Origin of the sequence: Apibacter sp. B3546 (assembly GCF_009827885.1) — a bacterium.
Classification (GTDB): Bacteria; Bacteroidota; Bacteroidia; order Flavobacteriales; family Weeksellaceae; genus Apibacter.
This window is the reverse complement of the sequence record NZ_WINW01000034.1, coordinates 57672-115342: the sequence shown is the minus strand read 5'-3', so window position 1 is coordinate 115342 and position 57671 is coordinate 57672. Positions and strand designations below refer to the sequence as shown.

The following is a 57671-nucleotide window of genomic DNA, read 5'->3' as shown; positions in this document are numbered from 1 at the left end:
CGGGTTTTCAATATCAACATGAAGATATAAGAAACCTTAAAAACGAATGGCAGCTTATTGATTCGGCAGGATATGCCATACCAAGACCTTTAGTACCGCCGGGAAATTTAGATGAATCCGATTTGATTTTAATAAATCATATCTCAGCTAATAATAAGTTAAAATCCAATCGAGTTAATGGATACTTGCAATATTCAACTAAATTCATGTGGAATACCACTCGTGTATTAATTAATGGAGGAGTTCGAGCAACCCATTGGGATTTCAATGGTGAAACCAATGTTAGTCCCCGAGCACAAATTGCTTTAAAGCCGGATTGGAAGATAGATATGCTTTTTCGTTTTGCTACGGGTTTCTACTATCAACCCCCTTTTTATAAAGAAGCTTTACGGTTAGACGGTACGCTTAATGATAAAATCAAATCGCAACGTTCCATACATTTTATTTTAGGTAATGACTTTGAGTTTAAAATGCTCAACAAACATCCATTTAAATTAACAACAGAAATTTATTACAAGAAATTAGATGATTTAATACCCTATTTTGTAGATAATGTAAGGATAATTTATACCGGAGAAAATAATTCCAAAGGGTATGCCTATGGAATAGATGCCCGATTGAATGGTGAATTTGTAGAGGGTGCCGAATCGTGGTTATCGGTTTCTTACGGTAAAACCGAAGAGAATATTGACGGAAGAGGTTATATACCGCGTCCGACAGATCCGAGATTTAAAATTGGATTATTTTTTCAGGATTATATGAAGAAATATCCTCGATTTAAAGCCAATGTAAATTTAGTCTATGCATCCGGTCTTCCCAACGGAGCCCCTTTATATTCAGATCCGTATAACTATCAAACCACCTTATCGGATTATAAACGAGCCGATGTTGGCTTGACTTATGTTTTTGTGGATCAAAAAAAGAATAAAGCTCGTATCGGTACCGCTTGGGATAAGTTTAAGGAGTTATCGTTGGGGTTAGAAATATTTAATGTTTTTGATGTCAGAAATACGGTCAGTAATGATTGGATCAGAGATGTCAATTCAACTTCTTATTATGCTGTGCCTAATAAACTTACGGGAAGGTTTTTTAATGTAAAATTAAATGTAAAATTATAGCCTAGAATCTCCTAATTAGGAACATATGATCTGTTGCTATTTTAGGTTCTAAGTTAAACAAGTTATAATGTTAAATTATTATTATACGATTATTGATATAAAATATATATATTTGGAATTAAGTATTTAAATTTTAATCAGATGGAAAGTAAACATACATATAAAAAAATACATTCAGATATAGAAATAGCTCGTTCCATAAAACTGAAACCTATATCCGAAATAGCGGAAAACATAAACATTCCTGAAAAGGAAATAATACCTTTTGGAAAATATATAGCGAAAGTTCCCCTTGAGCTGGAATCCAAAGAGAAAATAAACAAATCCAGTTTAATTTTAGTAACTTCCATAACGCCTACTAAAGCAGGAATAGGAAAAACAACAGTATCCATAGGTTTGGCTTTAGGGCTCAATAAAATTGGTAAGAAAGCAATAGTTGCTTTAAGAGAACCTTCTTTAGGACCTTGTTTTGGCATGAAAGGAGGAGCTGCAGGAGGAGGATATGCACAAGTGCTACCCATGGAAAATATCAATCTTCATTTTACAGGAGATTTTCATGCTATTACCTCAGCTCATAATATGATCACGGCATTATTAGATAATTATAATTATCAAAACAGAGGCACTACGGAGGTATTAAAAGAAGTGGTTTGGAAGAGAATATTAGATGTTAATGATCGAAATCTACGCAATATAGTTTCCGGATTGGGAGGAAATGCTAACGGCGTGATTCAAGAATCGGGATTTGATATAACCCCTGCTTCGGAAATTATGGCTATACTCTGCTTGGCAAAGGATATATATGATTTACGAAGAAGGATTGAAAATATTTTACTGGGCTATAAAACAGATGGTAGCATTTTTACTGTAAAAGATTTGGGTGTTGCAGGAGCTATTACGGTTTTATTAAAGGATGCCCTACTTCCTAACTTAGTACAAACCACTGAAAATACAGCCGCTTTTGTACATGGAGGCCCTTTTGCCAATATAGCTCATGGGTGCAATTCCGTACTGGCAACAAAACTGGCTATGAGTCATGGAGAATATGTAATTACAGAAGCGGGTTTTGGTGCTGATTTGGGTGCTGAAAAATTTTATGATATAAAGTGCAGAAAATCAGGGTTAGAACCTAAACTCACAGTTCTTGTGGCAACGGCTCAAGGATTGAAAATGCACGGAGGAGTTCCTATATCTCATATAAAGGAGGAAAATGTTGACGGAATCGCTCAAGGGCTTCAAAATTTGGAAAAGCATATAGATAATATTAAATCATACGGGCAAACCGTATTAGTTGCTTTTAATAAATATTCAAATGATACAGAGAAAGAAATATCTTTAGTAAAAGAATTTTGTCAAAAAAGAGGGATTGGCTTTGCAATAAATAATGCATTTACAGAGGGAGGAAAAGGAGCAGTAGACCTGGCAGAATTAGTAGTAGAAACGATAGAAAAAAGTCCTTCCGAAAAATTGAAATTTGTATATAAAGATGAGGATTCTATTAAAGTAAAAATTGAAAAAGTAGCAAAAAAAATATACGGAGCTTCATCGGTAAGTTTTAGTAAACAAGCTTCTCAAAAAATAAAAAAACTGGAAGATAGCGATATGAGTAAATTTCCCGTTTGCATCGCAAAAACTCAATTTTCATTTTCTGCAAATCCTACGGCTTACGGAGTAACTAAAGACTTTGATTTAGAAATTAGGGATTTGGTAATAAACCGAGGCGCGGAATTTATAGTAGTAATTGCAGGAGATATCATGCGTATGCCCGGTTTGCCAAAAAATCCTGCTGCCATGCATATAGATTTAGTTAATGGCTTAGTAGAAGGATTAAGTTAAAAATACAATCATCCAAAAAATAAAATAAAAATAAATTGGAATAAAGAGGTGTATCGTAAAATGCATACTACCAATATTTAGACATATAAAATAATTTTTATTTTTAATTATCATTAAAAGAATGATGAATATAAACCAACTGTTCTCAGAAAAAAGAACAGGTATACAATATAAATCTACGGATAAACATACAGACGCAAGAAGTGAGTATCAAAGAGATTTTGATCGGGTTATATTTTCAACCTCTTTCAGAAGATTGCAAAATAAAACACAAGTTTTTCCATTGCCGGGAAGTGTCTTTGTACATAATCGGTTGACGCATTCATTAGAAGTGGCTTCAGTGGGCAGATCTCTAGGAAGCGATATTGGAAACTTTATAGCAACAGCCTATGCTTCGGAGCTAACAGAACAAAATAAAGAATTATACAGGCATAGTCTTTACAACGTAATTTCAACAGCTTGTTTATGCCATGATATTGGTAATCCTGCATTTGGACATTCCGGAGAAGATGCAATTGCCAGTTATTTTCAACGAAATGCATCTCAATTAAAAGATAAATTTTCAGCATTAGAATGGAGCGATTTTTTAAATTTTGAGGGAAATGCCAATGCCATACGCATCTTGACACAAAAACAAAACGGTAAGTCCGAAGGAGGAGCTATGCTTACGTATTCAACTTTGGCGTCGATTGCTAAATATCCCTGTGAATCCATAGCAAAAGATAAAAATGTAATAGAAAGAAAAAAATTTGGTTTTTTTCAATCCGAAAAAAACACGTTTAAAGACATAGCCCACGAAACGTCTATGATTTTGGTACAAGAAAATCCCTTATGTTATCATAGACATCCCTTTGTTTGGATTGTAGAGGCTGCCGATGATATTTGCTATAACATTATTGATTTGGAAGATGCCCAACGATTAGGATTTATAAATGCTCAAATATATGAAGAACTTTTGCAGCAAATTATTGAAGAAATACACGGTAATAATAAATGGAGCAGAGTGAAGAAAAAATTGGATAGTATTGAAGATAAAAACGATCGTATTTCTTTTCTGCGTGCTGTATCAATCGGTGCATTAATTTCCAGATCAGTGGAATTGTATAAAAAATACTTTGAAGAAATTATAAAAGGTACTTTGCAAACTTCCATATATGACCTAATTCAGCAGGAATGCAAAGCAATTCAAACAATCAAAGAATTTTCCAAAACCCATATATATAATCATCGATCGGTAGTTGAAATAGAAAATGCAGGATATAATGTGATGTATGAATTACTGGATCATTTTATACCGTCAATTTTAAAATCAGAAAAAGAACGTTTAGGATATGAAAAAAGAGCGGTTCAACTCATTCCTAAACAGTTTCTATATGAAGACAGAGGAGATTATGAAAAAGTTTTGGGTATTATTGATTTTGTATCGGGAATGACCGATAATTACGCTACAGATTTATACAGAAAAATTAAGGGAATTGATATAGGCATGACTTTGTAACTCGATATTTAAGCAAAATTTAGGTTTAATTCAAAGTGAAGTTTATCGAAGAGTAAATATAGAAGAAGAAAAAAGCCTTATTTTTGTATACGTATTATATACAGTACAAAGGATACTATGCAGATATCAGAAGATACGTTAAAAGAATTAGAATTTCAGAAGATTATTGACGAAATAATACCCTTTTGTTATTCAGAAAAGTCAAAGGATTTAGTTGCTCAGCTCAAACCTCTTAAAAAAGAAAAAATTAAAGAAAGTCTTCACTGTGTCAATGAATATTTAGGAAGCTTTTCTAATGAAAATTATATTCCGTTCAGGGAATATGATGATATTGAAACTGAATTAAAAATGCTTCTTATAGAAAATTTTACGTTAGAAGCAAGATCCTTTCATAAAATTAGAAATTTATCTCAATTAGTGAATTCACTAATTGTTCATTTTGAAAAATTTAAAGATTATTTTCCTACTCTACATAAAAATCTCTCACATATTGAATATACCAAAGAGATTATTTTAATGGTAAATAAAATATTCAATCGTTTTGGTGAAGTTAAGAATGATGCAACCGTTACTCTGCAAAATATAAGAGAGCATATCCAGATAATCAGGAAAACTATACAGGAAAATTTTGATAAAACAGTAACCCATTTTTCTCAAACAGGAGTTTTAGATGAAATCAGGGAAAGTGTTATTGATGACCAACGAGTGTTGGCTGTAAAATCGTCTTTTAAAAAATCAGTCAAAGGCAGAGTATTAGGTTTTTCTAAAACCGGTTCGATCTGTTTTATCCTACCGGAATCTGTGATTCAACCCAATGTACGATTAATGGAATTAATCAATCAGGAAAAAAAGGAAATAGAAAAAATTCTTTTTAACCTGACTCAGCAAATGGTTGAATTTTACCCGTTATTAGAAAAATATCAACACTATATATATAAATTAGATGTAATACAGGCAAAAGCACGATATGCGGAAGCATTAGATGCAGTATTGCCTGAAATTACTGATCAAGCGGAAGTTCATCTGATCAATGCTTATCATCCAATTCTTTTTCTTACAAATAAAAAAGAGAAAAAAACAACGATTCCACAGACACTAACCCTGGACAAAAACATTCGGATTATATGTATTTCAGGTCCGAATGCCGGAGGTAAAAGTATTACTCTGAAAACAGTTGGATTGTTGCAGCTTATGATACAAAGTGGTATTTTAATTCCGGTGCATCCCAAATCTAAAGTAGGATTTTTTAATAAAATACTTACCGATATAGGAGATAATCAATCGATTGAAAATCAATTAAGTACTTATAGTTCTCGATTAAGGAAAATGCAACAAATCATTAAACAAGCCGATGCACATACCTTATTATTGATTGATGAATTTGGAACCGGATCGGATCCTGAATTAGGGGGAGCATTGGCAGAAGCATTTTTGGAATATTTTTATCATAAAAAATCATTCGGTATTATTACGACTCATTATACCAATATCAAATTGAAGATAGAAGAATTAAGTCATACCAAAAATGCGTCTATGTTATTCAACGAGAAAACTTTGCAACCTATATATAAGTTGGAAGTAGGACAGGTGGGAAGTTCATTTACGTTTGAAGTGGCAGAAAAAAATAAAATACCTAAAGAAATTATTCAGATTGCCAAGCAAAAAATTGAAAAAGATAAGGTTAATTTAGATAAAACTATAGTACGTTTACAGCAGGAAAAATATCAAGTTGAAAAATTAAAAGGCGATTTAAATAAGCAAATTGATCATTCAGAAGAGAAGAAAAAACAATTGACCGATACGATCAATAATTATAAACAAAAACTGATTAATTTTCAGAAGTTGTATGATGAAGAAACTAAGTTAAATCAACTGGGTCAAAAATTTGAAAAATATATAGACGCATATTCAAGTGGTAAGAAAAAAAGAGATATTATAAAAGACTTTACTAAAATACTGGAACAAGAAAAATATAAAAAAACACAAGTTACTGAAGTTGAAAAAATTCAAACTAAGAAGCAACGAAACAAAGTTAAGACCGAGTTAAAAAAAGAAGAAATAAAAAAGCAATTAGAAGAAACAAAGGCAGAAGAAGTACGAACAACTGCAGATAGAGCAAAAAAATGGATGAAAGAAGGGAAAAGAGTTCGAATTAAAGGCAGCTCCAGTGTTGCTACCATAGATAAAATTGAAGGAGAAACCGCATTTCTAAATTACGGACTGTTTACAACTAAAATTTCAGTTTATGAAATTGAAAAAGTATAATATAAATTTTAATAAAAATTAATGTAAGACATCTTAAAAATATCTATCCGAAATTTTAAATAAATTTTCTTTTATTTTCAGGAGTAGGAACCATGCAGCTATCTTTTTTTCCGAATAAATGATATCGATATTTGGATACTAAAGAATAAATCCAATCTCTTATAAAAGAAGGAATCAATAGAAAAACAGATAAGAGATTATAGGGAAAACCAAGATTCTGAGCAATTTTTAAAGCAGCTGTACTTTTAGTATAGTACGCTACCTCGGGTTCATATAAAATTATTGATTTAAAATCGGAAGAATCAAGATTTCTTTCCTTTAAAAAATTTTGTCCATATTCGGATTGTAAAGAGGAAAATTTAAATTGATTATGAGTATCTCTCTTAATAATAAATTGAACCGTAGAATTGCAAAGATTACAAACGCCGTCAAATAAAACAATGTATGTTTTCATAAACGATGAGTATGGTTTTGCAAAATTAAAACTTCGTATTCCGGCATTAACTTTATAATAAATTTTTTACAATAAGATTGAAGTTGAGGGAAAAAATCAAGAAAATGCCTTTCAATTTTTTTTTCTTGTAAATATATCTCCTTAATTGAATTACCCATATCAGCAATGCTTTGATTAAATTTGGATTTTTTGGTTAGATGATGCAGCGTCCATTCAATACCTTCATAAGTACTGTATTTTTCAAACCAATCATCTTCAATTAAAGATTTTAAAATGGTATCTAATTTTTTTGGAAACAAAAGTTCCGTACTTTGAACCAAATCATAACATGAATTTTTGAAATGCTCAAAATCCTCTTCATAAAAAAGATGCCAATTTTTTATTAAGAAATAATCATAGATAACATCGGTGATTATAGGGGCAAATTTTCCATACGATTTATGGAAAATACTAGTTGTTTCTTTAACAATAGGATGAGAATCCGTAAATGAATCGATATGCCGATGTAAAAGAATGCCGGTAGCTATAGATTGAGGATAATTTTGATAATCTTTACCCCGAACAACTTCACCCAACACATTACCTAATTGTATATCAGGAATTTGATACGATAGCAATTGATGGGCTACAATGTTCATTGAATATTATCAATTATTCTTTATGGTTTTTATTAATAAATAGGTTTTAAATAATGCCGGGATTTTTATATTTAATTGTGTTATCCCTAAGTAAAATTGAGTATTTTTCCTGCATTTCTTGTTTAATGGAAGGATTCAATTTTAGTGCCATTTTTAAAAATTTTTCACTCTTTTCATAATTCTTCAATAAGAAATAGCAGTTGCTTAGTTGATAGTAGAGTTCTGCTCTATGAAAATTCTTAAAACTTTTATGCAATAGTAATGCGGCCTTACTATAATCCCCCAAACTGATGAGTAATTCAGAAAAAGCCAACCAATTATAAAAATGATTGGGTTCAAGCTCAATAATTATTTCAAACGAATCAGAAGCTTCTTCATATTTTCCAAGCTGAATGTTGAGGTAAGCATATTTTTTCCAATAATTAACCTCTTTAGATTCTATATCCAGAGCTTTTTTTATGTAGTGAAGAGCTTCTTCATTATTACCTAATGAATCATAGATGTCAGAGATTTCATACCAAGCTTTATCAAATTGAGGATCTTCTTTTACTGCTTTTTGAAAAGAGGTAAGCGCTTGTATAGGTTTACGAAGCTTATTATAAGCCTGTCCAATCTTAAAAAGAGTAAAAGCAGCCGTATCGTCAAAATCTAAAGACTCGTTATAAACACTTATCGCTTTTTCCCATTGGTTTAATTTTTCATAGCAAAAGGCTTTTTGAGTATATCCGGCAATGCTCTTAGGGTTAATTATAACTGTATAATCAAAAGCAAATAAAGCTTTATCATACCAATTCTGATTTAAGTATTGTAATCCCAATTGAAACCAAGCTTCATCGGAATAAGGATTTACATCAATATATTGATTTAAAAAAGTTATACATTCTCTATGCTGATGTAAAATATCGTAACAATGTATGCAAGAAAATAAGGAATACTCATCGTTTTTGTTATATTCTAATGCTTTTTTAAATGAATTTAAAGCAAACGTGGGCTCCTTAATTTCAAGATATTCATGGCCTAAACAATTATAAATATAATCTTCATCTTCTTCATTTTTTAATGCCGCCTTATAGAAATCAATAGATTTATAAGGAAAATTACGCAAAGACCAATATTTTGCAGTAGCAATTAAGTAATCAGTATCAGCAAAACATAATTCCTTTAATTCTTCGATTAAATCGAAAGCATTATGTAAATCTTCGATTTTAACAAAATATTCGAGCTGTTTAATTTTAATATCAATATTGTTTGGGTATAGAGAAAATGCAATATCAAGAGCTTTAATAGCATATTCAAAATCATAAATCTCCAAGTAGAAAGAAATAATTTCGCAAAACTCATCCGCTTCAAAATAAACGGATTTATTTTCTTCCAACATTTCTTCGAACATATTTACCAGCTCATTGTCAAAAAAATCTTCCACTTAGTTTTTACTTTATTTTTAAATTTATGTAAATATAATTAAAAAAAAAGTATTATAACTATTTGAAATAATTTATTATTCACAAGTATTAAACAAAATTTAAATAATTTAATATAAAAATTCGATTTCTTTGATTCTAAATTTCATAATCCCCTTATTTTCAATTCTAACCTCTAAAAGTCCGTCTTCTTCAACTTTTTGAATAATTCCGTTTTTAATGGATCCGCCTATTTTAAAAGCCAGTACTTTTCCTTTACCAAACAGATATTCATTATAATTGGAAAGAAGATACAAGGGATCATCAAGTAAATGGAAATTATTTTCAAAATCTTTCATTAAACCATGTACTAGATCCGTTAAATTATAATTTTGAGAAGAAAAAGAAAGTAAGGATGAAGCATGAGGAATTCCCGTGAATTCTTTTTGAAGAACATTGATGCCAATTCCTACAATAAACGTGTTTCCTGATTTTTCAATTAAAATACCACAGACTTTTTTTTTATTAATTAAAATATCATTAGGCCATTTAATTAAGGCATCAGTTTTTGTTATTTTTTTTATGAATAAACATACCCGAATAGCTACCCAAAAACTAAGAAAATTATTAGGAATGGAAGGGGTGGTAAGACAAAATGTCAGAGCAATATTTTTACCGGGTTCGAACATCCATTGATGGCCATTAACGCCTCTTCCTTTCGTTTGATTAAAAGAAAATACACCGTGGAAATTAGTTGAATATTGCTTTATATTTTCTCTGACAAAATCGTTAGTAGAACCAATTTTATCAAAATATTCTAATGGCATAAGATTTGACAAATACAATTAAATGATAAAATTATTAAATTATAATTAATATAAGTGATAAATTGATTATTTTTGCATAAATTCATTACATTTTATAAAAGACACATTATACTAGAAATAGATTAGATGACTGATACACAGATCGAAAAAAAAGAATTATTAGAAAATATTATAAAAGGGATAGAAGAAGTTAAAGGATACGATATAACTATTTTGAACTTTACCAAATTAGAAAATACAATTACAGATTATTTTGTCATATGCACGGGGGGAACTAATACTCAAGTTTCCGCAATTTCCAATTCTGTAGAAAGATTCGTAAGAAAAAATACTAAAGACAAACCTTGGCATATTGAAGGGGTTGATAATCAACAATGGGTTTTAATGGATTACGTATCTATAGTTGTTCATATTTTTCAACCCGAATACAGAGAATATTATGATTTAGAAAATTTATGGGGTGATGTGGAAATAACCAGAATTCCTAATCCGGACAAATAAGATCTTATAAATATACATAATCCGATAATTATAAAAAATCAGACTTAATTTTGGAAACAAATAATAAAAATAATAAAAAGAAAAAAGATAACAAACCATTTTCGTTTAATTGGTTTTACGGTATACTTATCATATTTGCTATACTACTAGTATCTCAAGAATTTTTAAATTCCGGAAAAGACGTAAAAATAGATTCTGCTAAATTTTTCAGCTACTTAGAAAAAGGTTACGTTAAAAATGTAGTATTTGTTAACGGCTCTTCTGAGGTAAAAGTATATTTGACACAGGAAGCAATGAAGAATCCTGAAGTTTATAACATGGACAATCAAGGATTCAGTCCATTTAAACAACTTTCAGATTCTCCACAATTCTCATTCATAGCAGGAGATAAACAACTTTTTGAAAAAAGATTCAACGAAGACAAAGCAAATTATAATTTAAATACCAACTTAGAATTTGAAAACCCTAGTCAATGGGGAGATGTTTTTATTCAATTATTGTTACCAATTCTTTTCTTTGCACTAATATGGTTTTTCTTATTTCGTAAGATGGCCGGAGGAAGTGCCGGAGGAGGAGGACAAATCTTTAATATCGGTCGCTCCAAAGCTAAACTTTTTGATGAAAACGATAATGTTCGAGTTACATTTAAAGATGTAGCAGGATTGGAAGGAGCAAAAGAAGAAGTAGAAGAAATAGTTGATTTTTTAAAAAATCCTCAAAAATATACCAAATTAGGAGGTAAAATACCTAAAGGTGCTTTATTAGTAGGCCCTCCGGGAACCGGTAAAACCTTATTAGCCAAAGCGGTAGCCGGAGAAGCTAAAGTTCCCTTTTTCTCTTTATCAGGTTCAGACTTTGTAGAAATGTTTGTGGGGGTTGGAGCTTCCAGGGTAAGAGATTTGTTCAGACAAGCTAAGGAAAAATCGCCATCAATTATATTTATAGATGAAATTGATGCTATCGGTAGAGCCAGAGGTAAAAACAATATTACCGGATCTAACGATGAAAGAGAAAACACGTTAAATCAGTTGCTAACAGAAATGGATGGTTTTGGAACAAATACCAGCGTTATCGTTTTGGCAGCAACTAACCGAGCAGATATATTAGACAAGGCATTAATGCGTCCGGGCCGTTTTGACAGATCCATTTATGTTGATTTACCGGATTTAAATGAAAGAAAAGAGATTTTTCAAGTTCATTTGAAACTTTTAAAATTAGATGAAGATCTAGATGTCGATTTCTTGGCTAAACAAACTCCCGGATTTAGTGGAGCAGATATTGCAAATGTTTGTAACGAAGCGGCGTTAATAGCAGCACGTAAAGGAAAAGAAAGTGTAGGAAAGCAAGATTTCTTAGATTCTGTGGATAGAATTATCGGAGGTTTGGAGAAAAAGAATAAAGTAATTAAGCCTCATGAGAAAAAGAGAGTTGCTTTTCACGAAGCAGGCCATGCTACCATAAGCTGGATGGTTGAACATGCAGCTCCTTTATTAAAAGTAACTATTGTTCCAAGAGGACGCTCATTAGGAGCAGCTTGGTATCTTCCTGAAGAAAGGCAGTTAACAACCACAGAACAAATGTTAGATGAAATATGTGCTACTTTAGGGGGGAGAGCTGCAGAAGAGGTGATATTTAATAATATATCAACCGGAGCTTTGTCCGATTTAGAGCGCGTAACTAAGCAAGCCAATGCGATGGTAACCATTTACGGATTGAGCGATCAAATAGGGAATATTTCTTATTATGATAGCTCAGGCAACGAATATGGTTTTACAAAGCCTTACTCAGAAGTTACTGCTGAAACTATTGACAAAGAAATATCAAAGATCATTGAATCGCAATATAAAAGAGCTGTTCAGATCTTATCAGATAACAAAGATAAATTAACTAGATTAGCTAATAAATTATTAGAAAAAGAAGTAATATTTAAAGAAGATTTAGAAGAAATTTTCGGTAAAAGAAAATTTGATGAAGAAACTTTTTCAGAAGAAATAAATGAGGAAAGCCTTAAAGAAAATGATCAAAATAGTGAATCAAAATCCGAATAATGGCAAGTATTTTGATAAATTCTAAACAACATATAAAATAAAAAGATTTTTATATATTTGATTTGATAATAATTTTGATTTTTAAGTGCTAAAAAGTGAATGGGATTTCTTAACAAAATATTTGGAAAAAAAAACAAAGAAGAAACTACTAATCTGGATTTTTACAATGAAGGAGAAGAAGAAGATGTAGCATTTGCTAGGAAATTTAAAGCAGGAGGAGGGATGTTCTTTTACTGTGAAAATCAGGAAGAATCTTTACATTATTTACAAGAAATACTTAAGAATGAAGATATTAGTGAAGTCCTGTGTGTAGAACCTAAACTAATATCTATGATTAATCAATTAGATTGCAATTATTCAACACAAAGTACAGGCGATCAAGATATTGCCCTCATTAATTGTGAGTACTTAGTAGCTTTGGATGGTTCCATAATGATTTCTTCCGATCAAACCTATCACTTAAAAAAAACGGATTTACCCAAAAAAATTATTGTTTGGGCTACTCCAGGTCAAATCATCTCTTCCTCAAGTGTAGGATTAGCTAAGATAAGATATGCTAAAAAGAATAATATTCCTTCCAATATTACTTCAATACATGGCAATCAAGTACAAGGATTTAGTAGTATATCTACAGCTAAAAAACTATATTTGCTATTAGTTGAAGAATAATTTTTAAAACTGGTGAAAACAATATTTGTCCGTGCCTTATCAGGTCTAGTCTATGTGCTGCTTATTTTTTTATGCACCACTCATTTTTTATCCGATATACTTTATATTTACTTTGACTTAAAAATAAATTCCTCCTATTTATTATATGCTTTACTTACTTTATTTTTATTAGGGTGCAGTTTTGAAACAGTAAAGCTTTTAAAATATTCAAATTTCATATATAAACTTTTAACCTTTGTCCTAATAGGAATTATATATTATACTTTCACTCAAAATTTTTTTAACAGCAGTTTCAGTTTACGGTTACTCTATTGGAGATATATTCTTATTTTAGTTTTATTTTGCCTATCCATTATAACTCTATTTTATTTTTCTGATGAGCTCTATACGGACAGTGCAAAACTCATATTCACCACAGCATATTTAAGTATACCTTTTGGATTGAGTCTGGCTATACCTCGGAGTACCAACCCCTTAACTCCCGAAATATTTTATGTCTTTTTATTACTTTGGATAAGTGACAGCTTTGCTTATTTAATAGGCAGTAAATTCGGTAAACGGAAACTAGCTCCCAAGATTTCACCTAATAAATCTGTTGAAGGGTTAATCGGAGGAATAGTGTCTACCATAATAGCAGGATTAGTTATCGAATATCTGGAGCCGGGTTTACGTGGTAATTGGATTGTAATAAGTATAATTATAGCTATATTTGCACCAATAGGTGATCTGGCCGAATCTAAGCTGAAAAGAAAATTTAAAGTTAAAGATTCCGGAAATTTAATTCCCGGACATGGCGGAGTATTGGATCGATTAGATAGTTTTATCTTTTGCATCCCTGCTATATTTGCCTATTATTTAATAAATACTATTGTATGAGGTTACACAAAGAAGGTAAAACCATTATAGGTATTAGTTTAATAGTAAGCATACTAATAAGTATCCTTTCCATTTATTTTCTTAACTATTGGGGACTTATAATAGCGGTACCGGTTCTGGTATTATCATTTTTTATTGTTTGGTTTTTCAGAAATCCGATAAGAAGCTATGAAGCAAAGGCAAATGAAATTATTGCACCTGTAGATGGAAAGGTGGTAATTGTGAAAGAAGTTTATGAAAAAGAATTTCTTAAAACCAATTGCATCCAAGTATCTATTTTTATGTCTCCTTTAAATGTACACGTTTGCAGATATCCGGTAAGCGGAAAAGTTATATTTAAGAAATACCATCCGGGTAAATTTTTAGTTGCCTGGCATGAAAAATCTTCTGAATTAAACGAACGAACTACAGTTGCTGTAGAAACGGAACAAAAACAAAAAATTCTTTTTAGACAAATTGCAGGAGCAATGGCTCGAAGGATAGTAATTTATTCTCAAATAGGAGATACGGCTCAAGCAGGAAAAGATTTCGGTTTTATAAAATTCGGCTCTAGAATGGATGTGTTTCTTCCTTTAGGAACTGAAATTTTAGTTAAAGTAGGAGATATTATACCTGATGGAGGAGAACGGGTAATTGCCAGGTTAAAAGAGTAGTACTACTTACTAATTTTCTTACCTAATTTCATAAGCGAATTTTCCTTACAATATTTTTATAAGTCTATTTTATCGTATAGTTAAGTAATACAATTATACTATAATATTTAAATTATTTTTATCCAAATTTCTATTACATGTATGTAAATAAGAAAAAATATTTGATTGATAAATCAGATAAAAATAATTGATATAATTCTATCATTTAGAAGTTAATTTTTACATTTGTATCACTTTTAAAATTAAAAATATGGCTAATATATTGGACGGTATCAAATTATCTAAGCAAATAAAACAAGAAATTAAAGAAGAAGTAATCCAATATGTAAACCAAGGGCTTCGTCAACCTCACTTATTAGCTGTTCTTGTGGGCGAGAATGCTGCAAGTGTAACCTATGTAAACAATAAAATTAAAGATTGTCAAGCAGTAGGATTTAAATCTTCCTTATTAAAACTTAAGAGTACTGTAACAGAAGATGAATTACTTGAGGAAGTAAAAAAACTTAATGAAACGGAAGGATTGGACGGATTTATAGTTCAATTACCTCTTCCCAAACATATAAATCAAGAAAAAATTATAATGGCTATAAATCCAGATAAAGACGTCGATGGTTTTCATCCCGTAAATTTTGGAAAAATGGCTTTAGAAATTGAAAGTTTTTTACCGGCAACTCCTTACGGAATTATGGAAATGCTGTCCAGATATAACATTCCAACCGAGGGCAAAGAAGTGGTCGTCATTGGCCGAAGCAGAATTGTAGGTCGTCCGATGAGTATTCTTCTAAGCCGAAAAGGAAATCCCGGGGATGCGACGGTTACTTTAGTTCACTCTAAAACAGTTGATATACCTAAACATACTAGAAATGCAGATATTATTATAACTGCTTTAGGAGTTCCCCACTTTTTAAAAGCTGACATGATTAAACAAGGAGCGGTAATTGTTGATGTTGGAATTACTAAAGTTGAGGATTCCACACACGAAAAAGGGTACTATTTAGCCGGAGATGTTGATTTTGAAGAAGTATCAAAAAAAGCATCTTGGATAACTCCGGTTCCCGGAGGTGTAGGGCCTATGACCAGAGCCATGCTCTTGAAAAATACCCTATATGCTTACAGCAAAGAAATAAATAATAAAAATAAATAAAAAAACAGGTTGTTGAAAAACCAACAACCTGTAAATAAAGAGCAATTAATTAGTGAGTAATTTGTATTCGAATTTCGGATATCCTCTTCGTCCATCCTTATCCGTCATATTTAAAAATTTGAGTTTAAATAAATTGCCTTTAGAATCTTTAAGAACATAAAACCGATCCGTAAATACCTTAGCCCCTCCATACGTTGTTCTCCAACTGGAGCCAATAACTCTGTGATCATTATAAACGAATTTTGTATAATCTACTTTTTCCTTAGTAAAATCTTCGTAACTTCCCACATCAGATATATTTGCTTGATAGGCTCCGGTGTTATTCATCGTATTTATGGTCACAAAATCAGAAAAAGTATACGTACCATGTCCTTTATTTTCATTTATGAAAACTGTAAAGCATAGATCCCACAAGTTTTTGGCAGGCTGAACTTTGACGATGCCAACGGATAAACTTAAATAAGAAAAAAGATACTCTTTATCCTTTTTAACTATCATTTCTTTATGCGTTGTATCATTTATATCTGCAAATTGAATTTTATAACTGTTAGAATCATTACGAAGAACCCTAATTTTTTTCCATCCTCTGTGTTTTCCTACAACCTTTAAATCATTCGTGTTCCCTGTAAATACTGAATACCCCATATTGACAAGATACACATGATTTTCTTCATCTTTTTCGCTTATTTCATCAATGGCGGTGCGCTCCAAATAATTTCCCATAATATCATCAACATACTGCACATTATCCGCTTGAAAATTACCTACCGTTACTACCGATTTCATAGAAGCGATATCAGATTCTTTCACTTCATCTATCGAAGTAGTATTCAATTTACCAGCAGCCATTAACGTAGAATTATTTAAAATAACACGGAATTTATCCCCACCATAAAATCCAAAATCCCAAGAATCCCTTTGATTTACATTCATACGGTTTTGATCCAGATCAACCCAAACTTGATTAGGTTCGGTAGGGCCGCCAACGGGAACATCTAAAGTAGCTCCCGGTTGAGGAACCACGATAGGACTATCATCTTCTTTGCAATTTAACAGAACAATAAAAGAAATGAGTATAGGTAAAAAATATTTTTTCATCGTTTATATATTAAAATTAAAACCAAGTTTAGCGAAGTATGATCTACCATAAAATAAATTGATACTTTTTACAGGTCCGTCGTGAGCTCCTGCTTGTGCAGCAGTAGTATTTACTTTCTTAACATCAAAAATATTTCTTACCCCTGCCGTAAGTTCTATAAATTTGTTAAACAATGATTTCCTAACCGAAAAATCTAATAAATTAAAATCATCTTGTTTTCCCAAGTAATAAGAATCAGTTTTAGAATCTAATACATAAGAAGATTCTTTTCCGTTATATTTATAAAAAAGAGAAAAAGTAGTATCCCATTTCTTAATTGTATAATTAACATTGGAGTTTAGTTGGAAGGTATACAAATAATCATTATCAGGAGTTGTAATAGGAATTCCGTTGATATTGTCTTCTAATGTACGAGAAACTCCAAAATAAGAAGCATTCAAGTTAAAATGAAAATTTTGAATTCTCATATTTGAATTGAATTGTACTCCCCATGTTTTGAACTTATCCACATTCAAATATTTATATTCTAACGGTTGCATATTAACCGTTGCAAGTTCAATTTTGTCTTTTAAATTAATATACAACGTACTTAGCGTGATATCACCTTTAAAATTATCTTTAGATTTAAATTTCTGATTCCAATAAATGGAACTGGAATATCCTTTTTCGGGAACTAGATTTTCATTTCCCTGTACATTATGATTAGTATCTACAAAATACGTATACAATTCGTCAAAATTTGGAGTTCGATTGGTAGAAGTAATTTCCGTACGAAAATTAGAATTAGGAGATAGTTGGTATTTCATAGCCAGTGAATAAGAATACTGATTATCAAATTTTGTATTAAAACTGGCTCGGAATCCGGGTTTTAAATATAGGTCCGGGTTCGCTTTGATTTCAGCAGATCCAAATACATCATAATTGTCTAAATGTTTTTTCAAATCTTCTTGAAAGCCGGAAGTGTTCATTCCTCCAATCGAACTGGAATTAGCAGATCTTAATCCTTCAATAAAATTAAATTCATAGCCAATTTGATAAGATAATATTTTACTAAGGGAAGGAGAACTAAAAGTTCCGCGAGTGTACCAGGCATCAGTTCCGGCATATTTTTTATAGGCATCTTTCTTTCCAAAAACCTCTCTCATACCAATATCGTACGTATAATCCCTGCTTTTTCTACTTTGTTTTTGATAAGAAAAATCTCCGTTATAAGTTAGATAATTGAAAAGTTTGGCACTTAAAAAAAGATGATGAAGCCAACGATCTGTTTTAAAATTTCGATCCTTAGAAGCATAAGTAAAAAGACCACCTTCAGACAATGCCCTGTAATCAATGATAGGATTATAATAATTAGTCAACTCATTTAAGAATTGTAAATTATAAAAAGCATTAAAATCAGTAGTTTTATAATGAATAAGAGCATTGGAATTCCATTGTTCCTTTGGAAGCCATTCATATCCTCTATTACCATCATTTTCATAATATCTCTTACCCTTTTTGTTTCCGAAAAATCCTTTAAAATCATTGCGATTTGCTCCTAAAGATAAGAACCATTTATCTGATAAAGAATGAGAAATATCTAATGACTGAATATGTCTTCCCTGTTCTTTCCAATCATACTCTTTACCCACCGTTTCCTCTTGTACATATCCGGAAATTTTCCATTGAGAATTGATTTTTTTACGGGTTATAATATTGACAATTCCAGTCAGTGAATTAGAACCGTAATCCGTACCCATACTTCCTCTCACAATCTCGATCCGTTCCACATTATCTAAATTAATTTTGGTTAAATCAACATTGGAGCCCATTCCATAATCACTCACCATAGGAATATTATCTATCAATACTTTGAAATATTGACCATCCAAACCGAAAAGAGAAGCTTCAGAATCCCCGTTTTTACTGTTGGGTAGAGTATTAAAGTTAAGATAATAACTTAAAATGTCCGATATATTGGATGCTGCTCTGTTTTTAATATCTTCTTGAGATATGACCTCAACTTGATATATGGATTTATCAACACTTTGTTGATGATATTGACCTGTTACCACAATTTCGTCAATATCCTTTACTTTATTTTTTTTGTTATTAGTCTCTTGAGAATAAGATAAATTACTTAAAATCAGAGATATATATAATAAAAAGAACTTATTGGAGCTATTCTTTTTCATAGTTTTTTTAGCAAAAGTAAAAATAATTTAGAATAAATCTAAATATTATTGAGAATAAATCTAAATAATAATTATATTTGCCCTAAATAAAAATAGAATAAAAACTTAAATCTATTGATTATGAAAAGGACTATACTGCTTATAGTATGGTTTATGGTACAAGTTACCGTACATGCTCAAGAAAAAAATATCGCTCTTTCCTTAGGCTCTTCTTATACCCAACAAGTATATTTTCAATTGGGTTCTAATAATCAAATTACCCTTCCCACAACAGATTGGGACTTAGCTTTTCTAAGAAAAGATGCCAGAAGTTTTGCTACTCGTGTGAATGATGCACGCATTAAAGTTTATGAAGCAGCAAATGCAGCTTCAGATTGGAATAGCATTGATGTATCTAAGAAACAACAATGGAAAAAATTATATAATAGCGAGATTAAATGGGAAAAAGGAGCGTTCGATAACGGTTCGGCAACCTACGGATGGGGAGAATATTTTATGCCCACCCATCATGTAGTGGGTTCTATCATATTTGTATTAGAATATGACGATGGAACTCTTATGAAATTTATGATTGAAGATTATTTTAAAGGATATACTTGTAAATATGCCATTTGGGAAGGAACGTCATGGAGTTCAGATCGATCCTTTACTGTCTTAAATTCTACAGGTGAAGGAAAAATGTTTAACTATTATTCATTGAAAAATAATAAAATGGTAGATACAATTCCTTTAGATGCAGATTGGGATTTGCTTTTTACAAAATATACTTCGTTCTATAAAAACATAGATTATGTTTCTGTAACAGGAGCATTACAAAATACTCACGTTGCCGTTGCTAAAAAACTAGAAGGCGACCAAACTGATCTCCAAAATGAAAATTTTAAAAAAGAGATTAATACCATAGGAGACAGATGGAAGGAACTATCCGGTTATTCATACGTGATTCCAAAAAATAAATATTATGTTAAAACAGAAAAAGATCAAACAACGAGCTTGTATGAATTATGGTTTACTGATTTTGGAGGTGCAGCTACAGGAACTATCAATTTCACTTATAAAAAAATAAATAACTTAGGAATAGAAGAATTGACAGATCATTCCTCCTTTACGGTTTATCCTAATCCAATAATAAATAAAACGGCTACCTTACTATATGATATTAAAAATTCCAATGCAAATAAAGCAGAATTATCCATATATAGCTTAAGTGGTAAGAAAATGTACGAAGATAAAATCTTAGGACAAGCCGGTTTTTATTCAAAAGAATTGAATTTATCTGCCTTAACACCCGGAATTTACATTCTCGTATTCAAAGTAGGTGATCATAAAGCGACTAAAAAAATCATTGTCAAATAAACGTTTATCAAAGAAAAAATCAGGCTTACATAAATATTATGAAAATGAAAAAAAAGAAGCTCTTATTGAGTATAGTAGTGTGTCTATTAGTATTACTAATGGCAAGTTGGATCATTTGGAATAAAACTGCCTCACAAACTAAAGTAGCTTTAGTAAACTTTCAAAAATTTCAAACCACCAGTCTCATTCAATCCAATAAAGACCCCTTCATTCAATACGAAGAAGTCTCTTTAGAAGATTTGTCTAAATTAAAGAAGTACGACTTTATTTTAGGATTCGGTATGGGAATGAAAGCATCTGCGGAAGAAAGGGAGCAGCTAAAAAAAATTATGCAAGACGGTAAACCCTTTTATATATACCGCGCAACCAATCCTGAAAATAATCTGTGTAATTTAGACAGCACCCGGATGAAAGCGGTAGAAGCATTTATGGATAGTGGAAACAAAAAAAATTATCAAAGCCTTGCCAGATATATACGTAAAAATATAGATAAAAAGATATTTTTTGTTACGGAACCAAGCCCTATAGTTGAGACTGCAGAAGATGTATTGTATCATTTAGATGAAGACTTGGCATTTAAAAATGTTAGTGAATATGAAAATTACTTAAAGAAAAATAATTTTTATATAGAGGGCGCGCCCAAAGTTGTCATTTTGGGTGGATTAAATGATCCGTATAGTGGAAATAGAGATAACCTGGACAGCTTACTCGTTTCTTTACAAAAGAAAGGATTTAACGTATATCCCATATCCTCCACATTTGAGAGATTGGAGTTTTTAAAGGAAATTCAACCGGATGCAGTTATACATTTCGCACACGGAAGACTAGCGCTGGGAAAAGCAGAAGAAGCAGTAAACTGGTTAAAACAAAGAAATATTCCTGTCTTTACGCCACTTACCATATTAAAAACTAAAGAAGAATGGCTTAAAGATCCCATGGGAATGATGGGAGGTTTCCTCTCACAAAGTGTAGTTATGCCTGAATTGGATGGATCTGTATATCCATACGTTTTAAATACCCAAGAATTAACAGATAACAATCTTTATTTATTTAAAACAGTGCCCGAAAGACTCCAAAATTTTGTACAAATCATTCACAATTTTGTAGAGTTAAAACATAAAAAAAATGAAGATAAAAAAATAGCCATCTACTATTATAAAGGACCCGGTAAAGAATCCTTAACCGCACAAGGACTAGAAACTGTTCCTTCACTTTATAATTTTTTAAAACGATTAAAAAAAGAAGGATTTAAAGTAGATAATTTACCCGAAAATGTACAAGATTTTGAAAAAATATTGATGACCCAAGGTTCTGTAATGAGTACTTACGCCCAAGGAGCTTTTGATGAATATTTGAAAAATGGCAATCCCGAATTGATTGATAAAACAACGTATGAAAACTGGGCAAAAAAAACACTTACCCCCGAAAAATATGCTGAAGTTACAGCGGTTTACGGAGAAGCTCCGGGTAATTACATGAGTAAAAATATAGGTGAAAAATCGTATTTAGCGGTTTCACGAGTTCAATTCGGAAATATTGTACTATTACCTCAACCTATGGCAGGATTGGGAGATGATACCTTTGCCATTATCCATGGAGCAAAAACAGCTCCTCCTCATACCTATATTGGGTCCTATCTTTGGGTACAGCACGGATTCCAAGCCGATGCATTGATTCATTTTGGGACACACGGAAGTCTTGAGTTTACTCCTCAAAAACAAATTGCTCTGAGTAATGAAGATTGGCCGGACAGACTGGTAGGAACCTTGCCACATTTTTATTATTATACCATAGGCAATATCGGAGAAAGTATGATGGCTAAAAGACGTTCCTACGCCACCTTACTATCTTATTTAACTCCTGCATTTATGGAGAGCCAAACCCGTTCTCAGTTTAAAGAATTGCAAGATAAGATACAATATTACTATAAATCTGAAGAATCCAATCAGCCATTAGCATCCCTAGAAGTAAAGAAAATAGCGGTAAAAATGGGATTGCACAGAGATTTACGTTTAGATAGTATAGCAACCAAACCCTATAATTTAGAAGAGATAGAAAGAATAGAAAATTTTGCCGAAGAAATTTCCAATGAAAAAATGTCCGGGCATCTTTATACTTCCGGAATACCCTATACTAAAGATAAAATCATATCAACTGTTCAGGCAATGAGTACAGATCCGATTGCTTATAGTCTGGCCGCCTTGGATAAACAAAGAGGAAAAGTAACCGAAAAACAACTCAAAAATAAAGTTTATTTTAAACAAAGATATTTAGACGCAGCCAAAAATATAGTAAATCAAATCTTATCAGGTAAAGAAGCAAGTCCTACATTTATTTGCAGCGTTGCCGGAATTGATGAAAAAGAATTGGAACAATCTAAAATGATTATTTCTCCTCCAAAAAGAACGTTTAAAAAAAGTTCTAAAAGTACTGCAGGCAAACCTTCTAAAATGGATAATTCTCCAGGTCATTCCAAAAATACCTCTTCGCAACAAGTTGCACATACAGCTCCAAAGGAATCAGAGAAAAAGCCTATGCATGGAATGGCAGGTAAAAAGATAACTTATACCAAAGAGCAAAAATCAAGAGCGAGAGCCATTGTTGAAATAGAAAGAACTATCACCAACATAAAAAAATACGAAAAAAGTTTAGAAGAAAGTCCGGAATTGGAATTTAAAGCATTAATCAATGCACTATCCGGAGGCTATGTTGAACCTTCTTCAGGAGGAGATGCTGTGGCGAATCCGAACGGAGTTCCGACAGGTAGAAATTTGTATTCTATTAATGCAGAATCCACTCCTACCGAAATAGCTTGGGACAGAGGAAAGGAACTTGTTAATGCAACTTTGGCACAATACAAAGCAAAGCATGGAACGTATCCTAAAAAAGTGAATTATACCTTTTGGAGCAGTGAATTTATTGAAAGCGAAGGAACAACCATAGCGCAAGTTTTATATATGTTGGGAGTTGAACCGGTTCGCGATGCCTTCGGAAGAGTATCCGATTTACAATTAATCGAATCCAAAGATTTAGGAAGACCGAGAATTGATGTAGTGGTGCAAACTTCAGGACAATTTAGAGATCTGGCAGCCTCCCGTTTGGCATTACTATCCCGAGCTGTGGAAATGGCAGCATCTGCAAAAGATTCCAACTATGAAAATCTAGTAGCTCAAAGCACTCTGGATATAGAAAAAAGTTTAGTCGATGAAGGAGTACCTCCTCAAGAAGCTCGTCAGATTTCAACGCAACGAATATTCGGAGGAGTTAACGGAATGTATGGAACAGGAATTCAAGAAATGGTAACCAGCGGAGATAAATGGGAAGATGAAAAAGAAATAGCAGAAACCTATATAAATAATATGGGGGCAATATATGGCAGTGATAAAAATTGGGGTGATTTTCACAAGGGATTGCTAAAAGCTGTACTAAAAAATACGGATATGGTTGTTCATCCAAGACAAAGCAATACATGGGGAGCTTTAAGTCTGGATCATGTATACGAGTTTATGGGAGGAATGAATTTAGCCATTCGCAATGTTACAGGCAAAGATCCCGATGCCTATTTTGCAGACTACAGAAATCATACTAATTTCAAAATGCAAGAATTGAAAGAAGCTATAGGAGTAGAAGCTCGTACCACCATCTTCAATCCGGCCTATATTAAAGAGAAGATGAAAGGGGGAGCATCCAGCGCCGCCGATATAACAGAGGTTATAACCAATACCTACGGTTGGAATGTAATGAAGCCCGATGTGATCGATAATGAAATGTGGGATCAGATTTATGAAACCTATGTAACTGATAAAACTAATTTAGGAACCAAAGAATTTTTCAAAAAAGTTAGTCCGGCAGCATTGGAAGAAATTACAGCGATCATGCTCGAAACCTCAAGAAAAGGGATGTGGAAAGCTACTGAAGAGCAAATAAAACAAACGGCTCTCGTACATACACAAGTTGTGAAAGAATTTGGACATTCAGGAGCAGGATTTTCCGGAAATAATAAAAAACTCCAAGATTATATTTCAAACCAAGTTACACCTCAGCAATCTACAGAATATAAGCAACAAGTAACTAAAATGAAAATAGGAGAATCCTCATCAGATGCTAAAGAGGGGATGGTTTTGAAAAAAGAAGAAGTTTCCAAAGGGGGTAATAAATCAGAAAAAACAGCAGTTAACGGAGTAATTATAGTTACAGTTATCAGCATTGTTGCCCTTTCACTATTAATGTATATAAGGAAAAGAAGAAAAAACGGTTAAGATCAAAGGATATTATTTTATGGAACTCATCATACATTTATTAATGGCTCTTATCCTATTAAATAGCATTATTAAGCTAAGTTTTTGGAAAATAGGGCAAATAGCCTTAATGATGCTAGTATACACAGTCTATATACTTTTAATTTATCCCTTAGCCATTAAGCAATCTAAAACACAGATTGAAGATTTTTTAGCTGATCATGTGATGATGCAAAACATGTCCGTACTGGTTACGGTAGAATCGGCGGTATGTTTTGCTTTTTGTTTTTCAGCATTAATGGGACAGTTTGGAAGTAAAAAACATAAGATAGTTCGATTAATATTAAAATATTATCCGGGAATATTACTTTTTTTAGTTTTATTTTATGGATTGACTCAAGCCGCATTTACCTTTACCGGTTTCCACTTTTTAACCATGGCAATCCTTTACGCATCAATCGTTATCTTATGTATGGTTTTAGCTGTCATAGCGCTTAAAAAACTGATTCCAGAATTTGATTTAAGACTTGAAATACATTTTATGGTGAGCTTAATCATTTGTATACTAGGACTCATAACAACTGTTGATGGAAAAATAGTATATAAAACATCAGAGGAAACCATAAATGTTAACTATATACTTTTATCGATGGGACTATTCATTATCTTTTTTCTAATAGGATTTTTAGGAAATAAAATTAAATGGAGGTTAACTAAATGGAAAAATTGTTAAACACTAAAAGAAAAAATTAAAATAACTAATAAATATGGAAATTATATCAAAAGTATTATTCTGGGTAGCGAATAGTTTATTAATTCCCGATATCATCATCTTACTAATATTATTTGCTCGTTCACTGCTTCTCTTAGGAAGTTTTTACAATCAGTTTATCGTTAAAAGGAATAACGATAAAAAGATAAATCCGGTTATTGAAAACCTTACTCAAGAAAAATTAAAAGATTTACAAGCATCCTTGCCTTCAAAAAACAATTCCTTATATATAAAATATTTAAGGACATTATTAGAAAATACCACCCATGAAGCCTATGCCGATTATACCATCTCCAATTTTGAAAATGAAGTAGATAAAGACCTTTCCTTATCAAAAATGCTTGCAAAACTCGGGCCTGTCTTAGGCTTAATCGGTACCCTGATAGCCATGAGTCCTGCACTGGTTGGACTGTCTTCCGGGGATATTTCCGGTATGGCGTATAACATGCAAGTAGTTTTTGCTACAACCGTAGTGGGATTGGTAGTAAGCGCAATCGGGTTAGTAACTTTACAAGTTAAACAACGATGGTATGCAAAAGAAGTTAACAATTTAGATTATGTAGCAAGAGTAGTAACGGGTAATGTAAATTAAGGATGAAAAGACGAAGAAGATTTAACAGATTTCTAAAAGAAGAAGATACCGATCCGCTTAGTGTTATCGTAAACCTATTTGATGTAGCCATGGTTTTTGCCGTAGCCCTTATGGTTGCCATGGTTATGAATTTAAATATGGGTGAAGTATTTTCCAATGAAGATTTTACCGTTGTTAAAAATCCGGGAAAAGAAGACATGGAAATAATAACCAAAGAAGGAAATAAAATAAATAAGTATACCCCATCCCAAGAGAAATCCACAGGTAAAAAAGGGAAAAAAGTAGGGATAGCTTATGAACTGGAAAATGGAGAAATAATATACGTACCCGAGAAATAGTTCCGAATTATATGATATTTTAAAATAATAGAGTACATTTATCAGAAAAAAATATTTTACTTTATCAAGGAATATGACAAAATAACAGATAAGTAAAGTGGCATGATAAATGCAAGATTTAAATCGTAAAATATTAATATATAGAACAGTAAGTCATACATGGACGAAAATTTTTCACAACAAGTCAAAGATGTAATAAGCTTCAGTAATGAAGAAGTATTACGATTAGGTAACGACCATATAGGGACGGAACATCTTGTACTGGGTATCTTACGTGAAGGTAACAGCAAAGCTATTACCATACTTCAAAGTTTAAATGTTGATTTAGGTGACTTAAGGAGAAAAATAGAAAATCTTAATAAACCTGAAATAAGTATAAAAGTAGACAGGAATCGCATCCCGTTTACTAAAGCTGCCGAAAGAGCTTTAAAAACAAGTTTTTTAGAAGCTAAGCTTTTTAGAAGCCCGGAAATAGAAACCATACATTTATTGATATGCATTTTGAGGATAGAAAGCGATCCGGTAACCCAGCTTTTCAAAAAGTATAATATCGATGCTAATATCCTTAAAGAAGAATATAGATTTCAGTTTCAAGAAGATTTTACAGAACAACCCACCAATGAATTTTCGGAAGAAGAAGGCATTAGTGAAGGCAATCAATACGAATCACCCAAAGGAAGCAGATCTAATCCTTCGAAAAGCAGAACACCGGTATTAGATAATTTCGGTAGAGATTTAACCACTGCTGCACTCGAAGGCCGTTTAGATCCGGTGGTAGGAAGGGAAAAAGAAATTGAAAGAGTATCTCAGATATTAAGCAGGAGAAAAAAGAATAATCCTTTGTTAATAGGAGAGCCCGGAGTTGGTAAATCAGCCATTGCAGAAGGTCTCGCTTTACGAATTGTTCAAAAAAAGGTTTCTCGTGTTTTGTACAATAAACGTGTAGTTACCTTAGATGTAGCCGGACTGGTTGCAGGTACTAAATATAGAGGACAATTTGAAGAAAGAATGAAAGCCATAATGAATGAGCTTGAAAAAAACTCGGATATTATTCTCTTTATTGATGAAATCCATACCATAGTAGGAGCCGGAGGAGCCACAGGCTCTTTAGATGCTTCCAATATGTTCAAACCGGCATTAGCAAGAGGAGAGATACAATGCATCGGAGCGACTACTTTGGATGAATATAGACAATATATTGAAAAAGACGGCGCTTTAGAAAGAAGATTTCAAAAAGTAATGGTAGAGCAAACTTCTCCGGAAGAAACCATTATCATACTAAATCAAATTAAAGATAAATACGAAGAACATCATAATGTAACTTATACCGAGGAGGCAATTAAAGCTTGTGTAAATCTTACTACAAGATATATTACCGACCGATATTTACCGGACAAAGCGATTGATGCGCTCGATGAAGCGGGATCAAGAGTCCATATTAAAAATATCAAAGTTCCAAAGGAAATAGTTAATTATGAGAAAGAATTAGAAAAAATCAGAGCTGAAAAGACTAAGGTAATTAAAAGCCAAAAGTATGAAGAAGCTGCAAAATTAAGAGATACCGAAAAAGAGATTGAAACTAAATTAGCGAATGCACAAAGAGAATGGGAAAAATCTTCAAGAGAACATCGGGAGATTGTTACTGAAGATAATGTTGCAGAAGTAGTTTCAATGATGAGCGGTGTACCTGTACAAAGAGTAGCAGAAGGAGAGCTTAAAAAACTTGCTCAAATGAAAGATCTGATGAAAGGAAAAATTATCGGTCAGGACGAAGCGGTTAACAAAGTTGTAAAAGCCATTCAGAGAAATCGTGCCGGATTAAAAGATCCTAACAGGCCTATAGGTACATTTATATTTTTAGGAGCAACCGGAGTTGGAAAAACTCAATTAGCAAAAGTTATTGCCAGAGAATTATTTGATTCAGATGATGCTCTCATTAGAATAGATATGAGTGAATATATGGAAAAATTTGCCGTATCTAGATTAGTTGGAGCTCCTCCGGGATATGTAGGATATGAAGAAGGAGGGCAATTGACAGAATCCGTAAGAAGAAAACCTTATGCTGTAATCCTCTTAGATGAAATTGAAAAAGCACATCCGGATGTATTTAATATCCTTTTGCAAATTTTAGATGACGGACATGTTACGGATAGTTTGGGAAGAAAAATAGATTTTAGAAATACAATAATCATTTTAACTTCCAATATCGGAACTCGAGAGCTCAAAGAATTCGGTGACGGTGTTGGATTTGGAACTTCTGCCAAAAAATCATCATCCGATATAAGAGCAAAATCTACTCTAGAAAACGCTTTAAAAAGAACTTTTGCTCCTGAATTCCTAAATAGGATCGATGATGTTATTATCTTTAATAATTTGGAAAAGGAAGATATATCCAAAATTATAGATTTAGAATTGAAAAATGTGTACGATAGAATTGCTAAAATTGGATATGAAGTAGAATTATCTCCGGAAGCTAAAGAATTCATTATTGAAAAAGGATGGGACAAAAATTTCGGTGCACGTCAACTTAAACGAGCGATCCAGAAATATGTGGAAGATGTGATCGCTGAAGAAATTATCAATTCATCGATACATGATGGAGACCATCTCTATATTGGATTAAATAAAGAAAAAGACAGTACGGAAATTAAAATACGGGAGGTGGAAAAAGAATCCCCGACAAAAGATTAAAAAGATAATTAATGAAGAGCCTGTTTGATTGAATCAAGCAGGTTTTTTTTATTTTATAAATACCGGAGTAGTTAATAAATAGATACAATCCATAAAAAATCCGAGAGAATTAACAATGATATACAAAAAACATTTGCCCAGAATGGCCGTAACCCTTTTATTTTTTTTCTTTGGAGGCAGTTCTGCGACTTGGGCTTCACGAATTCCAACGATTAAATTATCGATGAATGTTTCCGATTCCAATTGGGGATTGGTTTTACTATTTTTATCCATCGGAACACTTATTACGTTACCTTTTGCGGGTAATCTTATAAAAAAGCTGGGAAGCAAAAAATCGACTCTTATATTTATCATTCTTTACTTTATATTTTTAATCGGAATTGGATTTTGCGGTGAATTATGGCAATTGAAACTCAATTTAATAGCCTACGGGGCCATAGGTAATTTAACCAATATAGCTATAAATACACAAGCTGTTAATGTGTCAAAATCCTATAAAGGCCAAATAATAGGCTCCATGCACGGTACTTGGAGCATTGGAGGTTTTTTTGCTTCTTGGTTAGGAGCAGTAATGATTGCTAAAAATATTCCACCCTCAGAGCATTTTATTTTATATTCTTCCATAGGAATTCTGGTTTCCCTTTGGTTATTCAGATACTTGTTGCCGGATGAAGCCCAAGAAGAACCGATGGAATTACCGAAAAAATCAAAATTTTTCAGAGTAGATAAAAATCTTATTGTCTTAGGATTTCTAGCTTTTTTTGCTATGGTTTCTGAAGGAACGATGACCGATTGGTCCAATGAATATATGAGGAATATAGTGAAAGCCGATAAAAAATATATCGGATATGGGTTGACTGCCTATATGGCAGCCATGGCTTGCGGACGATTCATTTCTGATTTTATAGTTCGGAAATTCGGTTCAAAAGTTACGTTGATCATCAGCGGATCTTTAATTTTTACAGGTATGATCTGTGCTGTTCTATTTCCAACATTACTAACCACACTTCTTTCGTTCGTTATTGTTGGACTGGGAATATCTGCAGTCGTACCCTTAGTATATACCTTAGCGGGAAATTCAAAAACAGCTTCGCCCGAACAAGCGCTTACAGTTATTACCAGCATTGGTTTTATCGGTTTTTTTCTAGGCCCTCCTTGCATTGGTTTTTTAGCTGAAAAATTTTCATTACAAATATCTTTTACTTTCATTTCCTTGTTTGGAATAGGAATAATTTTCTTGGTAAGATTTTTTAAGATAAAGTAAATTTATTTCTTTATCTTAGAGGTAAAATAATATAATATAAAATTATTTTATTATGAAAATTATGGTATATTTACATCACTTATCAAGAAAGGTGGAGGGACTGGCCCTGTGAAACCTTGGCAACCGGCCTGCTTAGGCTTGGTGCTAATTCCAGCCCTGAGGGGAAAGATGAGTGATTCGCGAATTGTGAGTGTGTTGAGTTGTGAATAATTTCTTTTTTCCTTTCCGGTTTTTCTTGATACAGTTTTAATAAATATAATTTACTAACTGTAAGAAAGATAATGAAAAAAGTTTCTTTGTTAATGGTAAGTTTAATTTTAGAATTTACCAATTATGTGGATGCTCAAGAAAAACGAGCCGTAGATTCCCTTGATCTTGAAGAGATTGTTGTAGTCGGTGGCAGAAGTTCAGAACGAACCAAAGTAAATTCTCCCGTTGCCATAGACGTAATAGATGTCAGGAAAATAGAAAAGGCATCTCCTCAATTAACCGTTAACGACTTATTAAATTATTTAGTACCTTCATTCAATTCTGTTCGCCAATCTTCTTCCGATGGAACGGAACATATTGATCCGGCTACCTTGAGAGGTATGGGGCCCGATCAGGTTCTGGTATTAGTGAATGGAAAAAGACGGCATACTACCTCATTAGTCAATTATCAAAATACGGTAGGTAATGGATCTGTGGGTACAGATTTAAGTGCCATACCCGTTTCAGCAATAGAAAAAATAGAGGTTTTAAGAGATGGAGCGGCAGCTCAATACGGTTCGGATGCCATTGCCGGTGTAATTAATATTATTTTAAAAAAGAATGAGGGCGGCTCGGCATCCATCACCTATGGATTAACCAATAGAAATGACGGGGAAACTTACAATTTTAGCGGAAATTACGGTGCTAAATTAGGAGATAAAGGAGGAAGTATCAATCTTTCTTTTGTAGTCAGCCAAAGAAATAAAACCAATCGTTCTTATGATAATAATCTGGACAAGTTTGGTGATAACTTTGCCTATGATTTTGCACCGGATCCCAATCAGGCCAGAATAAACGATGAAAAAATTATGGCAGAAATGGGGTTAACCCAAAAAGATTTCCGTTTCAGGGCCGGAGATGCTCAAATTAAAAATCAACAATTTTTTATAAATTCCATTTATCCATTATCCGAAAAGTATGAGTTCTACTCATTCGGCGGAGCAAGTTTAAGACAAGGAGAAGGAGCTGAATTCCGAAGACTTCCCAGTGAAAAAACTAATGTAGTTAAAGAGCTTTATCCGATAGGATTTCAACCTTTATTAAAATCCACTATTTATGATATTTCTAACTCTACGGGAATAAGATATATGCATAATAATTGGGTGGTAGATATAAGTAATACCTTTGGAGAAAACCTCTTTAATTATAAGGCTACGCATACAAACAACGCCTCGTTGGGCATACATTCTCCAACGGAATTTAAAGCCGGGGGACATGAGTTTATGCAAAATATTATCAATCTGGATATTTCTAAAAAAATAAATACACTTCTTTCCATTGCCTTCGGAGGAGAATTTAAATACGAACAATATAGAATAAAGGCCGGAGAAGAAGGATCATGGATGCGTTACGATAAATTTGGTAATCCGGCAACAGCATCTACCCTTCCTACCGATATACTGGGAGAGGGGGGAGCTCAAGGTTTTATAGGATTTTCTCCTGAAAATGCGTTAAAAGAGGACAGAAATAATGCATCCGGTTATGCGGATGTTGCATTTAAAAAAGGAAAACTTACCGGTGATTTGGCAGGAAGATATGAGCATTATTCCGATTTTGGTAATTCTTGGATAGGAAAGTTGGCGGTGCGTTATGAATATGTAAACGGATTTGCTGTAAGGGGAGCTTTCAGTAATGGATTCAGAGCCCCGTCTCTTCAACAGCAATATTTTAATAATTCTTTTTCCAGTATCTCATCGTCGGGATCAGGAGTTGTTTCTAAAGGTATATTTAGAAATGACAGTCCTTTGGCAAAAGCATTAGGTATTGATAAACTTAAAGAAGAAAAATCAATTAATGCAAGTGCCGGTTTAACATTTAAACCTTCTAAAAAAATATATGTAACCGCTGATGCTTACTATATCAAAGTTAAAGATCGTATTGTACTCACGAGTGAATTTGTTAATGCAAAAGTAGAATCTTATGGAGTGGAAGGAGCACGATTTTTTACTAATGCTGTGGATACGGAAACGAAAGGTATTGATATAGTGGCCACATATAAAGTTGGTTTAGGAAGGGGAAATCTGGATATAAGTTTATCAGGAAACTATACAGAAACAGAAATTGTTGATTATCATTTTCCCAAAGTTTTTGAAGGAGACAGAAATGAATATTTCGGTCCCGATCAAACCAATATAATTGAATCTTTAAGTCCGAAAGCAAAGGCAACTTTAGGCTTCAATTATTCAGTTTCGAAATGGAATTTATTAGTAAGAAATACCTATTTCGGTAAAGTTACGAGAGATGGTTACCCATACGGTTCGGTACAACATCATGATCCAAAATTAGTAACCGATTTTAGTATCAGTTATTCCATACGAAAAGATTTAATATTAACGATGGGCGGAGATAATATTTTTGATGTCTTTCCGGATAAGCAAATCTATGAAAATTCTTATTATAATGTTTTCAAGTATGCACCGGTACAGATGGGTACAACCGGAGCTAATTGGTTTACTAAGCTTTCTATGAATTTCTAAAATTAGACTTATATATTTAATATAAATATGAAAAAAATAGGCTGGAAGACAGCAACTGCCATAGTCATATCCAATATGGTAGGAACGGGAGTGTTTACAAGTTTAGGATATCAAGTTCCGGAATTACACAATACGTTTACCATTATTCTTTTATGGACAATCGGAGGAATACTGGCTTTAATAGGTGCTTTTATCTACGCGGAATTGGGAGCTCATTTTAAGCAATCGGGAGGAGATTATATTTATCTTTCTAGAACTTATCATCCCATCATGGGATACATCACCAGTTGGGTATCGCTTATAGTTGGCTTCTCCGGGCCAATTGCTTTAGCAGCATTGGCTATGGCTAAATATTTGGGTTTTGAAAATGAAAGAAGTACTGCCATTCTCATTATCATTATTATTGCTGTATTTCAATGTTTCAGCCTAAAGGTAAGCAGTCGTTTTCAAAATATATTTGCCGTTCTTAAGGTAGCATTCATTGTAGTACTGATTTTAATTGGAATTTCGATAAGTCCGTCTCCTACCAATGCATTATTATGGGATAATTCTTGGACTCATGAAATCATCGTTCCGGCTTTTGCCAGTTCGTTAGTGTTTGTTACCTACGCTTATACCGGTTGGAATTCTGCCTCATATATTGTTGAAGAAATTGAAAAGCCAAAAGTTAATCTTCCCAAAGCGTTGATAATAGGAACTCTTTTTGTAACAGTAAGTTATGTGTTGGTAAATTTTGTTTTTTTAAAACATGCTTCAATCGAACAAATGGAAGGAAAAGAAGACATTGCCAATATCGCATTTACCAATATTTTAGGCGTTCGGGGAGTAAAATGGATAAGTTATTTGATTGCATTGCAATTAGTTTCAACAATTAGTGGCTATTTGTGGGTTGGATCTAGAGTAACCCAGGCAACAGCAAAAGAAAATCATCTTTGGAGTTATTTAGGTAAAGAAAATAAAAACCGAATACCTATTTGGGCTGTAGTTGCTCATACTCTTATCAGTATACTAATAATATTGAGTGGTAAATTTGAAGAAATTTTTATTTACACAGCATTTGTACTTCAACTTCTTTCAACGGCTGCCGTGAGTACTTCTTTATTTATTAAGAAAAAAGATCGGGTACTTTTCAAAGGAAATATTTTTTTACTAATGCCCGTTATCTTTTTACTTTTCAGCTTTTATATTTTGTATTTTACTTTTGTCAACCATCCTCGGGAAAGTATTATTGGATTAGGAATCATAGGAGTTGGTATGACCCTTTATTTTTTTGATAAAAAAAGAGTTGATTGATAATATCAATTTAATGAATATAAAAAAAACCGAAAGATTTGTCTTTCGGTTTTTAACATAATTCTAAGGTTTATTTTTTTATGAATTTGTAATTCTTTCCTAAAATTTTTATAATATAAAGATTGGGCTGTAGATCTGAGACATTTATAGAAATTTTGTCTTCAATTAATACACGTATGTTTTTAACTAGTTTTCCACTATTATCAAATATAGTTAATGTTATAAATTTCTGAATATTTGAAGGAACACCTTTTATATTAAGTGTTTCATGAGCGGGATTAGGATATATGATTATGTTATTGTTATCAGTAATTTTATCATTGAACATTTGATTTACGATTAAATCATAGCATTTATTTTCAAGAAAAGCATCTTTATATCCTTTAACCATTATATAATATGTTCCGGGAATTAAATTTATTTGAAATTGATCTTTATTATTCTCTGTATTCGTGCTACGGGTAATATAATTCTTTGAAGAATCATATAAAGCTAAAGTATAATGTTCAGAAAAGTTTTTAAGAATAATTTCAATAGTAGATTTTTTATAAATTGAAAATTTATAATAATCTAAATCATAACTGGAGCCAAGTGCAGCTGAATATAAAGTATTGATTTTTATAGGATATGCATTTTCAAACGAGTCATTAGGTTCGTAATTAGCTGCACAATTAGTAGAAGTTCGGAATGAGTTTTCTTCAAAATTGGAACTATTAGAAGTATAGCAATTTGCTTTTACTCTCCAACTATATGAAGTATTTGGTTTTAATCCTGTGAGGGTATATAAGGTGTCGGTTGATTTAAGGTTTATGGTATTCCAATTTTCTTCTTTATTTGTTTTATATTCCATAGTATAACTTAGAATGTCCGGTATGTTATTCCATTTTAAAACAGCACTAGTTGAAGATATATTCGATGTGGTGAGACCCGAAGGTATAGAACAAGTATAATTAATAGGGTGTATATTTATTATTGCACTTTGATTGGATTTATATCCTGCCGGTTCAGATAATTGAAAGTATCCATCTGCATAACCGCCCCAACCAAAATTAAAATGAATGAGGTTGTTACTATCAATTCCATCAGCAATAAAGGTATGTGCTCCTTGCCTGTTGCTTCCTTTATAAAACACAGGATAATTTTTTATCAGCTGATCCTTAATTAGTTTTATCCACTCGAAATTACTATAATTTCCTTTATTAACCATTTTTATATCCGAACTATATTGAAAGTAATTTTTCAATGCTTTTAAAACAGAGTTATTAAATGCCCCCGAACTGTTAGGTCCGTAAATCATATTAACCGAAATACCGGTGTGAAGCATTAATGTGGCAACTGCATCGATTTGTTGTGTGGTGGAAGTGAGGGAAAGGGAAGTAGGCATATTATTCCATAAATAGGTAGTGTTAGCAAAATCAGCTGTTAATGTTTTACCTTTCCAATCATAATAAGTATTTTGAATCTTATACGTATTAGAGCTTTTACCTTTGACAGGGTAATTCCAATATTTCATAATTTGGGCCATAGTGGTAGCCACACAACCCGTTGGACAAGATTGGTTTTCATAGGTTTTAGGTACCAACTTATTATAAAATGTATTTTGACTCCACTTTGTTGTAATCAAAGGATCTATTGTTAAAGGAATTTCTTTGTATTTAAGATTAATTTTAGATAAAGGCATTTCTTTTCTATAAAGTAAAGCGTCCCATTCTTCTTTTATTAAATATCTTTCTTTATCCTCGCCTATTTTTTTAACTTTACTTTTTCTTAAATATTCGTTTGCTGATTGGTATTCTCTAAGAAAGTATAAAAATTCGGGCGATTGATTTCCTTCCGCGTTAAGAGTTGTATCAAATGAATAAGCTAGAATTGGGTGGTTTTCACTTTGTGAAGAAATTATTATAAAACCATTTAAGCTTTTGAAAATGTAGAAACCATCGTATTTTTTATCAAAACAATCTGTAATATTAATTAATTTATTGTGGTTTGAATTTTTTGAATGAATTCTTTGATTTAAAAAATTATTGGCTACAATACGGGCAGTTTTTTCAGAAATATCTTGACTATAAAATGTGTAAGATATAAATATAGCTATAATTAAAATAGAATATTTTAATCTCATCGGAATTGTTTTTAGTGTTTTAATTATGAAGTAAAATTGTAATTACTATAAATTTAATTATTCTAATAAACGTATACTGTTTGGTATAGAATATATAGTTGAATGGAGTGAAAAGATTTTGATGTAATTTTTTTAAATTAAAATAATTACATACTATGAAAAAATATATTTATTAAGATAAAACATAAGCTTTTTAAGTTTTTTAGGTTACTATATATCAAATTTACTAAATTATATTAAATAATGTGTAAAAATGATAATATAAAGTTTACTATTAATTATTTTTTTAGTATATCATGTTTATTGGATATATGAAATTTTTAATTGATAACTTTTATATTAAAATGATTTGCATAAAAAAACCGAAAGATTGATCTTTCGGTTCTTTTTTAATTATAAATTAAAAACTCATTTTTTAATGAATTTGTAATTTTGCCCCTGAATTTGTAAAAAATAAATATTCGGAGGGAGGTCTGAAACATTTACAAGTATATTGTCGTCAACTTTAGATTGCAAAATTTTCACAACGTGCGCATTTCTGTCAACTATAGTTAATGTAATAAGTTTTCCTTTTTCCAGTATATTTAATCCTTTTATATTTATAGCATCATGAACAGGATTAGGATATACGAAAACGGAATTCTCAGGATTTCCAAATTCAGGTGAATTCTTAGCAGGAACATAGTTAACACTTAGATTATAACATTTGCCCGGCTCATATGCGCCATTTTTACCGTATACATATACATAATAAATGCCTTTATTTAAATTTTTAATATCAATAATTTCTTTGGTAGTTCCGTTGTTAGTACTACTTCCTATTTCTCTTTTTAAATTATCATAAAGTTTAAGGTCATAATCATTTGGTAAATTTTCTAAAATAACCAAAAGATCAGATTTTTCACCAATATATATTTTATAATAATCATCATCAGTTGGAGAACTTATATCAGAAGAATAGGTTAAGATATTTCTTATTGTATAAGCAGAATCAAAGGTGTTATTAGGCTCATAATTATCCTTACATAATGAATTACTGCTTTCTGTTTGAACTTCTAAATTATAGCAAAAAGTAGTATCATAGGCACCTTCATATCCATATACGTATACATAATAATTACCGGCAGGTAAATTTTCAGCTACAATTTTTTCATTTATTGTACCCTTATTTGAACTGCTGTCAATTTCATCACCTACTTCATCAAGAAGTTTTAAATCATAGTTTTTAGGTAAATTTTGAAGTAAAACCGTTATGTCTGATGTTTCATTGATTGTAAATTTATAGTAATCTTTATCTGTTGGAGAACCAATACCGGCTTCGTATACAGTATTTAGATTTATTGGAGTTGCTTTTTCTAACGAATCATTAGATTCAAAATTATTAACACATGGAGAATCTGTTGCGATCGTTTCTACTAATAATTCATAACATTGAGTAGCATTAAATGCGCTATCAATTCCTTCAACCAATATATAATAAGTTCCCGGATCTAAATTGTCTAGATTAATAGTTTCATCGCTTAGATCTTCATTATAACTTCTTCCTATTTCTCTTTTAGAAGAATCATAAACTTTCAATTCATATTTATCAGCTATATTTTGAAGAGTAACCGAGATGTTAGATTTATTATCTAAAATAAATTTATAATAATCAAGATCACTAGGAATTCTTATTCCTGCTGAATATTTATTATCAGTTTTAATATGAATGGCATGTTCAAAAGAATCATTGGGTTCATAATTATTAATACAAGAATGTCTGGATATATCAGTATCAATTAAAAGTCTGTAGCATTCAAATGGATTTAATTTACCTGTTATTTCAATGTAATAGGTACCTGAAGGCAGATCTTCAATATGAATTACTTTGTTATTGGGTTCATCAAATACTCCTTTAGCTACAAATTTTTTAGATGAATCATATAAATTGAATTCATAACCAAAATAAATATTTTGAAGACTTATATTAACATCAGAAGTTTCTTTTAATGTAAATTTATAGTAGTCCATATCTTTAGAAGATCCAATAGCCGCATAGTAAGTGGTAAGAACATCAATTGGATAAGCTTCTTCAAAAGATTCATTGGGTTCATAATTTGTACTACATGTAGGAGCAGCAGGTCCAGAAGTGAACGATAATTCATAACATTCTGACTCATCATATGCTCCATCATAACCAAATACTTTTAAATAATAGGTGCCGGGTAAAAGATTTTCAATTTTAATTCTTTCTCTTGACTCGCTACCTGCAATACTTTTCCCGATTTCTTTAAAATAACGATTATATAATATTATATCATAATCCTTATTGAATTTATTCATTAATACCACTAAATTTGAATTAGTAGTAAAAACAATTTTGTAGAAATCAACGTCATCAGGATATCCTATACCTGCATAGTATGTAGAATCAGATTTTATTAAATAAGCATCATCAAAAGAATTATTAGGTTCAAAATTATTAACGCAAGCAGATGAAGTAGGATATTCAGGGATACTGGTTTGAAAGGTTGTTTCTGCAAAGTTATTTGTATTGGAATAATTAGCATCGCAATTGGCTGCTACTCTTGCAGTATATGTTGTATTTGCCTTTAAATTTACTAACTCAAGAGATGATCCTGTGGCTTTATCATTAGCAACGGTCCAATTGGAATCTCCACTTGATTTATATTCAATCTTATAACTTTTAAATCTAATATCATTACTCCAATTAAGAGTGGCACTGTTGGATGATATGTTTGATGTTGTAAGACTTGAAGGCGGAACACAATAAGTTTCTGAAGGATATATATTTATTACTATCATTTGGCTGGATGAATAGCCGCGAAGATCATTAATATAATAATATCCGTTAGCTTCTCCGGCCCATCCTAAATTAAGATGTACATAATTATTTGAATCATATCCGTCAGCTATATACGCATGTTCGGCATCCGGGCTTATAGATGAAAAATATACAGGGTAACCTTGTGAAATTTGGCCTTTAATAATGTCTAACCATTCCTCATCTGAATTAAAATCAGATCTGTTTTTTAATTCAATATTTGAGCTGTATTTAAAATATTTTTTTAAAGCATTAGGAACTTTTTCACTATGAGCACCTGATCCAATAGGTCCATACATCATATTAACGGAAATTCCGGTATGAGACAAGAGTGTAGCTACCGCATCGATCTCCTCGTCTGTAGAACTTCCTGAAAGCGAGGTAGGCATCTTACTCCATTGATAGTTTGTTTTTTGAAAATTAGCACTTAACTTTTTCCATTTCCAATTATAGAAATAATAAAAATAATTGGAAGGAATTCGATAAGTTACAGAATCATTTCCTGTAGCAGGATAATCCCAATATTTCATAATTTGTCCTAAAGCTGTAGCAGCAGAACCCGTAAATGTGGGTTGTCCTTCATAAGTAATGGGAGTGTGCTTGTTATATAAAGGAGCTTGATCCCAATTGGTTTTTATTAGTGGAGCAATCGAATCCGGAATTTTAGCACTAACCGATAGATTTCTTAATAATTGTGTTGAATTTGGAAATACATTATCGGAAAGTAAAGCATCCCATTCTTTTTTTATTTGTTCGCTTTCTTTACTATAAGATTTTTTTAAATAGTTTCTTCTAAGATTTAAATTAGTATACTGATAATTATTTAAAATATTTAAAAATTCTGGAGAGCTCTTTTTATTGGTTAGTATAGATGAGTTTAAAGAGTAAGCTAAAATTGGATGATTTGCGCTTTCAGCGGATACAATACAGAATCCATTTCCATTCTCCACTTTAAATACATAAAAGCCATCGTATTTTTTATCAATGGTTGAAGTAATGTTTGATAATTTGAATTGTTTCGATAATCTTTTTAAAGGATCTTTAGCTTTCAATTTTAAAAAATTGTTAGCCACTCTCTGTGCAGTTCTTTCTGAAATATCTTGTGCTTGATATACACTAAATATAATGAAAGTTGTGATAAAGAGCAACGGTTTAAAATTTATCATAATCAAAGTTTAGGTTAAATTAGTAAATAAAATAATGTTGAGTTTATATTGTATATAAGTATTCTTACTATTTCATCCAAGATAAAATAATGAAAATATTAGGGATCAAAATACCTCAATATATAATAAAAAGGTATAAATGCTTAAATAATTTATTAAATATTAGTTATGTCATTTCATTCATATATATTTTGGTTAACATAATTCAAATATATAAAAATAATTTATATTATGACAAAATACTATAAACATATTATTAATTTATGTTGATTACTACTGTTATAATTTTTATTAATAGTAATTATATAGTTGAGATCTGATATATAATTTATATATTTTATTTAAATATTAATAATATTTTTCATGATATATTAATTATAATAAATTATAAAATTATGTTTTATGATTATAAAGGATAATAATAAAAAAAATAAAGTATAATGATTGTGGAGATAATATATCTTATATATCTATTTAATTGTTTTTAGGTAAAAATTAAACAATATGAAAATGTGAATTAATGATATAAATATTAGAATTATCTAAATATTTATGTTACTTATATATGATAATTAATTTTGAGAATGTTAATAGAACTAAGATTTAATGTGATTGTGTATAATTGTTTTTTGTTGTAAACCATTTGGCTAAATAAATTAAATAGTAAAACTATTATATCAACAATAATTTACAATTAAGTAATAAAGTATTTACAGTAATTAAAAAGTGATATAATATATAATAAAAAAATATTTTTGGAATATTTAAGTTTTTTAATAAAAAAATCTTCCATAATGTTTTGAAGATTGTAGACTACTATGATTAAAAAAAATAAGTTTTTGTATTTATTTATATAATCTATAGAACAAATATTATATTGGTAAAATAGAAAAAGCCCTGTTATATCAGAACTAATTCATAATTATAATATAAAAATATTAAAATTAATAGAAGAATTTAAAAGTAACTAAAATAAGAGATAAAAAACAATATTTATAGTTTTTATTAATCAATAAAGTATTTTTTGAAACAATTACCCAACTAAAGGGGGGCAATGGAATTTATAAGATTGAAAAATTATATGGAAATTAAATTTTGTTTAATTTCTTTGATTTCGATTTCAAATTTGAGGGACACACCCAAATATCTGTATAAGTGCATCTAAATTTAGTGTTTTTTGCCATAATTACATTGCCGTTTTATGTAATTATACACTTGAAGTAGTTTATTAAAAAACTCCAAAGCTGTTGTAGGAGTGCTTTGGAGCTTTGGGTGGCCAATGGGTCTCGAACCCACGACCTTCGGAACCACAATCCGACGCTCTAACCAACTGAGCTATGGCCACCGTTTTGGGAATGCAAATATATGAATAGATTTCATATTATCAAACAAAATTTTCAAAATCTTTCAGACCAATCCATTTTTGAGAAGTAAAGCCTTCACCTGCATCACAGCCTATTAACCTACCCAAATTTTCAGCTCTGTATATAATACTTTTTTTGAAATTAATGGAGGTAATAGGAGTATTAGGTTCTAATGAATTCGGATCATAAAACTGTGTTTTATAGGCCATACAAGCTTCTATTTTTTTATCTAAAAAATGAGATATATCGATTATAAAATCCGGTTTTTCTTCATTCCATTGAATGTAATTGAATATATGTTTAGGTCTCCATTTATCTTGTGTTACCCCGTTATAACTTGTTTGTATTTTTAATAAACCGGAGAGAAAACAGGCATCATAAACCAGCTTAGCAGCTTTCCCGTGATCAGGATGTCTATCGTTTACCGCATTAGCTAAAACAATATCCGGTTTATATTTTCTTATTATTTTAATTAATTCAATTTGATGAATATCATCATTTTTAAAAAAACCATCTCTGAATTTTAAGTTTTCACGATAAGCAATTGAAAGTATTTTACTGGCTTCTTCGGATTCAGATTTTCTAGTAAGAGCTGTTCCCCTTGTCCCTAATTCACCTTCCGTCAGGTCTAATATTCCCACTTTTTTATTTTCAGAAATCATTTTGGCCAGAGTTCCTCCACACCCTAGTTCAACATCATCAGGATGGGCACCTATGGCTAATATATCTAATTTCATTGGTCAAATTTTAAGTTAAAAAAACTCCAGTAAGTCATTACTGAAGTTTTAGAGTTTAGTATATAAAATTTTTTTTTACAGTTCAGATTTTACTTTGGACATAAGTTTTTCAACTCTTGCCTTTATATCAGTATTATCAGAAATTTGCCAGGCACTTATGGTAAATGTATTCCCTTTAGTTCTAATCATAAGACCATAATCAGGATTATTTGAAGTCCAAATTCCGGGTGAAGAAGCAGAGCCAAATTCTTGTTGAATCAGAGCTTCCACTTTCTGTACTTTTTCATTGGTAGATTGTATTTCTTCTCTATATTTATATTTTTCTTGAGAATAACCGAATATAGAAGAAAAGGTCATTATTACTAATAAAATTAAAATTTTAGTATTCATAATATGTTGTTTTATTAAGGCAGAAACCTAATTTACTATTCTTTTCATCAATATTTATGCCAAAAAGATAAAAAAATATACCCATGGTATTACTACTATGGGTATATTTAATTTTTTATAATAGTATTACTATATTACTTTTTATAATTTTTGTATTTGTTAAAGAATTTATCAACTCTACCTGCAGTATCAACCAATTTAACTTTTCCTGTATAAAAAGGGTGAGAAGAACTTGAAATCTCCATCTTAACTAAAGGATATTCTACTCCTTCATATTCAATTGTATCTTTTGTTTCTGCAGTAGATTTACATAAAAATACCTCGTCGTTGCTCATATCTTTAAAAACAACTAATCTATAGTTATCCGGATGAATGTCTTTTTTCATTTCTCTAAAAATTTGAGTTGCAAAATTACAATTTTATTTCTAAATAATCAAGAATACATAGGAAAAAAATATGAGATTCTTCATATTAGAAAAATGTGTTAATATTTAGTCACACAAGTAGTTGATTAATAAGATAAATATATTTGTGTAATAGATTAAAAATACTTGATTATTTAACTAATTTATTTTTTAACCCTTTGTCAATAGCATCTAGAAAATCTTCAGTATTAAGATAATCTTCTCTGGTCATTTGTTTACCTTTTACTAATAAAGCAAGGTCTTTGGTCATTTTACCTCCTTCAACAGTTTCAATACAAACCTTTTCCAGCGTTTCTGCAAAATTGACAACATCCGGAGTATGATCTAATTTACCGCGATGCATTAAGCCTCTTGTCCATGCAAAGATAGATGCTATGGGATTGGTAGAAGTTTCTTTACCTTCTTGATATAATCTATAATGTCGGGTAACAGTACCATGAGCAGCCTCTGCTTCAACGGTTTTGCCATCCGGAGTAACCAAAACAGAAGTCATTAAGCCTAAAGAACCAAAACCTTGAGCAACAGTGTCTGACTGTACGTCACCATCATAATTTTTACACGCCCATACAAAGCCTCCGTTCCATTTCATGGCACAAGCTACCATGTCATCAATTAGACGATGTTCGTAAGTAATTCCCAGTTCTTCAAATTTGGATTGATAATGATCTTCATATATTTTCTGAAAGATATCTTTAAATCTTCCGTCATAAGCTTTTAAAATGGTGTTTTTAGTGGACAGATATAAAGGCCATTTTTTGGTTAATGCCATTTGAAATGAAGAATGCGCAAACCCTTCAATAGATTCATCGGTGTTATACATGGACATTGCAACTCCGTCATTTTTAAAATCAAATACTTCCCAAGTTTGAGGTTCACCGTTTTCAGGTGTGAAGGTCATGGTTAATTTACCGGGACCTTTAGTTACCACATCCGTTGCTTTATATTGGTCTCCAAAAGCATGGCGGCCAATTACAATGGGTTGCGTCCATCCTTGCACGTATCTCGGAACGTTATTCATAATAATAGGTTCTCTAAAAACTGTTCCTCCAACAATATTACGAATGGTGCCATTAGGCGATTTCCACATTTTTTTTAAGTTAAATTCTTTAACACGAGCTTCATCAGGAGTAATAGTAGCACATTTTACGGCAACATTATATTTTTTAGTTGCTTCTGCGGAGTCTATAGTAACTTGATCGTTAGTTTTATCTCTGTTTTCAATACCTAAATCAAAGTATTTCAGATCTATATCTAAATAGGGGAGAATGAGTTTGTCCTTAATGAACTTCCATATAATTCTTGTCATTTCATCTCCGTCCATTTCAACAACCGGATTAAGTACTTTTATTTTTTGCATGATAACTATTGATTTGTATCAAATATAACAATACTTACCTCAGTAAAACAAATATTTAACCTAATTTTAGTTTAATATAATGAATAAAGATCTTTATGGCACACTTATGTTTAATCGAAGAGTTTGGTAAGGATCTTTAAACAGTAAAGACTAAAAATAAAAAAGGTTAATAATTACCATTTATTAACCTTTTTATTTTACTAAAAAAATAGATTTTTAAACTCTTATAAATTTTCTACAAATTGTTGTCTGATTAGTTTTTTATTTAATTTTCCCACACTGGTTTTGGGGATTTCTGAAACAAATTTTATATTTTGAGGTATAGCCCATTTACTCAATATTCCGGATTCCGTATATTGTTTTAAATAATCTTTTAATTCATCATGAGTTAACGTCATATTCGGTTTTAAAACGATAAATGCACAAGGCTTTTCACTCCATTTTTCGTCCGGAATTCCAATTACAGCGGTTTCAGCCACAGATTCATGTCCGGTAATAATATTTTCTAATTGAACAGAAGAAATCCACTCACCTCCACTTTTGATAATATCTTTTATTCTATCTGTAATATTTATAGAATTATTGGAATTTATGGTAGCTACGTCTCCAGTATGTAAATATTGTTCACTCCATAATTCGTTTCCTCTTTCTTCGTCTTTAAAATAACCTTGAGTTAGCCAGGGCGCTCGAATAATGATTTCTCCTTGTTCTACATCATTATTTTGTACATGGTCTCCTTGTTCGTTAATAATTTTTATGGTTGTAAATAGAACAGGAGTTCCGGTTCTGATTCTCATTTCAGATTGTTCATCTATATCTAAATTTTTATATTTAGGATCTATGTGAGTTAACGTTATAATTGGACAAGTTTCGGACATTCCGTATCCTGACATAATATCAATATTTTTTTCAAGAGCATTTTTTGCTAACTTTTTGGTTAAAGAAGCTCCACCAATAATAACTTTCCATCCGTTGAAATCAATATCTTTAGTTTCATTACTCTCTAAAATCATTTGCAAAATAGTAGGTACACAATGAGAGAAAGTTGGTTTTTCTTTTGTGAAAATATCAATAAATCCGGTTAAATTAAATTTTCCGGGATATATTTGCTTTAATGAAAAGGTGGTTGCAAGATAAGGAAATCCCCATGCATGAACATGAAACATCGGTGTTAACGGTAAATACACATCATTGGAATTTAAACGACATGCAATTGAACCGGAAAATCCAAAACTGGCTGCCGTATTGTAGGTATGAAGCACCAATTGTCTATGGGAAAAATATACGCCTTTAGGATTGCCCGTTGTACCTGTAGTATAAAATGTTGTGGCAACTGCATCTTCATCAAACTCTTCGAATTCATATGAATCAGAAGCTTCAGCCATCAATTGTTCGTATTCTCCGGTAATACTTAAATTTTCAGAAGTTATTATAGTATCATCATCTTTACAAATGATTAAATATTTTAAAGAGGGCATATCTCCTGAAAATTTTTCCAAAATAGGAAGAAAATCTGCGTGAGCAATGATAACTAAATCTTCAGCATGATTAATAGTATAATGAATTTGCTCAGGAGACAATCTCCAATTAATCATATGAAGAACATTTCCGGTCATAGGAATAGCAAAATAAGATTCGAGATATCGATGACTGTCATAATCCATTACGGCAATGGTTTCGCCTCCGTCTATCCCAAGATTTCTTAACATATTGGCATATCGTTGAACTCGTTTTTTGAATTCTCGATAATTATATCTGGAAATATCTTTGTAAATAATTTCATTATCAGGATTTAAAGTAGTACAATAATCATATAATCCTTTAATGAGCAGAGGAGACTTGTGAGCATTTTTTACAGAGTTAATTTTTTTAAATATCATCTTAAATTATTAAATATGCGCTAATTTACAAAATATAATATTTTATGCTAATGGTTTTTATTATAAATCATATTAATGCTGTTTTAATAGTAGAATTATAGCACAATTTCTAATTAATATAAATATTTGAGCTTATATATAGATATTGCTTGATGAATTAATAATTATAATTAATTTATTGGATTTCATATTTATTTGGTATAAGAGTAATTAAGCAGAGTAACTAAATACGTTATCATTATGCTGATTTATATATTTTATAAAAGAGAGTAAAAATTTAATATTAATGTATTTAAAAAAAATATACAGACAAGTATGTCTATATCAAAAAATTTATTTTATCTTTGTTGAATGGAATTAAAAAATAAGCCTCCCAGAGAAAGAATAGTATACGTAGCATCAAAATTATTTCATCAGCAAGGATACAATGCTACAGGAATCAATGAAATCATTGAAAAAGCCAAGGTTGCAAAAGCCAGTTTTTATCAACATTTTAAATCAAAAGAAAATTTAGCTCTGGAATATTTAGAAGTGCGTCATAAAACCTGGTTTGAAGGATTAAAACATTTTACAGAAGAGAAAACAACCTCAAAAGAAAAAGTACTATCAGCTTTTGATTATTTAGAACAAATGAATGAAAAAGAAAATTTTCGTGGTTGTTGCTTTCTGAACATGCTATCAGAAATACAACCGGATAATGTTCGCATTTTAAGTGTGATACAAAAACATAAAACAGAACTGCAGAATTTTTTTATTGATATAATAGGTGAGGAAAATGACGCCTTCATTATTTATATGTTTTTTGAAGCATGTATGATCGATAGTCAAGTTTATAGAACACAGAAACTTATAGAGAAAACAAAAAATAACGTCAAAAATTTAATGAAATGAATAGTAAAAAATATCTATCAAAATTTATAAGTAGAGAACGAAGTCCTCTTAAAGTTGATTTTAATTTTTCAATTTTATCGGGAATTGGAGGGTGTTTAGCAATTTTGTGTATAGCCTTATTAACAAAATCAACCTCAATTCCTTTTATTATGGCACCTTTCGGCGCAACCTGTGTATTGGCATTTGGTGTACCTGAAAGTCCACTGTCTCAACCTAGAAATATTATTGGTGGACATATTTTATCTTCAATTATGGGTTTAATTGTATCGATGGTACTAAATAATGAATGGTATTCCCTATCACTGGGAGTTGGATTAGCTATATTTGTCATGCAAATAACAAAGACTATCCATCCGCCGGCAGGAGCAGATCCGCTTATTATTATTACCTGAGGAGTAAAGTGGAACTTTTTAATTAATCCGGTTTTATCAGGAGCAATAATGTTGGTGATTATTGCATTACTATTCAACAATCTGAGCAAAAAAAGAAAATATCCTAAATTTTGGATTTAATTAATTTATATAATAATTTATTAGTAGTAGATAACGTAAATAATATTTAAAATTTATTTTAAGAGCTGATAAGCAAGTAAAGCTACTAAATAGGCTATGCCCGTCATAAAAAATAATTGAATGGCCGGCCATCTCCACGAATTCGTTTCTTTTCTAACAACAGCCAAGGTACTGACGCATTGCATGGCAAAAGCATAAAATAATAAAATGGAAATGCCTGTCGCTAAGTTAAATGTAGGCTTCATCGTATTGTGGTTAATATCCTTTCTCATTAATTCTTTTAATTTAAGATTTTCACTGCCATCATCTTCCAAACTGTATATGGAAGCAATGGTTCCGACAAAAACCTCTCTGGCAGCAAATGAAGAAAGAATACCAATATCAATTTTCCAGTCATACCCTAAAGGTTTAAAAACCGGTTCAATTACTTTTCCGAAATTTCCTAAATAAGAATTTTCTAAAGGAACATCTGCCAGATAATTTGTTTTACCATTTTCGTCTGTCTTTCCAAATTTACCTAATGCCCAAAGTATGACACTGACAGCAACGATGATTTTACCGGCATTAGCTATAAAGCTCAATGATTTTTCAAATAAACCGTAAAATACATTTCTCCAAAAAGGAACTTTATAATTCGGCATATCCAAAATAAGATAGCTTTTATAGTTAGATTTTATTAATTTGTTGGCAATGGATGCACTTATAAAAACCATTATGACTCCCAATAAGTACATAATCATCATAACAATACCCTGTAAATTAAAGATTCCATTTCCTATAGGAATGACTAAAGCGATGATAATGGAGTATACCGGAAGGCGAGCCGAGCAGGTTATAAATGGTGTAACCAAAATTGTAATTAATCGTTCCTTTGAATTTTCAATATTTCGTGCCGACATTATTGCAGGAATAGCACAAGCGGCACCGGATAATAAAGGAACAACACTTTTTCCGTTCAGTCCAACAGGTCTGAACCAACGATCCATCAAAAATACAACTCTAGCCATGTAACCGCTTTCTTCCATAATCAACAGAAAGAAAAATAAAATTGCAATTTGAGGGACAAATACAGCAACTCCACTAATTCCGGGAATTATACCTTGCGTAATGAGCTCCGATAGTGGTCCGTTCGGTAAATAAGCTTCGAGAAGTTCACTAGTATTGGCAAATAGAGCTTCAATCCAATCTTGAGGATAGCCTGACAAAAAAAATAAGGCTTGAAAAATTAAAAATAAGATTGAAAAAAATAAAAAATATCCCCAAAAATGATGCGTTGCAATTTTATCGAATTTGTTCGTGAAAGTCTGATAGTTTGGATCTTTATAGACCACTTTTTCTACAAGATCGTCAATTTGGCGATGCCTTAAAATAGTTTCTTTAAGTTGAAGCCTTTTAGGAATCAACTTATACTTATTTATAATTTCCGATACATTTTCACGATACGCACTCGGTATGTTGTTCGTTTTTGTTTGAGCCAAGAAAAGCCAAGCGAGGTAGTCATCAATTTCAAATTTATTGGATAATTCTCTTACCGGTTTTTCAAATTCTTTAGGATATTGAAAAGTTTCGAACGATTCATTGACAAAACCATTATATATAATTTCTTTTAATTCATCAATTCCTTTACCTTTTCTGGAACTGACTAGTACTACAGGAGTTGGAAAATAATCGGCTAAATTTTTGTCTCGAATTAGAATTCCTTCTTTTTCAATATTGTCAATTTGATTAATAACTAAAATAGTAGGAATTTTTAAATCTTTGATTTGTTCATACAGAAATAAACTTCTTTTCATATTATGAACATCGGCCACTACTATAATAATATCAGGATAGTAAGGATTATCAGGATTGGCAAGAATTGTTAATACCACCTCTTCATCAGCAGAATAAGGACATAGACTGTATACCCCGGGAAGGTCAATTAGCCTATAGTCAGTATCTTTATAAGTAAGCTTACCTTCTTTTTTTTCAACGGTAATACCCGGATAATTTCCGGTTTTTTGATGTAATCCGCTTAGTTGATTAAAAAGTGTTGTTTTTCCGGCATTTGGATTTCCTATGAGAGCAATAGTTTTAATACTCATTGTTTTTTTCTATTGCATTTCTATCAATATACAATCTGCTTCTTCCTTACGTAACATAACCGTGCTTTTCTCTTTACCGTATTCAATAAAAAGAGGACCGTTCCAAGGAGCCTGACGTTTTAATTTAACAAAAACGCCGGGAACTATTCCCATTTCTAAAATCTTAGTGGGTATATCTTCTTCAGAAAATCCTATAACTTTTGCTTGTTGTGCTGGTTTTAAAAATGAAAGGGATTTATGGGTAAGCATGATTTTATAACTAAACACCTTTTTAATATTCTCAAGCAAATATATGAATTATTTGTATTTAATCTAAATAAAATCAAAAATTATTTAATAGACAAGATACCAAAAGTTTCCTAATATAAAACTACCACTAAAACTTAAGGTATATTATCAAATTAAAAATTAAAGAAATAGAAATTTATTAATTTCTTAAAAATCCTATAGTTTTGCTACACTATGACATTTATAATGATGAGAAAAGCAGTATTTATGTTCTTTATTATGACATCTATTATAATGCAAGCAGGAGGGTTTAGGGTATCACTTCAAGGAGCTAGACAAGCAGCTATGGCACACACCAGTGCTCACACCAGAGATGCAAGCGTTGCTTTCTTCAATCCGGCAGGTATATCATTTATACCCTCAAAATTTAGCATTGCAGCGGGAACTTTCATAATAATGGGAAAAGCTGATTTTCAAAATAAGCCTACTTTATATAAAACAAAAACAGATAATCCGGTAAGTACGCCTTCTCTGTTTAATATTGCCTACAAAGCCACTGATAAACTATCCGTTGCTTTTAGCTTTACTACTCCTTTCGGAAGCAGCGTCGATTGGGGACAAAATTGGGAAGGTAAAGATTTAATTACTAAAATTACTATTCGGTCGTATTTCTTTCAACCGACTGTAGCCTATCGTCTAAATGATTGGTTTAGCGTGGGTGCCGGATATATATATGCATTAGGAAGCGTTAATCTGCAAAAGGCTATATCTTCAATAGACGGAAGAATGAAACTGGTTGATAAAAATGCAACCGGTAATGGGTATAATGTAGGTATGTATATCAGACCGATTAAAGATTTGGATGTCAGTATAGCCTATCGTTCCAATATCGATATTCATGCGGTCAATGGAAAAGCCCGGTTCTACCTTCCAAAATCATTAGTTGGAAGTGAATCATTTCCAACGGAAAATGACCGATTTAATGCAAAGTTACCCCTAACCTCTGAAATCACACTCGGATTAACCTATAGGCTTTTACCTCAATGGACGATTTCCACCGATTTGAATATTTCAGGATGGAATAAATACAAAGCTTTGACAATTGATTTCAATCAAAATAAGGTAGGCAATGATCCCAACGATCCAACGATATCCACATCGCCTAAAAATTTACATAACACTCATACATTTAGAGTGGGTTCAGAATATTCCGTATCTGATAAGTTGGATGTTCGTTTAGGATACTACTACGATCCTTCACCGATCAGTAAAGACTATTGGAGTCCGGAAATGCCAAGTACAGATAATAATGCCATAACAGGAGGTATTGGTTATAAATTCTTAAAAGATAAATTAATGCTTGATTTGACAGGAATGTATTATGTAGGTAATTCAAGAAAAGTGGTAAATAAATTTTATAATTTCAAAGGAGATGTCAAGATGCATAGCTTTATGTTCGGGCTGGGATTAGCTTGGAATCCTTTTTAAAATATTAGAAATGAGTAAGAATATACTAATGCTTTGGTTAGGAATGTTTATTTTTTTCCTTTCATGCAATAATGACTTTAATGAAGATATAAATACCGTATTTAGTTCGGGAGATGCAAATTTTTCTAAATATATAGCCTTAGGAGATTCATTTACTGCAGGTTTTAGAGATAATGCACTGTATATATCAGGACAAAAAGAATCCTTTCCGTCAATGATTGCCGAGCAAATGAAGCGTTCAGGCTGTAAGGCATTTAATATTCCTTTTATGGCAGATGAATTAGGAGGAATTCCGAGTGCAAAAGTGGAAAATAAAAAAATATTGGTAGTAGCAGAGGGTTCTCTTGCTCCGGTTACCAGTGCGGGCGTAGGAACAACTACTCTTGCAAATATTTATTCAAAAGATGGATATCAAAATATGGGTATACCGGGAGCTAAATCATTTCATTTGCTTGCGGCGGGATATGGAAATCCGACTCATTTAGCTTCCAAAAAATCCAATCCTTATTTTGTACGATTTGCTTCTAAGCCCAATGCAACGGTGGTAGAAGATGTAATGGGACAAAATCCTACCTTTTTTTCTTTATGGATTGGAATTAATGATATTTTAAGCTATGCCACTTCCGGAGGAGATGGATCGGCTGTGATTACAGATATTTCAACTTTTCAGAATGCTTATAGTACATTGGTACAAACACTTAACTCAAATTCGGCAAAAGGAGTGGTAGCTACAATTCCGGACGTTACCGATTTTCCTTTTTTCAATAAAGTTTCGTCCTTACCTTTTAAAGCCAATCAATTTACACCGCAGCAAATAAAAAATTTAAATGCTTCCTATCAAAAGTATAATTCCGGTTTGGATCAAGCAAAAGCAAAAAATATAATTACAGAAGAAGAAGCCGCAAGTAGAAAAATTGTTTTTACGGAAGATAAAGCTAATGGAGGAGTAATTATAGATAAGAATTTAACAAATTTAGATGCGATGGGACTTCCTTCTATAAGGATGTCTACATCAAAAGATTTATTTTTATTATCAGTATCTACCATTTTAAAAACGGGTGGAGGAACCTCAAAACCTATAGAGGATCAATATGTTTTGACCGATAAGGAGATTCTAACCATCAAAGAAGCAACTCAAGCATTTAATGAGAGCATTGAAACTGTAGCAAAACAGTATAATCTGGCAATCGCAGATACAAATTCACTAATTAAAAATTTAAAAACAAAAGAAGGTATTCTTTACAACGGAGTAAGTTATACCAATGAATTTATAACAGGAGGATTTTTTTCATTGGATGGTATACATCCAACCGGAAGAGGGTATGCCATTATAGCTAATGAATTTATTAAAAGTATAAACTTTAAATTTAAATCGAATCTTCCTTCCGTTAATCCTAATCTATATCAAGCAGTTAAGTTTCCTTAAAGATAAAGTAAATATTAAATAAAACTGAACAAATTTTGTTCAGTTTTATTATGGTATGATTAAAAAAATCATAAATTTGCAGTACTCGTTTTCAGAAAATATTTTTAACACATATAAATGATTCAACCAGTCCATATTTTCTCGACTAGAGAAAGTGTTTCTTTAGCAGAAAAAATATCACAAAGTTATGGAATGCCCCTAGGGAAAATGAGTTTCTTTGATTTTAGTGATGGTGAATACCAACCCTGTTTAGAAGAATCGGTAAGAGGTTCCAGAGTCTTTATTATAGGGTCAACATTTCCACCGGCAGATAATTTGATGGAAATGTTGTTAATGATAGATGCTGCAAAAAGAGCATCTGCAGATAAGATAACAGCAGTAATTCCTTATTTTGGTTTAGCGCGTCAAGACAGAAAAGATAAACCTCGTGTTCCGATAGGAGCAAAATTGGTAGCCAATTTATTGACTGCTGCCGGTGCAACGCGTGTTATGACTATGGATTTACATGCTGATCAAATTCAAGGATTTTTCGAAATTCCGGTTGATCATCTATTTGCGTCTGCAATATTTATTAATTATGTAAAATCACTAAATCTAGACAACTTAACTATTGCATCTCCGGATATGGGAGGAGCAAAAAGAGCAAGAACCTATGCGGGATATTTAGATGCTGATGTGGTTATTTGTTATAAGGAAAGAAAAAAAGCCAATAATGTCGATTTTATGACTTTAATTGGAGATGTTAGAGGAAGGAATGTGATTTTAGTAGACGATATGATTGATACTGCAGGGACTTTAACTAAAGCGGCTGATATATTAATGGATGCAGGAGCAACCAGTGTACGAGCCATGGCAACACATGCTATTTTTTCAGGTGCTGCTTATGATAGAATCAACGATTCTAAATTGGAGGAAGTGATTGTAACTGATTCAATTCCTTTAAAAAATACTTTGGTAAGTAAAATAAAAGTGTTATCTTGCGCCCCTTTGTTTGGAGAAGTGATGAACTTGGTACATAACAGAGAATCAATAAGTAAAAAATTTATAATGTAAATATTATATGAAATCAATTACAATTCAAGGAGAAAAAAGAGAAAGCGTAGGTAAAAATTCTTCAAAAGCCTTACGTAATGCTGAAAAAGTTCCTTGTGTTGTTTATGGAGAAAAAAATGTAATCCATTTTTCTACTAAAGAAAGAAGCTTTACTGATTTAGTTTATACTCCTGAAGCACACACAGTTACTTTGGAAATAGATGGAGAAAAAATAGATGCTATTTTGCAAGATCTACAATTTCATCCGGTAACAGATAAGATAATCCATGCTGATTTTTATCAAATAAATCCGGAAAAATATGTTACTATGGAAGTACCTGTGGTAATAACCGGTAGAGCAAAAGGAGTTGTTAGAGGAGGTGTATTACGTGTTAACTTAAGAAAACTTAGAGTTAAAGCCCTTCCTGCAAATTTACCGGATGAGATTGTTATAGATGTAACTTCTCTAGATGTTGGTAATAAATTTGAAGTATCTAAAGTTGAATTAAAAGATTACCAAATATTGCATCCGGCTAATACTGTAATTGCAGCTGTGAAAACATCTAGAAATGTTAAGGCTGCTTCTGCAGATGACGAATCAGAAAACTAATACTCATAAAGTTTTCGAAATTAATTTAGAATCTATAGTATTCTATATAAATCAAAATAAAAGCTGTTCAAAACGAACAGCTTTTTTATTTTTTATAAAATATAACTAATTTGTTATAATTAAAAAGTTTATCACTTTTTTAATTTTAAATTATTGTTTTTTCTTTATTCCTTGTGAGCATAATTATTGAAATGATTCCCATTATAATCATTAAAACCATTTGTAAACTGTGAGCAAGTATTGCATAAGAATAGCCAATATCTTTACCTTCATCTAGAGATTTTCCGGATTGTAAATATAAAGCCGAAAACCCGATCATCATTGCAAGGTGAAAAGCACCTATGCCTCCCGAGGCAGGTACTAACATGCCTAAAGTTCCTACGGCTAAAATATAAAAGCCTGTTTGGATAGGAAGAGAAGAAGTTTCGGGCAAGGCAAAAACTACAAGATAAGAAGCAAAAAAATAACATATCCATATTCCGAAGGACAATAAAATAAACTTCACTCTTTGTTTTAATTTAAAAACTGAAACTAATCCGTCAATAATTCCTTTTATGAAAAATACTATTTTTTTAATAATTGATAATTGAAGCAATTTTTTTCTGAATACATACATTAGAATACAGCATAATAAAATTACGACAAGTATAGAAATATAAAGTGTGTAATTTTTTTCATCAGGATTATTCGTTTTATTCTTACTTAGTAATTCAAAAAAAGACAGTAATGTTGAATAATTAAAAACTAAAGCTAAAAGAATAAAAAATAACATAAAAAATAAGTCGATAATTCTTTCAGTAACGATTGTCCCAAATGAATTGGTAAAAGGTACTTTTTCAACGGTTTGTAAAGCAGTTGCTCTTCCTATTTCTCCCATTCTTGGAATTCCTAAGTTTAAAAAATACCCAAATGAAAGAGCCCATAAAGCATTCGAATTTTTAATTTTATAGCCCATGGGTTCTAAAAGTAAATTCCATCGGACAGCTCTGATCCAATAAGCTCCTAAACCGAAGATAGCAGCCATGCTTATCCAAAAATAGTTTGCTTTTTTTGCAGTTGATATGGTTTTTTCTATAAAATCACCACCTAAGCTTTTAGAAACTAAAAACATTAGTCCACCGGCAATTATAACAGATATACAAACTGTAAGAATATTTTTTAATTTTTTATTCATGTATTCAATGTATTATTCAGACCAAAATAATAATTAATCGTATAATCTCCAAAATCAAAAAACTTAAAAATAGTAAAAATATAAATAGTTGAAAAATTGTAATAATTAAACATAAATATAATAAATTTATATTTAATATATTATAATTTAAATAAATAGTTAAGGTTGTAAGATAAATATTATTTAAATTAAGATTAAGTATTTATAATTTAAAAATAAATACTGTAATAGTTTTTTAATGGTCTGTAATGATATAATTTATTTTATTCTTTATCTTATTTGAATGTTATCAATCAAACGGATGTCTCCGGAATGGACTGCTATAAAAGCCCTATAGTGTTTAGAAGGGTCAAAAGACTGAGCCGTTTGTAATGATTCTTCTTCAGTTATAGTAAAATATTCCAATTTTAAATCTGAATTGAGATACAATTTTTCAATTTTGCAAATCACATTTTCAGGAGCATAATGGGATGATAATTCTTTAGCTTTAAGTAATGATTGATATATAAATAATGATTTTTTCTTAAATTCCTCAGTAAGCCTCATATTACGCGAACTCATAGCTAAACCGTTGGATTCACGAATGATTGGCATTCCTAAAATCTCGACAGGCAATTGTAAAGTTTTGACCATTTGGCGGATAATTTGTAACTGTTGAAAATCCTTTTCACCAAAATAGGCTTTGGTAGGCTGAACTTGTAATAACAAACGCTTTACGACCGTTGCCATACCTTGGAAATGACCCGGGCGAAAAGCTCCTTCCATAACAACATCCAATCCGTTCATATCTATTGATTCACATTCCAACCCATTTGGGTATAAATCTTCAACGCTTGGTAAGTATAATGCATCGCAACCGACACTTTCCAATTTTGCAATGTCTGCTTCTTCCGTTCGAGGGTATTTAATCAAATCCGCTTGATTATTAAATTGGGTAGGATTTACAAAAATGCTGCCTATAGTATATTGATTATCTTCAATAGCTTTTTTAAAAAGAGAAAGGTGGCCTTCGTGAAGTGCACCCATAGTAGGAACAAATCCTAAAGTTAATTTTTTAGCGTGGATATATTGAATGAAATCAAATAATTCATTTCTGGTTTTTAATAATAACATACTTTAGATTTAAATGACGAATGTCATGGTTTAAAATGCAAACTTACTACAGTTTGATTAATTTTTTGTAACTTTGTTAAATTATAATCAGCCTTCAATTTATAATGAGTTCAAAAAGAATACTTCACGTTACTTCAGAATTAGTACCATACTTTGACGAAAATCCGATTTCATCAGGAGTTTACAATTTAGCCAAACAAATGTTTGCACAAGGAAATGATGTTAGAATCTTTATGCCTAGATTCGGGCAAATAAATGAAAGAAGATTTCAGCTTCACGAGGTAATCAGGCTATCAGGTATGAATTTGATTATAAATGACCTAGATCAGCCATTGGTTATTAAAGTAGCTTCACTTCCGGGAGAAAGAATGCAAGTTT

General features: G+C 31.4%; 42 protein-coding genes, 1 tRNA gene, 1 pseudogene and 1 riboswitch (2 of these 45 cut by a window edge). Of the genes and pseudogenes, 26 read left to right on the top strand and 18 right to left on the bottom strand.

Features of this window, described 5'->3' with window-relative positions; all coding sequences use genetic code 11:
- From GFU93_RS07055 to GFU93_RS07040, 4 genes are all read left to right on the top strand, one after another.
- On the top strand, window positions 1-1118 hold the 3' portion of the coding sequence (locus tag GFU93_RS07055; RefSeq protein WP_185150481.1) for a carboxypeptidase regulatory-like domain-containing protein. It extends 1309 nt beyond the left edge of the window; only the last 1118 of its 2427 coding nucleotides appear in the window; its start codon lies off the left edge, out of view; it ends in the stop codon at window positions 1116-1118.
- A gap of 168 nt (window positions 1119-1286) precedes the next feature.
- Entirely contained in the window at window positions 1287-2954 is a 1668-nt protein-coding gene (locus tag GFU93_RS07050; RefSeq protein WP_160568342.1) for a formate--tetrahydrofolate ligase, read from the top strand.
- Between the two features lie 124 nt (window positions 2955-3078).
- Window positions 3079-4452, top strand: coding sequence for a dGTP triphosphohydrolase (gene dgt, locus GFU93_RS07045; protein WP_160568340.1), 1374 nt, complete (start codon window positions 3079-3081; stop codon window positions 4450-4452).
- A 117-nt stretch (window positions 4453-4569) separates the two neighbouring features.
- On the top strand, window positions 4570-6717 hold the full coding sequence (locus tag GFU93_RS07040) for a DNA mismatch repair protein MutS (RefSeq protein ID WP_160568297.1): 2148 nt from the start codon (window positions 4570-4572) through the stop codon (window positions 6715-6717).
- Between the two features lie 55 nt (window positions 6718-6772).
- Here the strand turns inward: GFU93_RS07040 and GFU93_RS07035 are convergent, their stop codons facing one another.
- The 4 genes from GFU93_RS07035 to GFU93_RS07020 form a co-directional block, all read right to left on the bottom strand.
- Window positions 6773-7171 carry a thiol-disulfide oxidoreductase DCC family protein gene (locus GFU93_RS07035; RefSeq protein WP_160568295.1) on the bottom strand — a complete coding sequence of 133 codons (399 nt, stop codon included), beginning with the start codon at window positions 7169-7171 and terminating at the stop codon, window positions 6773-6775.
- The gene (locus GFU93_RS07030; RefSeq protein ID WP_160543016.1) at window positions 7168-7809 is read right to left on the bottom strand and encodes an ACP phosphodiesterase; all 642 of its coding nucleotides are present in this window, start codon (window positions 7807-7809) and stop codon (window positions 7168-7170) included. The genes GFU93_RS07035 and GFU93_RS07030 overlap by 4 nt, the downstream gene beginning before the upstream one ends.
- 46 nt (window positions 7810-7855) lie before the next feature.
- Window positions 7856-9232 carry a tetratricopeptide repeat protein gene (locus GFU93_RS07025; RefSeq protein ID WP_160543017.1) on the bottom strand — a complete coding sequence of 459 codons (1377 nt, stop codon included), beginning with the start codon at window positions 9230-9232 and terminating at the stop codon, window positions 7856-7858.
- A 108-nt stretch (window positions 9233-9340) separates the two neighbouring features.
- On the bottom strand, window positions 9341-10036 hold the full coding sequence (locus tag GFU93_RS07020) for a biotin--[acetyl-CoA-carboxylase] ligase (RefSeq protein WP_160543018.1): 696 nt from the start codon (window positions 10034-10036) through the stop codon (window positions 9341-9343).
- 126 nt (window positions 10037-10162) lie between these two features.
- Between GFU93_RS07020 and rsfS the strand changes: the two genes are divergently transcribed.
- The 6 genes from rsfS (at window position 10163) to GFU93_RS06990 (ending at window position 15927) form a co-directional block, all read left to right on the top strand.
- On the top strand, window positions 10163-10537 hold the full coding sequence (rsfS, locus tag GFU93_RS07015) for a ribosome silencing factor (protein ID WP_105296916.1): 375 nt from the start codon (window positions 10163-10165) through the stop codon (window positions 10535-10537).
- Between the two features lie 50 nt (window positions 10538-10587).
- Window positions 10588-12585 (top strand): ATP-dependent zinc metalloprotease FtsH, encoded by a 1998-nt coding sequence (gene ftsH, locus GFU93_RS07010; protein ID WP_185150483.1) that lies wholly within the window; start codon window positions 10588-10590, stop codon window positions 12583-12585.
- A 99-nt stretch (window positions 12586-12684) separates the two neighbouring features.
- Window positions 12685-13254 carry a hypothetical protein gene (locus GFU93_RS07005; RefSeq protein WP_160568292.1) on the top strand — a complete coding sequence of 190 codons (570 nt, stop codon included), beginning with the start codon at window positions 12685-12687 and terminating at the stop codon, window positions 13252-13254.
- Between the two features lie 12 nt (window positions 13255-13266).
- Window positions 13267-14130: a phosphatidate cytidylyltransferase gene (locus GFU93_RS07000; RefSeq protein ID WP_160568290.1), complete on the top strand. Its 864-nt coding sequence runs from the start codon at window positions 13267-13269 to the stop codon at window positions 14128-14130.
- Complete coding sequence (locus GFU93_RS06995; protein WP_160568288.1) at window positions 14127-14783, top strand: phosphatidylserine decarboxylase family protein; 657 nt, start codon at window positions 14127-14129, stop codon at window positions 14781-14783. The genes GFU93_RS07000 and GFU93_RS06995 overlap by 4 nt, the downstream gene beginning before the upstream one ends.
- A gap of 250 nt (window positions 14784-15033) precedes the next feature.
- On the top strand, window positions 15034-15927 hold the full coding sequence (locus GFU93_RS06990) for a bifunctional 5,10-methylenetetrahydrofolate dehydrogenase/5,10-methenyltetrahydrofolate cyclohydrolase (protein ID WP_160568286.1): 894 nt from the start codon (window positions 15034-15036) through the stop codon (window positions 15925-15927).
- A 45-nt stretch (window positions 15928-15972) separates the two neighbouring features.
- On the opposite strand, the gene GFU93_RS06985 is transcribed toward GFU93_RS06990, so the two are convergent.
- Both GFU93_RS06985 and GFU93_RS06980 read right to left on the bottom strand, forming a co-directional pair.
- Window positions 15973-17025, bottom strand: a complete 1053-nt coding sequence (locus tag GFU93_RS06985; protein WP_160568284.1) for an HmuY family protein — start codon at window positions 17023-17025, stop codon at window positions 15973-15975.
- A 3-nt stretch (window positions 17026-17028) separates the two neighbouring features.
- Window positions 17029-19200 carry a TonB-dependent siderophore receptor gene (locus GFU93_RS06980; protein ID WP_160568282.1) on the bottom strand — a complete coding sequence of 724 codons (2172 nt, stop codon included), beginning with the start codon at window positions 19198-19200 and terminating at the stop codon, window positions 17029-17031.
- Window positions 19201-19320: 120 nt separating this feature from the next.
- Between GFU93_RS06980 and GFU93_RS06975 the strand changes: the two genes are divergently transcribed.
- The 9 genes from GFU93_RS06975 to GFU93_RS06935 all read left to right on the top strand — a co-directional run bounded on the left by GFU93_RS06975 (window position 19321) and on the right by GFU93_RS06935 (window position 34470).
- Window positions 19321-20556, top strand: coding sequence for a T9SS type A sorting domain-containing protein (locus GFU93_RS06975; RefSeq protein ID WP_160568280.1), 1236 nt, complete (start codon window positions 19321-19323; stop codon window positions 20554-20556).
- A 44-nt stretch (window positions 20557-20600) separates the two neighbouring features.
- Window positions 20601-24815: a cobaltochelatase subunit CobN gene (locus tag GFU93_RS06970; RefSeq protein ID WP_160568278.1), complete on the top strand. Its 4215-nt coding sequence runs from the start codon at window positions 20601-20603 to the stop codon at window positions 24813-24815.
- A gap of 19 nt (window positions 24816-24834) precedes the next feature.
- Complete coding sequence (locus GFU93_RS06965) at window positions 24835-25527, top strand: hypothetical protein (protein WP_160568276.1); 693 nt, start codon at window positions 24835-24837, stop codon at window positions 25525-25527.
- Between the two features lie 34 nt (window positions 25528-25561).
- A complete protein-coding gene (locus GFU93_RS06960; RefSeq protein ID WP_105296925.1) occupies window positions 25562-26158 on the top strand; it encodes a MotA/TolQ/ExbB proton channel family protein in 597 nt (198 codons plus the stop codon).
- A 2-nt stretch (window positions 26159-26160) separates the two neighbouring features.
- A complete protein-coding gene (locus GFU93_RS06955; protein WP_160568274.1) occupies window positions 26161-26496 on the top strand; it encodes a DUF2149 domain-containing protein in 336 nt (111 codons plus the stop codon).
- A 159-nt stretch (window positions 26497-26655) separates the two neighbouring features.
- Window positions 26656-29187, top strand: coding sequence for an ATP-dependent Clp protease ATP-binding subunit (locus tag GFU93_RS06950; protein ID WP_160568272.1), 2532 nt, complete (start codon window positions 26656-26658; stop codon window positions 29185-29187).
- A gap of 115 nt (window positions 29188-29302) precedes the next feature.
- On the top strand, window positions 29303-30451 hold the full coding sequence (locus GFU93_RS06945) for an MFS transporter (RefSeq protein ID WP_160568270.1): 1149 nt from the start codon (window positions 29303-29305) through the stop codon (window positions 30449-30451).
- 76 nt (window positions 30452-30527) lie between these two features.
- Window positions 30528-30626, top strand: a riboswitch (SAM riboswitch).
- A gap of 106 nt (window positions 30627-30732) precedes the next feature.
- Window positions 30733-33177, top strand: a complete 2445-nt coding sequence (locus GFU93_RS06940; protein ID WP_160568269.1) for a TonB-dependent siderophore receptor — start codon at window positions 30733-30735, stop codon at window positions 33175-33177.
- Window positions 33178-33204: 27 nt separating this feature from the next.
- A complete protein-coding gene (locus GFU93_RS06935) occupies window positions 33205-34470 on the top strand; it encodes an APC family permease (protein WP_160568267.1) in 1266 nt (421 codons plus the stop codon).
- A gap of 70 nt (window positions 34471-34540) precedes the next feature.
- Here GFU93_RS06935 and GFU93_RS06930 read toward each other — a convergent pair whose 3' ends face one another.
- The 8 genes from GFU93_RS06930 to GFU93_RS06895 all read right to left on the bottom strand — a co-directional run bounded on the left by GFU93_RS06930 (window position 34541) and on the right by GFU93_RS06895 (window position 46735).
- A complete protein-coding gene (locus GFU93_RS06930; RefSeq protein ID WP_160568265.1) occupies window positions 34541-36592 on the bottom strand; it encodes a C10 family peptidase in 2052 nt (683 codons plus the stop codon).
- A gap of 408 nt (window positions 36593-37000) precedes the next feature.
- Window positions 37001-40582, bottom strand: a complete 3582-nt coding sequence (locus GFU93_RS06925) for a C10 family peptidase (protein ID WP_160568263.1) — start codon at window positions 40580-40582, stop codon at window positions 37001-37003.
- A gap of 1271 nt (window positions 40583-41853) precedes the next feature.
- Window positions 41854-41927, bottom strand: a tRNA-His gene (locus tag GFU93_RS06920).
- A gap of 39 nt (window positions 41928-41966) precedes the next feature.
- Window positions 41967-42683, bottom strand: a complete 717-nt coding sequence (gene bshB1 / locus GFU93_RS06915) for a bacillithiol biosynthesis deacetylase BshB1 (protein ID WP_160568261.1) — start codon at window positions 42681-42683, stop codon at window positions 41967-41969.
- Between the two features lie 75 nt (window positions 42684-42758).
- Entirely contained in the window at window positions 42759-43073 is a 315-nt protein-coding gene (locus tag GFU93_RS06910; RefSeq protein ID WP_160568259.1) for a hypothetical protein, read from the bottom strand.
- Between the two features lie 134 nt (window positions 43074-43207).
- Window positions 43208-43459 (bottom strand): type B 50S ribosomal protein L31, encoded by a 252-nt coding sequence (locus tag GFU93_RS06905; protein WP_105296935.1) that lies wholly within the window; start codon window positions 43457-43459, stop codon window positions 43208-43210.
- Between the two features lie 169 nt (window positions 43460-43628).
- Window positions 43629-44855, bottom strand: coding sequence for an isocitrate dehydrogenase (NADP(+)) (locus GFU93_RS06900; RefSeq protein WP_160568257.1), 1227 nt, complete (start codon window positions 44853-44855; stop codon window positions 43629-43631).
- Between the two features lie 224 nt (window positions 44856-45079).
- On the bottom strand, window positions 45080-46735 hold the full coding sequence (locus GFU93_RS06895) for a fatty acid--CoA ligase (RefSeq protein WP_160568255.1): 1656 nt from the start codon (window positions 46733-46735) through the stop codon (window positions 45080-45082).
- A gap of 351 nt (window positions 46736-47086) precedes the next feature.
- Between GFU93_RS06895 and GFU93_RS06890 the strand changes: the two genes are divergently transcribed.
- Window positions 47087-47626 carry a TetR/AcrR family transcriptional regulator gene (locus GFU93_RS06890; protein WP_160568253.1) on the top strand — a complete coding sequence of 180 codons (540 nt, stop codon included), beginning with the start codon at window positions 47087-47089 and terminating at the stop codon, window positions 47624-47626.
- Window positions 47623-48138, top strand: a pseudogene (locus GFU93_RS06885) (HPP family protein). The gene GFU93_RS06890 and the pseudogene GFU93_RS06885 overlap by 4 nt, the downstream one beginning before the upstream one ends.
- Before the next feature lie 53 nt (window positions 48139-48191).
- Here the strand turns inward: GFU93_RS06885 and feoB are convergent.
- Both feoB and GFU93_RS06875 read right to left on the bottom strand, forming a co-directional pair.
- Window positions 48192-50222 (bottom strand): ferrous iron transport protein B, encoded by a 2031-nt coding sequence (gene feoB / locus GFU93_RS06880; protein WP_160568251.1) that lies wholly within the window; start codon window positions 50220-50222, stop codon window positions 48192-48194.
- Window positions 50223-50231: 9 nt separating this feature from the next.
- Complete coding sequence (locus GFU93_RS06875) at window positions 50232-50471, bottom strand: FeoA family protein (protein ID WP_105296941.1); 240 nt, start codon at window positions 50469-50471, stop codon at window positions 50232-50234.
- A 258-nt stretch (window positions 50472-50729) separates the two neighbouring features.
- On the opposite strand from GFU93_RS06875, the gene GFU93_RS06870 reads away from it, so the two are divergent.
- The 4 genes from GFU93_RS06870 to GFU93_RS06855 all read left to right on the top strand — a co-directional run bounded on the left by GFU93_RS06870 (window position 50730) and on the right by GFU93_RS06855 (window position 55006).
- Window positions 50730-51938, top strand: a complete 1209-nt coding sequence (locus GFU93_RS06870; RefSeq protein ID WP_255448661.1) for an OmpP1/FadL family transporter — start codon at window positions 50730-50732, stop codon at window positions 51936-51938.
- 10 nt (window positions 51939-51948) lie between these two features.
- Window positions 51949-53364: an SGNH/GDSL hydrolase family protein gene (locus GFU93_RS06865; protein ID WP_160568247.1), complete on the top strand. Its 1416-nt coding sequence runs from the start codon at window positions 51949-51951 to the stop codon at window positions 53362-53364.
- Between the two features lie 117 nt (window positions 53365-53481).
- A complete protein-coding gene (locus GFU93_RS06860) occupies window positions 53482-54417 on the top strand; it encodes a ribose-phosphate pyrophosphokinase (protein WP_105296944.1) in 936 nt (311 codons plus the stop codon).
- A gap of 7 nt (window positions 54418-54424) precedes the next feature.
- Window positions 54425-55006 (top strand): 50S ribosomal protein L25/general stress protein Ctc, encoded by a 582-nt coding sequence (locus GFU93_RS06855; protein ID WP_105296945.1) that lies wholly within the window; start codon window positions 54425-54427, stop codon window positions 55004-55006.
- A gap of 145 nt (window positions 55007-55151) precedes the next feature.
- Here GFU93_RS06855 and GFU93_RS06850 read toward each other — a convergent pair whose 3' ends face one another.
- Both GFU93_RS06850 and panC read right to left on the bottom strand, forming a co-directional pair.
- Entirely contained in the window at window positions 55152-56180 is a 1029-nt protein-coding gene (locus tag GFU93_RS06850; RefSeq protein ID WP_160568245.1) for a lysylphosphatidylglycerol synthase transmembrane domain-containing protein, read from the bottom strand.
- A gap of 270 nt (window positions 56181-56450) precedes the next feature.
- Window positions 56451-57293 (bottom strand): pantoate--beta-alanine ligase, encoded by an 843-nt coding sequence (gene panC, locus GFU93_RS06845; protein ID WP_160568243.1) that lies wholly within the window; start codon window positions 57291-57293, stop codon window positions 56451-56453.
- A 104-nt stretch (window positions 57294-57397) separates the two neighbouring features.
- Here panC and GFU93_RS06840 point away from each other — a divergent pair, with 104 nt between their 5' ends.
- Window positions 57398-57671: the 5' end (the start) of a glycogen/starch synthase gene (locus GFU93_RS06840; RefSeq protein ID WP_160543046.1), read on the top strand. The gene runs 536 nt beyond the window's last position; the window shows 274 of its 810 coding nt (coding positions 1-274); its start codon is at window positions 57398-57400; its stop codon lies off the right edge, out of view.

What these genes read in the sequence shown, in the direction of transcription:
- dgt (WP_160568340.1), top strand. Translation starts at nt 3,079, where the DNA reads ATGAATATAAACCAACTGTTCTCAGAAAAAAGAACAGGTATACAATAT.
- GFU93_RS07040 (WP_160568297.1), top strand. Translation starts at nt 4,570, where the DNA reads ATGCAGATATCAGAAGATACGTTAAAAGAATTAGAATTTCAGAAGATT.
- GFU93_RS07035 (WP_160568295.1), bottom strand. Translation starts at nt 7,171, where the DNA reads ATGAAAACATACATTGTTTTATTTGACGGCGTTTGTAATCTTTGCAAT.
- GFU93_RS07030 (WP_160543016.1), bottom strand. Translation starts at nt 7,809, where the DNA reads ATGAACATTGTAGCCCATCAATTGCTATCGTATCAAATTCCTGATATA.
- GFU93_RS07020 (WP_160543018.1), bottom strand. Translation starts at nt 10,036, where the DNA reads ATGCCATTAGAATATTTTGATAAAATTGGTTCTACTAACGATTTTGTC.
- rsfS (WP_105296916.1), top strand. Translation starts at nt 10,163, where the DNA reads ATGACTGATACACAGATCGAAAAAAAAGAATTATTAGAAAATATTATA.
- GFU93_RS07005 (WP_160568292.1), top strand. Translation starts at nt 12,685, where the DNA reads ATGGGATTTCTTAACAAAATATTTGGAAAAAAAAACAAAGAAGAAACT.
- GFU93_RS06995 (WP_160568288.1), top strand. Translation starts at nt 14,127, where the DNA reads ATGAGGTTACACAAAGAAGGTAAAACCATTATAGGTATTAGTTTAATA.
- GFU93_RS06990 (WP_160568286.1), top strand. Translation starts at nt 15,034, where the DNA reads ATGGCTAATATATTGGACGGTATCAAATTATCTAAGCAAATAAAACAA.
- GFU93_RS06985 (WP_160568284.1), bottom strand. Translation starts at nt 17,025, where the DNA reads ATGAAAAAATATTTTTTACCTATACTCATTTCTTTTATTGTTCTGTTA.
- GFU93_RS06980 (WP_160568282.1), bottom strand. Translation starts at nt 19,200, where the DNA reads ATGAAAAAGAATAGCTCCAATAAGTTCTTTTTATTATATATATCTCTG.
- GFU93_RS06975 (WP_160568280.1), top strand. Translation starts at nt 19,321, where the DNA reads ATGAAAAGGACTATACTGCTTATAGTATGGTTTATGGTACAAGTTACC.
- GFU93_RS06970 (WP_160568278.1), top strand. Translation starts at nt 20,601, where the DNA reads ATGAAAAAAAAGAAGCTCTTATTGAGTATAGTAGTGTGTCTATTAGTA.
- GFU93_RS06965 (WP_160568276.1), top strand. Translation starts at nt 24,835, where the DNA reads ATGGAACTCATCATACATTTATTAATGGCTCTTATCCTATTAAATAGC.
- GFU93_RS06960 (WP_105296925.1), top strand. Translation starts at nt 25,562, where the DNA reads ATGGAAATTATATCAAAAGTATTATTCTGGGTAGCGAATAGTTTATTA.
- GFU93_RS06955 (WP_160568274.1), top strand. Translation starts at nt 26,161, where the DNA reads ATGAAAAGACGAAGAAGATTTAACAGATTTCTAAAAGAAGAAGATACC.
- GFU93_RS06950 (WP_160568272.1), top strand. Translation starts at nt 26,656, where the DNA reads ATGGACGAAAATTTTTCACAACAAGTCAAAGATGTAATAAGCTTCAGT.
- GFU93_RS06945 (WP_160568270.1), top strand. Translation starts at nt 29,303, where the DNA reads ATGATATACAAAAAACATTTGCCCAGAATGGCCGTAACCCTTTTATTT.
- GFU93_RS06940 (WP_160568269.1), top strand. Translation starts at nt 30,733, where the DNA reads ATGAAAAAAGTTTCTTTGTTAATGGTAAGTTTAATTTTAGAATTTACC.
- GFU93_RS06935 (WP_160568267.1), top strand. Translation starts at nt 33,205, where the DNA reads ATGAAAAAAATAGGCTGGAAGACAGCAACTGCCATAGTCATATCCAAT.
- GFU93_RS06930 (WP_160568265.1), bottom strand. Translation starts at nt 36,592, where the DNA reads ATGAGATTAAAATATTCTATTTTAATTATAGCTATATTTATATCTTAC.
- GFU93_RS06925 (WP_160568263.1), bottom strand. Translation starts at nt 40,582, where the DNA reads ATGATAAATTTTAAACCGTTGCTCTTTATCACAACTTTCATTATATTT.
- bshB1 (WP_160568261.1), bottom strand. Translation starts at nt 42,683, where the DNA reads ATGAAATTAGATATATTAGCCATAGGTGCCCATCCTGATGATGTTGAA.
- GFU93_RS06910 (WP_160568259.1), bottom strand. Translation starts at nt 43,073, where the DNA reads ATGAATACTAAAATTTTAATTTTATTAGTAATAATGACCTTTTCTTCT.
- GFU93_RS06905 (WP_105296935.1), bottom strand. Translation starts at nt 43,459, where the DNA reads ATGAAAAAAGACATTCATCCGGATAACTATAGATTAGTTGTTTTTAAA.
- GFU93_RS06900 (WP_160568257.1), bottom strand. Translation starts at nt 44,855, where the DNA reads ATGCAAAAAATAAAAGTACTTAATCCGGTTGTTGAAATGGACGGAGAT.
- GFU93_RS06895 (WP_160568255.1), bottom strand. Translation starts at nt 46,735, where the DNA reads ATGATATTTAAAAAAATTAACTCTGTAAAAAATGCTCACAAGTCTCCT.
- GFU93_RS06890 (WP_160568253.1), top strand. Translation starts at nt 47,087, where the DNA reads ATGGAATTAAAAAATAAGCCTCCCAGAGAAAGAATAGTATACGTAGCA.
- feoB (WP_160568251.1), bottom strand. Translation starts at nt 50,222, where the DNA reads ATGAGTATTAAAACTATTGCTCTCATAGGAAATCCAAATGCCGGAAAA.
- GFU93_RS06875 (WP_105296941.1), bottom strand. Translation starts at nt 50,471, where the DNA reads ATGCTTACCCATAAATCCCTTTCATTTTTAAAACCAGCACAACAAGCA.
- GFU93_RS06870 (WP_255448661.1), top strand. Translation starts at nt 50,730, where the DNA reads ATGACATCTATTATAATGCAAGCAGGAGGGTTTAGGGTATCACTTCAA.
- GFU93_RS06865 (WP_160568247.1), top strand. Translation starts at nt 51,949, where the DNA reads ATGAGTAAGAATATACTAATGCTTTGGTTAGGAATGTTTATTTTTTTC.
- GFU93_RS06860 (WP_105296944.1), top strand. Translation starts at nt 53,482, where the DNA reads ATGATTCAACCAGTCCATATTTTCTCGACTAGAGAAAGTGTTTCTTTA.
- GFU93_RS06855 (WP_105296945.1), top strand. Translation starts at nt 54,425, where the DNA reads ATGAAATCAATTACAATTCAAGGAGAAAAAAGAGAAAGCGTAGGTAAA.
- GFU93_RS06850 (WP_160568245.1), bottom strand. Translation starts at nt 56,180, where the DNA reads ATGAATAAAAAATTAAAAAATATTCTTACAGTTTGTATATCTGTTATA.
- panC (WP_160568243.1), bottom strand. Translation starts at nt 57,293, where the DNA reads ATGTTATTATTAAAAACCAGAAATGAATTATTTGATTTCATTCAATAT.